The sequence below is a fragment of the Hugenholtzia roseola DSM 9546 genome (assembly GCF_000422585.1).
GTDB lineage: Bacteria > Bacteroidota > Bacteroidia > Cytophagales > Bernardetiaceae > Hugenholtzia > Hugenholtzia roseola.
In genome coordinates this window covers 1-52618 of sequence record NZ_AUGI01000054.1, presented here as the reverse complement: position 1 = coordinate 52618, position 52618 = coordinate 1, and the positions used below count along the sequence as shown (strand labels likewise).

At 41.0% G+C, this 52618-nt stretch carries 38 protein-coding genes; 24 read left to right on the top strand and 14 right to left on the bottom strand.

Features of this window, described 5'->3' with window-relative positions; all coding sequences use genetic code 11:
- Positions 1–144: 144 nt before the first annotated feature.
- The 5 genes from G500_RS0106610 to G500_RS0106590 all read left to right on the top strand — a co-directional run bounded on the left by G500_RS0106610 (position 145) and on the right by G500_RS0106590 (position 5320).
- Positions 145–675 carry a transposase gene (locus tag G500_RS0106610; protein WP_027002007.1) on the top strand — a complete coding sequence of 177 codons (531 nt, stop codon included), beginning with the start codon at positions 145–147 and terminating at the stop codon, positions 673–675.
- Positions 676–942: 267 nt separating this feature from the next.
- Positions 943–1641: a response regulator transcription factor gene (locus tag G500_RS0106605; protein WP_027002006.1), complete on the top strand. Its 699-nt coding sequence runs from the start codon at positions 943–945 to the stop codon at positions 1639–1641.
- A 96-nt stretch (positions 1642–1737) separates the two neighbouring features.
- On the top strand, positions 1738–2952 hold the full coding sequence (locus G500_RS0106600) for a sensor histidine kinase (RefSeq protein ID WP_245574468.1): 1215 nt from the start codon (positions 1738–1740) through the stop codon (positions 2950–2952).
- A gap of 120 nt (positions 2953–3072) precedes the next feature.
- Complete coding sequence (locus tag G500_RS0106595; protein ID WP_035756505.1) at positions 3073–3885, top strand: LytR/AlgR family response regulator transcription factor; 813 nt, start codon at positions 3073–3075, stop codon at positions 3883–3885.
- On the top strand, positions 3875–5320 hold the full coding sequence (locus G500_RS0106590; protein ID WP_027002003.1) for a choice-of-anchor Q domain-containing protein: 1446 nt from the start codon (positions 3875–3877) through the stop codon (positions 5318–5320). The genes G500_RS0106595 and G500_RS0106590 overlap by 11 nt, the downstream gene beginning before the upstream one ends.
- Before the next feature lie 70 nt (positions 5321–5390).
- Here the strand turns inward: G500_RS0106590 and G500_RS24870 are convergent, their stop codons facing one another.
- Positions 5391–6257 carry a ParB N-terminal domain-containing protein gene (locus G500_RS24870; protein WP_027002002.1) on the bottom strand — a complete coding sequence of 289 codons (867 nt, stop codon included), beginning with the start codon at positions 6255–6257 and terminating at the stop codon, positions 5391–5393.
- A 235-nt stretch (positions 6258–6492) separates the two neighbouring features.
- Here G500_RS24870 and G500_RS22590 point away from each other — a divergent pair, with 235 nt between their 5' ends.
- The 5 genes from G500_RS22590 (at position 6493) to G500_RS0106555 (ending at position 9900) form a co-directional block, all read left to right on the top strand.
- Entirely contained in the window at positions 6493–6954 is a 462-nt protein-coding gene (locus tag G500_RS22590) for a hypothetical protein (RefSeq protein ID WP_035756486.1), read from the top strand.
- 48 nt (positions 6955–7002) lie between these two features.
- The gene (locus G500_RS0106570) at positions 7003–7485 is read left to right on the top strand and encodes a hypothetical protein (protein ID WP_027002001.1); all 483 of its coding nucleotides are present in this window, start codon (positions 7003–7005) and stop codon (positions 7483–7485) included.
- 26 nt (positions 7486–7511) lie between these two features.
- A complete protein-coding gene (locus G500_RS0106565) occupies positions 7512–8477 on the top strand; it encodes a metal ABC transporter solute-binding protein, Zn/Mn family (RefSeq protein ID WP_035756484.1) in 966 nt (321 codons plus the stop codon).
- Positions 8478–8557: 80 nt separating this feature from the next.
- Complete coding sequence (locus G500_RS0106560) at positions 8558–9097, top strand: hypothetical protein (RefSeq protein WP_027001999.1); 540 nt, start codon at positions 8558–8560, stop codon at positions 9095–9097.
- A 155-nt stretch (positions 9098–9252) separates the two neighbouring features.
- Entirely contained in the window at positions 9253–9900 is a 648-nt protein-coding gene (locus G500_RS0106555) for a ribonuclease HII (protein WP_027001998.1), read from the top strand.
- Positions 9901–9914: 14 nt separating this feature from the next.
- Here G500_RS0106555 and G500_RS0106550 read toward each other — a convergent pair whose 3' ends face one another.
- Positions 9915–12125, bottom strand: coding sequence for a BatA domain-containing protein (locus tag G500_RS0106550; RefSeq protein ID WP_027001997.1), 2211 nt, complete (start codon positions 12123–12125; stop codon positions 9915–9917).
- A gap of 216 nt (positions 12126–12341) precedes the next feature.
- Here G500_RS0106550 and G500_RS0106545 point away from each other — a divergent pair, with 216 nt between their 5' ends.
- Positions 12342–13376: an aldo/keto reductase gene (locus G500_RS0106545; RefSeq protein ID WP_027001996.1), complete on the top strand. Its 1035-nt coding sequence runs from the start codon at positions 12342–12344 to the stop codon at positions 13374–13376.
- 89 nt (positions 13377–13465) lie between these two features.
- Here G500_RS0106545 and G500_RS0106540 read toward each other — a convergent pair whose 3' ends face one another.
- Positions 13466–14002 carry a hypothetical protein gene (locus tag G500_RS0106540; RefSeq protein ID WP_027001995.1) on the bottom strand — a complete coding sequence of 179 codons (537 nt, stop codon included), beginning with the start codon at positions 14000–14002 and terminating at the stop codon, positions 13466–13468.
- Positions 14003–14420: 418 nt separating this feature from the next.
- Between G500_RS0106540 and G500_RS0106525 the strand changes: the two genes are divergently transcribed.
- The 3 genes from G500_RS0106525 (at position 14421) to G500_RS0106515 (ending at position 16579) form a co-directional block, all read left to right on the top strand.
- Complete coding sequence (locus G500_RS0106525) at positions 14421–15476, top strand: THUMP domain-containing class I SAM-dependent methyltransferase (protein ID WP_161626093.1); 1056 nt, start codon at positions 14421–14423, stop codon at positions 15474–15476.
- A 13-nt stretch (positions 15477–15489) separates the two neighbouring features.
- Positions 15490–15810, top strand: coding sequence for a tetratricopeptide repeat protein (locus G500_RS0106520; RefSeq protein WP_027001993.1), 321 nt, complete (start codon positions 15490–15492; stop codon positions 15808–15810).
- 124 nt (positions 15811–15934) lie between these two features.
- Positions 15935–16579: a putative polyvalent protein kinase domain-containing protein gene (locus G500_RS0106515; RefSeq protein ID WP_035756482.1), complete on the top strand. Its 645-nt coding sequence runs from the start codon at positions 15935–15937 to the stop codon at positions 16577–16579.
- A gap of 311 nt (positions 16580–16890) precedes the next feature.
- Here the strand turns inward: G500_RS0106515 and G500_RS0106505 are convergent, their stop codons facing one another.
- The 4 genes from G500_RS0106505 to G500_RS0106485 all read right to left on the bottom strand — a co-directional run bounded on the left by G500_RS0106505 (position 16891) and on the right by G500_RS0106485 (position 20638).
- Positions 16891–17856 carry a toxin-antitoxin system YwqK family antitoxin gene (locus tag G500_RS0106505; protein WP_154657051.1) on the bottom strand — a complete coding sequence of 322 codons (966 nt, stop codon included), beginning with the start codon at positions 17854–17856 and terminating at the stop codon, positions 16891–16893.
- Between the two features lie 73 nt (positions 17857–17929).
- Entirely contained in the window at positions 17930–18742 is an 813-nt protein-coding gene (locus tag G500_RS22585) for a formylglycine-generating enzyme family protein (protein ID WP_051203338.1), read from the bottom strand.
- A gap of 221 nt (positions 18743–18963) precedes the next feature.
- Positions 18964–19518, bottom strand: a complete 555-nt coding sequence (locus G500_RS0106490) for a cob(I)yrinic acid a,c-diamide adenosyltransferase (protein ID WP_027001990.1) — start codon at positions 19516–19518, stop codon at positions 18964–18966.
- A gap of 82 nt (positions 19519–19600) precedes the next feature.
- The gene (locus G500_RS0106485) at positions 19601–20638 is read right to left on the bottom strand and encodes a YbbR-like domain-containing protein (protein ID WP_154657050.1); all 1038 of its coding nucleotides are present in this window, start codon (positions 20636–20638) and stop codon (positions 19601–19603) included.
- Positions 20639–21232: 594 nt separating this feature from the next.
- Between G500_RS0106485 and murD the strand changes: the two genes are divergently transcribed.
- Positions 21233–22624 (top strand): UDP-N-acetylmuramoyl-L-alanine--D-glutamate ligase, encoded by a 1392-nt coding sequence (gene murD / locus G500_RS0106475; RefSeq protein ID WP_027001988.1) that lies wholly within the window; start codon positions 21233–21235, stop codon positions 22622–22624.
- Positions 22625–22674: 50 nt separating this feature from the next.
- On the opposite strand, the gene G500_RS0106470 is transcribed toward murD, so the two are convergent.
- Together G500_RS0106470 and G500_RS24865 are read right to left on the bottom strand one after the other, a co-directional pair.
- A complete protein-coding gene (locus tag G500_RS0106470; RefSeq protein ID WP_051203337.1) occupies positions 22675–26523 on the bottom strand; it encodes an N-6 DNA methylase in 3849 nt (1282 codons plus the stop codon).
- A 148-nt stretch (positions 26524–26671) separates the two neighbouring features.
- Positions 26672–28189, bottom strand: coding sequence for a C1 family peptidase (locus G500_RS24865; RefSeq protein ID WP_051203336.1), 1518 nt, complete (start codon positions 28187–28189; stop codon positions 26672–26674).
- 287 nt (positions 28190–28476) lie between these two features.
- Here G500_RS24865 and G500_RS0106450 point away from each other — a divergent pair, with 287 nt between their 5' ends.
- The 3 genes from G500_RS0106450 to G500_RS22570 all read left to right on the top strand — a co-directional run bounded on the left by G500_RS0106450 (position 28477) and on the right by G500_RS22570 (position 32575).
- Entirely contained in the window at positions 28477–29370 is an 894-nt protein-coding gene (locus G500_RS0106450; protein WP_027001985.1) for a coiled-coil domain-containing protein, read from the top strand.
- A gap of 42 nt (positions 29371–29412) precedes the next feature.
- Positions 29413–30969: an OmpA family protein gene (locus G500_RS24860; protein ID WP_086047836.1), complete on the top strand. Its 1557-nt coding sequence runs from the start codon at positions 29413–29415 to the stop codon at positions 30967–30969.
- 64 nt (positions 30970–31033) lie between these two features.
- Positions 31034–32575, top strand: a complete 1542-nt coding sequence (locus G500_RS22570) for a sensor histidine kinase (protein WP_051203335.1) — start codon at positions 31034–31036, stop codon at positions 32573–32575.
- A 379-nt stretch (positions 32576–32954) separates the two neighbouring features.
- On the opposite strand, the gene rsmG is transcribed toward G500_RS22570, so the two are convergent.
- The 3 genes from rsmG to G500_RS22565 are packed head-to-tail and all read right to left on the bottom strand — an operon-like array spanning position 32955 to position 35370.
- Positions 32955–33587 (bottom strand): 16S rRNA (guanine(527)-N(7))-methyltransferase RsmG, encoded by a 633-nt coding sequence (gene rsmG, locus G500_RS0106430; protein WP_027001983.1) that lies wholly within the window; start codon positions 33585–33587, stop codon positions 32955–32957.
- 35 nt (positions 33588–33622) lie between these two features.
- On the bottom strand, positions 33623–34258 hold the full coding sequence (locus tag G500_RS0106425) for an RNA polymerase sigma factor (protein WP_035756479.1): 636 nt from the start codon (positions 34256–34258) through the stop codon (positions 33623–33625).
- Positions 34246–35370 (bottom strand): glycosyltransferase, encoded by a 1125-nt coding sequence (locus G500_RS22565; protein WP_161626091.1) that lies wholly within the window; start codon positions 35368–35370, stop codon positions 34246–34248. The genes G500_RS0106425 and G500_RS22565 overlap by 13 nt, the downstream gene beginning before the upstream one ends.
- A 125-nt stretch (positions 35371–35495) precedes the next feature.
- Between G500_RS22565 and G500_RS0106415 the strand changes: the two genes are divergently transcribed.
- Together G500_RS0106415 and fsa are read left to right on the top strand one after the other, a co-directional pair.
- A complete protein-coding gene (locus tag G500_RS0106415) occupies positions 35496–36221 on the top strand; it encodes a hypothetical protein (RefSeq protein ID WP_027001981.1) in 726 nt (241 codons plus the stop codon).
- A gap of 262 nt (positions 36222–36483) precedes the next feature.
- Entirely contained in the window at positions 36484–37143 is a 660-nt protein-coding gene (gene fsa / locus G500_RS0106410; protein WP_027001980.1) for a fructose-6-phosphate aldolase, read from the top strand.
- A gap of 106 nt (positions 37144–37249) precedes the next feature.
- Here the strand turns inward: fsa and G500_RS0106405 are convergent, their stop codons facing one another.
- Positions 37250–44950 carry a choice-of-anchor Q domain-containing protein gene (locus G500_RS0106405; RefSeq protein WP_027001979.1) on the bottom strand — a complete coding sequence of 2567 codons (7701 nt, stop codon included), beginning with the start codon at positions 44948–44950 and terminating at the stop codon, positions 37250–37252.
- A gap of 252 nt (positions 44951–45202) precedes the next feature.
- Between G500_RS0106405 and G500_RS0106395 the strand changes: the two genes are divergently transcribed.
- The 4 genes from G500_RS0106395 (at position 45203) to G500_RS0106380 (ending at position 52101) form a co-directional block, all read left to right on the top strand.
- Positions 45203–46333 (top strand): FAD:protein FMN transferase, encoded by a 1131-nt coding sequence (locus G500_RS0106395; protein WP_027001977.1) that lies wholly within the window; start codon positions 45203–45205, stop codon positions 46331–46333.
- A 90-nt stretch (positions 46334–46423) separates the two neighbouring features.
- Positions 46424–46804, top strand: coding sequence for a hypothetical protein (locus G500_RS0106390; RefSeq protein ID WP_027001976.1), 381 nt, complete (start codon positions 46424–46426; stop codon positions 46802–46804).
- Positions 46805–46934: 130 nt separating this feature from the next.
- Positions 46935–50444 carry a PAS domain-containing protein gene (locus tag G500_RS0106385; RefSeq protein WP_154657049.1) on the top strand — a complete coding sequence of 1170 codons (3510 nt, stop codon included), beginning with the start codon at positions 46935–46937 and terminating at the stop codon, positions 50442–50444.
- 133 nt (positions 50445–50577) lie between these two features.
- A complete protein-coding gene (locus G500_RS0106380) occupies positions 50578–52101 on the top strand; it encodes an RtcB family protein (protein ID WP_027001974.1) in 1524 nt (507 codons plus the stop codon).
- Between the two features lie 247 nt (positions 52102–52348).
- Here the strand turns inward: G500_RS0106380 and G500_RS24855 are convergent.
- Positions 52349–52618: transposase (locus G500_RS24855; protein ID WP_154657048.1), on the bottom strand; the 270-nt coding region annotated here is incomplete at its 5' end.

The following is a 52618-nucleotide window of genomic DNA, read 5'->3' as shown; positions in this document are numbered from 1 at the left end:
AAAATACACACGTGTAGGGACAAGGCATTGCCTTGTCCGCCGTCAGTAGGATTGAAAAACGTTGCGGGTTTGTTCGCACATAGTTCGGACAACGCGGTGCGTTGTCCCTACAAAAATAATTATTATATCATTTGAAAAAACAAAATGAATAGTTTTAGAAAACGTAAATCTCCTCGTGCTGATTGGTGGGATTATAGTTCTGCTGGTGCTTATTTTATTACGATATGCACATTGCAGTTTGAAACATTCTTTGGAGAAATAATCGATAAACAAATGATACTTTCAAAAACAGGTATTATAGCAGACCTTCTTTGGCATCAAATTCCCTATCATGCAAAGAACGTGGATTTAGGTTCTTTTGTAGTGATGCCCAACCACATTCACGGTATTTTGGTTTTAAATCCTTCTACTGACCAAACTGAAACAAATGACAATCTGGCACAGGGTCGTTTCCAAAATCAGGGTAAAAATACGGTATCTTCCATTATTGGCTCATATAAATCAGCAGTAACGCGCCATGTCAATCGCTTGGGTGCGTGTGATGGTTTTCAATGGCAACCAAGATTTTACGACAACATTATCAGAGATGAAAAAAGTTATGACTATATTTCAAAATATATTGAAACAAACGTAGAAAATTGGCATACCGATATGTTTTTTCCAAAGAAGGGTTAAATTTTGTAGGGACAAGGCAATGCCTTGTCCGCTGTGAGCAGGATTGAAAGAAAATGTGGGTTTGTTCGCACATAGTTCGGACAACGCGGTGCGTTGTCCCTACAAAAGGATAGCGCACTGCCTTATCCGTAACCTTCTCTTAAAAGAAGTGTATCGTTTTATTCACCTTCGCTCTACTAAAAAGTGTTATCTTTGCGCAAAGCTCGCAAGGCGCGTAGGCGTTTTGTAATTACCTCCTAACGATACTCTCTGAATAATCTTCCTGATATGACAGCCAAGCAAAAAGTGTTGGTCGTAGATGACGAACCTGATATTTTAGAAATGCTCAAATACAATTTAGAGCGCGAAGGGTACGACGTGCAGACCGCCTCTGACGGCGAAATGGCGTTGCGTCTTGCGCCCCAATTTCTACCCGATGTCATTCTTTTGGATATTATGATGCCCAAATTAGATGGAGTAGAAACCTGCCGCCAACTTCGCACCCAAACCGACCTTGCCAATGCGTACATCATCTTCCTGACCGCTCGCTCGGAAGAATATTCGGAAATTGCCGCCTTTGAAGTAGGGGCAGACGATTATCTGACCAAACCCATTAAGCCTCGCGCCCTAATGAGTCGTATCAATGCCCTCTTTCGCCGCGAACTCAAAAAAAGCAACCAATCGGCGCACGATTTGGTGGAAATTGCCGACCTCAAAATTGATAAGTCGAGCTATACCTTAGAAAAAAACAGTGAGCTAATTGCACTACCCAAAAAGGAATTTGAGCTAATTTATTTTTTGGCACAAAATCCGAACAAAGTGTATAGCCGCGAGGACATTCTCAAACACATCTGGGGACAAGATGTCTATGTCTTGGCGCGTACCGTAGATGTGCATATCCGTAGGATACGCGAAAAAATTGGCGACGACTACATTCGCACCGTCAAAGGGGTAGGCTATAAATTTGTCCTGCCCGACGAGGAATAAGCCCAAAACCCTAAGCCTTTTCAAAAGGCTTAGGGTTTCAAACTGCTTCTTTGTCTGTGTCGCCGAAAATGGCTTTTCATATAAAAGATAAAAAATTTGAAAGAAAATAATAAAGAAAGCGTAATAGAAAGCCTCAAAGAGGGTACTAAAAATGACCCCAACTTCGTGCTTTCGGTCTTTAAAGACCCTAAAAAAGAAGAAAAACCCGCTTGGGTAGCGAGCCTCAAAACGGCTTTGGTTAGCTCAAAAGCGGTTGCTTTTCTATTGGCACTTGCCGTAGGGACAACCACAGGCACATTTGTCGCCCTGATAGATAGTCCGCCCTTGGGCGTTTGGGTTTCGGGTTTTATCTCTTTTGCTTCTACTTTTTTGCTCTCTTATGTAACCCTCGAATTTTTGATTTTTAAAGAAATAAACAATTTATACCAAAAACTATCAAAGATTAAAAAAAAGGATTTTATTTCAAATCCTACCCCCGACGAAGAATTAGACTACAAACGCTCTGCCAACCCTTTGCGCCGCTTCAATCAGGAAATTATGGAGTACGCAGGGCAGAAACAGCGCGAAATTGAAGACCTCAAACGCCTCGAAGCCTTCCGACGTGAGTTTATCGCCGACGTTTCGCACGAACTTAAAACGCCTATTTTTGCTTCACAAGGCTTTATCCTGACCCTTTTAGATGGTGCAGTAGAAGACGAAAATGTGCGCTATACCTTTCTCAAAAAGGCGGCTAAAAGCATAGAGTCGCTAAGTTTGTTGGTCGAGGATTTGCTCACGCTTTCGCAAATAGAGTCGGGCGATATTAAAATGAAGTGCAGTTTTTTTGATATAGCCAATCTGACGCAAGATATTTTTGAAGAATTAGAACCAAAGGCGCAAAAAAAGCAGGTGCGTTTGCTACTCGAAAATACCTTAGATGCAGAAGGCTATCAAGTCTATGCCGACCGACATAGGATTAAACAAGTATTGATAAATCTTATCGTAAATGCCATTAAATATGGAAATGAAAAAGGAACGGTCATTGTAGGTTTTAAAAGAACTAAAAAATATATCAAAATATCGGTAAAAGACAACGGACAAGGCATTGCGCCCGAACATTTAAAACGCATCTTCGAGCGATTTTATAGGGTAGAAAAAAGCCGCTCCCGACAGGAAGGTGGCACAGGTTTGGGGCTTGCCATTGTCAAACATATCTTAGAGCGGCATGGCTCACGCATCAATGTCAAGAGCGTTATCGGCGAAGGCACAACTTTTTCCTTCAAACTTGCCAAAGCTGAAAATGTAGTCTTGGAAGTGGGCGAAGACGAATAGTTTTTTCCTTTTTTATATCTTTTTTTGCCCAACGTTCCCATTTTTTTGCTATCTTATAGGGCTTTTCGTACTTTTGGGGTCTATTTGTTTTGGCTCGAAAAATCTTTTTTTTATTCTAATATGTTGCTCAAAGTTTTAATTGTCGATGATGAAGCACAGGCGCGTCTGATGATGCGACATATCCTTTCAAGTCCCGAACTTGAAGTTGAAATTGTAGGGGAGGCGCAGGATTTACCCCAAGCCATTCGCCTGATTCGCGAAAAAGAGCCGCAGGTTGTTTTTTTAGATATAGAGATGCCCAAATATTCGGGTCTGCAAATTTTAGATTTCTTTTCACCCGAAGAAGTAAATTTTGAAATTATTTTCGCTACTGCCTATAATAATTTCGCGCTTAAAGCCTTCGAAGTTTCGGCTATTGATTATTTATTAAAACCAATAGAAATAGAAGCCGTAGAAAAAAGCCTCGAAAAGGTACGAAAAAGATTATCCCCTAAAAAGTCTGACACTACCTTGCTTGCCCAAAATGCAGAGGTTGAGCCGATTTTTGAAAAAAAATTACAAGAAAGACTTGAAATATTACAAAGTCAGATAAGAAAAGAAAATGATTCCAATAAAATTGCCTTGCCCGTAGCCGAAGGGTTGCTCTTTGTAGAAAATAGCGAAATTATCTACCTTCACGCCGAAGGTTCTTATACTACTGTTTTTTTAAAACAAAAACCTGAACTTGTTATTAGCAAGAACATCAAATTTTTTGAGAATATCCTTGCGCCACACAAAAATTTTCTGCGGATTCACCGTTCTTATCTCGTCAATCTCGATGCCGTTAGGCAGTACGTCAAAAAAGATGGTGGCTATCTTGTAATGGAAAATGGCAATCATGTGAGCGTAGGAAAAGACAAAAAAGACGAATTTTTGAAATATTATGCTGAATAAAAAAAATAACTATCAAAAACTAAGTTTGGCTTTTTCGAGTCTATGCTTGTTTTTTGTGCTTTTCTCAAATTGCCAACCGCAAGACGAAATCCTTTTAGAAGGAGAAGCCGTAACCTTGCGTTTTTCTGCCGACACCCTTACTTTTGATACCCTTTTCACAACTTTGGGCAGCACCACACGCCGATTAGCCATCTATAATCCTGAAAATAAGGCAGTTAGAATAAAAAAAATAAGCCTCAATCAAGATGCTGCCGAGCGTTTCGAGCTGATTATCAATGGCAGAGAAAGCAATCAAATTTCGGATATTGTCGTTCGTGGCAAAGATAGTATTCTCATTTTTGCAAAAGTAACCCTAAACCCACAAGACCAAGATTTGCCTTTTTTGGTAGAAGCCAAATTAGAGATTGCGACAGAACTAAATACCCAATTTGTACCCATAACCGCTTGGGGGCAGCAGGCTAACTTCCTCAAAGACAGTGTTTTAGCCTGTCAAAATGGACTCATTCGCTGGAACTCTTTTCGCCCCTATGTGCTATTAGGCGACGTGCTTGTACCCGAAGGCTGCACGCTGGAAATCGAACCCAACACAAAAATATATGCCTTCAATGGCAAAGGTTTGCTTGTGGCAGGCAGCTTGCAAACTTTTGGCAGTGCCGAAAATCCTATCATTTTCACTTCTTTAAGACAAGATGGCAGCTTTCAAAATGCAGCAGGGCAGTGGTTAGGGCTAATTTTTGGCGATAAAAGCAGCGGAAATCACCTTCGTTATACACAAATTAGAAATGCCATTTACGGGATTCGTTTTGCTACTCCTGATGCAGATGAAAACATTGACTTAAAAATTGAAAATGCTTTGGTAGAAAACATGGCAGAAATAGGAATTTATTGTCTTAGTTCTGATGTGCAGATACAAAATACGGTGGTCAATAATTGCCTCAATCGCACCCTTTCGCTAAGTGCAGGTGGAAATTACAAATTATACCACAATACTTTTGCAAATTATAGTTTTACTTTTTTTAGAGATGCCCCCTCTATCGAATTTAGCAACTTTATAGAGTTTGTAGATAGCGACAACAATTTGCAACGCCTCGTAGAAAATTTTAAAGTAGATTTGAAAAATAATATTTTTTGGGGAAATTTACCAGAAGAATTTATTTTCTATACACAACCCAATGCAGATTTTTTAATTCAATCTCAAAACAATCTATTTAAAACAAAGGAAAATACTACCTTTGAAAATACAGAAAATTTTAACAATCTATTTAACCAAGACCCTAAATTTATCAATCCTGCCGCACAAGATTTTGCCCTCGATTCACTAAGTCCTGCTCTCAATAAGGCTTTGCCGCTCGATTTTATCTTCACCGACTTTTTGGGCAAACCGCGCCCTTCCAACCCCGATATAGGCGCGTTAGAAAGAGAGGCAGACGAATAAGTAATAAATATACCTAATAGTTTTGAAAACTATTAGGTATAAAAAATGAGTGCTTTATAGAAAACTACTATCAGAGAATACGCCTTAAATCGTCTAAATAGCCCTTTGCTTCTTCTAAAATTGAAGCATCTTTTTTATAAATTGCCGTATCTACACTTTCCAAAATTTGCTGTCGTAGGCGTGTAAGGGCGGGGTCGTCTGTTGCTTTTTCCTGCTCAAAAATTGCAATTCGCTCCCAAGGCGTGCCTTTTTCTAACTGTATCCGCACCTTTTCGAGTTCAGATTCCGATAGTTTTTCGGCAGCTTCCAAGATGGTGCTTTTGGGAATACGTATGTTTCTATTCAGAATTTTTTGTTTTAAATTTGCATTATTTCCTGTAAAAGTTTGCAGGGCTTCCGCAAATTGGGCATCACGTTTGATGGTATTTTTCGAAACCTTGTGCTGCTCTGCCAGTCTTTGCGCCGTATCGGAAATATCGGCTTTTTTTCTATCGCCTCCTTGCGCATTTTTTTCGTCTTGATATTGCCGCCCACGCAGGTAGGATTTCCATTCGTTTGAAAGATTGCGCTTGCCTAATTGATTATCTACCATCCAGTCTTTGACCGACTCGATATTTTCAAACTCTTTGATAACAAAACGAAAATCGTATCCAAACTTTTCTACTAATTTTTTGCTATTTTTTTTGCAAATATCAAAACGATTATGTCCATCAATGACGACATACTTCCCTTCATTTTCCCACAAGACAAGCGGGTCGCGACAGCCTTCTTCTAAAATATTTTGCTCCAACTGCTTGCGTTCCTCTACTTCCAAAGGCGGAATGAGCGTTTCTAATTCTTGGAAAATGACAATATTATCTTTAATAAAGTCTTTATCGCGCTGCTGTTGCTGCTTGGCTTTTGCCGTAATGTCGGTGAAGCTAAATTTTTTACTCATTTTTTTGGGTATCAAAAGTAGAAAAATGTAGAGTAGGCAATATCTTTATCGCCCACTTTTGCAATCCTTATGCTAAAATAGTGTATTTTTGCAGAAACGACAACTGCCAACCCTTGTAAGGCTTCAAAAAAGTGCTTTTTTTGCGCCTTTGCTCCTTTTGGTATCAAAATTTGCTATCAAAAGAAGCAAAAAAATACAAACGTCTTTTTCTGGCTCTAAAACAAGACCTAAAAACATGAAAAACAAATCTCACAATCTTTTTATTTTAATTCCTTTTCTAATCTTTTTACTCGGACTTGCTGCCCCTATTTTGGGCAATACGCCGCCCCTACCGCTTACTTGGAAGGCTTTGGCAAAGGTGAGTTTTCGCTCGGAATTGGATAATACGTTGGGATATAAAGTTTCGCGTCCCATTTTCGAAAAAAGTGTGGAAGCGTATGAAAATCAGGAAGTTGTGATAGAAGGTTATATCGTTCCCCTTGAAATTGGCGAAAAATATTTTGTCATTTCCGCTTATCCTTTTGCGTCTTGCTTTTTTTGTGGGCAGGCAGGCATAGAAACGGTGATGGAAGTATATGTAAATAAACCAATTCGCTTGGATAAAGAAACGATTAAAGTAAAAGGAAAATTAAAGCTAAATCGCAAAGATGCAAATCGTCTGATTTATATTTTGGAAGAGGCACAAGAAATTAGATAGACTAAATATCAAATATTTTAAATTTTTAAAATCATAAAAAATAATAATATGTATCAAAACCCACAACGCTATTTTGAGGTCTTAAAACAGATTTATGGGGCTGCCTTAGGTACGCCGCTTATTCCGCTTCTCTTTGCTTTTGGTAGAAAAGATTTGATTTTTTTTCCAAATTTTGAAATGAACATCTTTCTCGAAATCTGCATTACCATCTTGCTGCTAATACCACTTTTTTGGGTAGGAATAAAATACTATCAAGGCTTCAAAAAATACAGAAAAATAGATGATTTTTTACTAAAAATAAAATCTTTTGCAAAAAATGTAACCTTGCTTTGGATTGTAATTTCGGTGGTCAGTATTTTATCGGGGCTGCTTTTTTGGCAATTCCAGAAAGGAAGTTTTGGTGTTTTAAGTCTAATTACCTTGCTTTGTTTTTCGCTTTTGCCGCCAAATTTGCGCCATCTCAATCGCATTTTATCGCTTTCGCAGCAAGAATTGGCACATTTTAGAAGTGAAGCACAATGGAATTTCTAAATCTATAAACTCAAAATCATATCCTTATGTTTTGTAAAAACAAGTTGAAATATTGGCTCTTTTTAGCTTCTTTTTTTGTAGCCTTCGCCTGTGTAGAACAAACCAATTCTACCCAAGAAGAAAAAAAGCAAGTGCCTCAAAATCAAGAACTTAGTATCGTTTGCACCACAGGCATGATTGCTGATGCAGTGGAAAATATCGTAGGAAATACGGCTAAGGTGCAGACTTTGATGGGCGCAGGCATAGACCCACATCTATACAAGGCTACAACAGGCGACATAGCCTTGCTTTCAAGTTCGGATTTAATTGTCTATAATGGCTTACATTTGGAAGGAAAAATGTCTGAAACCTTAGAAAAATTGAAATCTGAAAAGCAAGTCTTAGCAGTGGCGGAAAGTCTTTTAGATACAAAAGGGAATGGGACAACAGTTTTACGGCAAGTAGGCGAGGCTACTTATGACCCCCATGTATGGATGTCGCTCCCTCTTTGGCAAGTCTGCCTGAAGAAACTCATCGAAGATTTAAGCCTTTGGAATCCAGAAAAAGCAACTTTATATCGAGAAAATGGCAAAAAATACCTAACTGCCATAGAAAATAGTCATCAAAAAATAGTGGCTACTTTTAATAAAATTCCAAAAGAACAAAGGGTTTTGATAACCTCGCACGACGCATTTTTCTATTTTGGCAAAACCTATGATTTGGAAGTGATGCCCATTATGGGAATTTCTACGGCTTCGGAGGCAGGCTTGGCAGACATTAACCGCTTAGTAAGCGAAATTTCTAAGCGAAAAATAAAAGCAATTTTTGTAGAAAGTTCTATATCAGATAAAGATGTAAAAAGTATTATAGAAGGTTGTAAAAAAACTGGACATAACTTAGCATTAGGGGGTGTGCTTTATGCTGATGCTATGGGAGAAAAATCCTCAAAATCAGGCACTTATCTTGGTATGATGGAAAGCAATGCCGAAACAATCGCAACAGCCTTGCAGTAGGAATTAAAACTTCTTACATAATATTTATTGCTTAGTCTTTTCTACTTTACTCTTATTCTTTTTCAAACTTTTTTCAAACTATGAAACGCATTTCTCAAAAAAATCCTTTTTCAAAAGCCACAACGCGCCTTGCTGCTACATTCGCGCTTCTATTGGTGCTTACCTGCGAACAGTGTTTTGCCCCCAAAGTGCCAGAAGGCAAGACGATTTTGGGCGTTTTGCCGCACCTTATTGTGGTGGAGCAGAAGCCCAAAGATGCTAAAAATTGGGATCCCGTCAATATGTTTTCCTACGACCACAAGCCTGATATTTACTATCAAGTTTGGGCAGGTAGCGAATTGTGTTTTCAAAGCGAACCGATAAAAGATGTTTTTCAAACTACTTTTGAAGTTCCCAAAGAACCTTTTATACCAAGCCAATATCAAGACCCTAATTTAACCTTTAAATTTTACGACCACGACAAAAAATTGGGCGTAAAAACAGGTTCGCTCTACAATGAAGATGACCTTATCGGCGAATACACCCTCAAACGCTCTGAATGGGAGGCGATGGCAGCAAAAGGCGATTCGCTTCGTTTTCAAAGTGTTTTAAAATTGACGGTAAAAAAACATACTTTCTAAGAAATAAGAGGGTTAAAAGTGAGGTCAAGTCTATACATTTTTACTTTGCTTTTAACTCTACTTTGTAGAATATTTTTTGATTTTAAAACATGTTTTCTTTATGATTTTGAAAATAAATCAGAATACATCAACTACTATACAAATTATTCTATAATATGCTGCAATTTTTTTACGAACAAGGAAAATACGAAGTTGGCGTAGATGAAGTAGGGCGCGGCTGTTTGGCGGGTTCGGTAGTGGCGGCGGCGGTGCTTTTTGCGCCAGATTTTGCGTATGAGCAACACAAAGAGGCGGCAGCGGTGCGCGATTCTAAAAAAATTCCTGCTCCCGAAAGGGTACAACTCGATACTTGGATACGAAAAGAAGCACTTGCCTTTGGCATTGGGGAGGCGACAGCCGCCGAAATAGACGCGCTTAATATTTTACAAGCCTCATTTTTAGCCATGCACAGGGCAATTGAAAAATTAGAAAATGAGTTAAAAATAAAATATAAGTTTGAAACAAAAAATATAGATTTACTTTTAATAGATGGAAATAGATTTAAGTCATACCAAAATTTGCCTCATCTTTGTGTAGTAAAGGGAGATGCACATTATTTTTCGATTGCAGCCGCTTCTATTTTGGCTAAAAATTATAGAGATTCCCAGATGCAAATTTTTGCAGAAAAATACCCACATTACGGTTGGGAAACGAATGTGGGCTATCCTACTGCGGCGCACAGAAAGGCAATTCAATGCTATGGCATTACAGACTTACATCGGAAAAGTTTTAATTTACTTAACAAAAAAAATCTTTTATTTTAAACTTTGAAATTTTACTATTTCCAAAAGCGAATTAAGAAAGTTTCTACCAGCAATAAAAACAAAGCTGCATAAATAAAATATCGCCAAAGTGGGAACGCTTCATTTTCTTTTCGATAATCGGCTGCAAAACTTTCAACGGCTGCATTTTCTAAAACTTTGATGAAGGGATAAGGCTCAAAAATTGCTTTAAGTTCTTCTACTGTATAATAACTTGTTTCGGATTCATTTTTACTATAATTAAAGGCAATGGCTGCTTTCTTGCGGTTGTCAGTGTCTTGTTGAGTAGAATCCTTGTTGTTTTCTACCCAATAAACGCCCGCAGGCAGCCCCATTTTAGGGACTTCAAGCCAAAGTTTTTGCCCGACAAGCCTTTGTGCAGGAATGATTTGTAGGCTTTTATCGCTTGCACTTTTAAGGCGAAAAATATCTTCTTTTTTCAAGCTATCTAAGGCTAATTCGGCATAAGTATCTGAAAATGAGTAAGCCAAACGATTTGTTTTGTTTTTGCTCGTGAGTGCCATGCGAAACATGACAGGTACGAAAAGGGCATGTTTGCCTAAATTGCTGAAACTATTTTCGAGCGGAGCTGCAAAGGAAAAAATAGTCCCCCCATTTTGTCGGTTGAATTGAGAAAGAAAAGGAAGTCCGTTGCGAAATTTAAGTAAATCTGTACCTGCATTTCGCCATTTGTAGGCAGGCGCAGCCTGTGGCAAGCTCATATCTGCCGATACTTTTTCAAATACGCCTTGAAAAAAAGGTAATTTCGGATTAGGCGTCTCCAATCCTACCCAAAGAGAAGGTAGCGTTTCGGCATTAGCGGTAGTGGTAGGCAGCCGCTCTAAATTTAGCCCAAAGGCGCGGTTGTAACTTTCCAACTCTATTTGTGGAGCAGGGAAAAAGGCAACACTTCCGCCTTTATTTAAAAAATCAAGTAAAAGGTTATTTAAAGCCACATCAATTTTTGAGATGCCTGCCAAAATTAGCAAGTCCGCTTTTTGTAATACTTCGTAGTCTATAAGTTCTTGGTTCATATTTTGAAAGGAAAAAAGAGGCACATCTTGATATACCTTTTCAAAATAGGAAGATAAGCTATTGGGATTTGCGGCTACATTTTTTTCGTCGGTCAGGGCTACCACTTTCACCAAAGGCGCAATTTCTAAGACAAAATGATAATCATTATCAAAAGTAATAGGATAATCTTCTATACTAATTTTGCCTGCCAATGCGCCATTTTTTTCGGGCAGGAAAGACAAAGAAAGGTCTGCGGTAGCTTCGGGCAAAATATCAATTTGGGCGGAGGCACTCTGTTTGCCGTCTATGAAAAGCGTAAGGTTCTGTTTTTCAAGTGCTTGTGCGGAGGTATTTCGCAAACGAACCCAAAGGACATTGTTCTGTCCCATCTGTACAAAAGGCGTTTCGAGCCAAATGGAGTCTATAAAAACGTTTTTATTTTCAGTGGGCGTAAGGGGCAAAACAAAATATTGCGAACCCGTATCTAAATGATTTATCCAACTTTCTACCTTATCAAGACTTTGGTGTTGGCTTTTTTGAAAGTCTGAAATCCAGAAAATTCGCGCCTTTTTGCCTGCGGCTTCTTGCAAAAGAGCCTGCTTTTGGCGAGCGGCAAGCGTAGAAAGGTCGGTTTGGGTGGGTGAAAAGTCTAATACACTCACCTTTTCTTTCAATTTTTCGGCTTCATAAAAATCAAAACGGCTGCCCTGCAAACTATTGTCTAAAAGTTGGAAGCGCGTTTGGGCAGGGAAAAGTTCGGCAATCTGATTGGCATAAGCTAAGGCAATATCTAAATTTCTTTTGTTATCAATTTCATTTTCTAAGCTAAAAGAATTATCTATATACAAACTAACCAAATTGCTATAAAGATTTTCTTGGGTCTGTTCGTTTTTAGGCAGGATAGGCTGGGCAAAGGCAAGCACCAACGCAACTATAAAAAGCGTGCGTGCAGTCAAGACCAAAAGGTGTTTGAGGCGATTGCGCGAAGTTGCCGTTTGGGTTGCTTCTTTTAAAAATTGTACTTGGCTGAAAAAGACTTTTTTAGGTCTTTGAAAGTTGAAAAAATGGATAATAATAGGAATTAGAGCCAATAACAAAGCCCATAAAAAGGCGGGGTTGGTGAAAATCATAGCTTCAAGTTGAGAATGAGGGTAGGAAAGCAGAGAGATTTGACGCTTTTGCAGATGCGTTTCGCGTTGGTATTGGTTTTTCAAACGGAAAGCCTACAAAAATAACAACTTTTTGGCAAATTGCAAAAGCCCTTGAAAATCATACTGGGTTTCGGGTGCGAAGGACAAACTTTGCCTCACCTTTGGCAAACTTTTTCAAACCTTTGTCTTTTTTTCTTATTTTTAGAGGATAAGACCGCCTTTTGTGCGATTGTCCCTTTGCAAAAAATTATCCTAACCCTTTTTTTGAGAACTAACTTTATGATTTACAAACTCTTAGGCAATACAGGTCTGCGCGTTTCCGAACTCTGTTTGGGTACGATGACCTTTGGAACAGACTGGAATACGGGTGCAGACAAGGCAGAGAGCCAAAAAATGTTCGAAAAATTTGTAGAAGCAGGTGGTAATTTCTTCGATACCGCAAATCGCTACACCGAAGGCACAAGTGAGCGTTTTTTGGGCGAATTTATCAAAGCCGACCGCGACCGCTATGTCATTGCCTCCAAATATACCCTTTACGACAAGCGCGATGATGTCAATGCCATGGGCAATCATCGCAAAAATTTGATGCGCTCCTTAGACCATACCCTCAAACGCTTGCAAACCGATTATTTAGACCTTCTTTGGGTACACATGTGGGACTTTACAACCCCCATCGAGGAAGTGATGCGCGGGCTTGATGATGTCGTTAGGTCGGGAAAAGTGCATTACATTGGCATTTCGGATACGCCTGCTTGGGTAGTGGCAAAGGCGAATACCTTAGCTGAGGGGCGTGGCTGGACGAAATTTTCTGCCTTGCAGATAGAGTGGAGTCTGATTGAACGCACCGTAGAGCGCGACTTGATTCCGATGGCAAAGCATTTTGGATTAGCCGTAACCCCTTGGTCGCCTTTGGGAGCGGGATTATTGACGGGAAAGTACAATGCAGGCATGCAGGGGCAGGGCAGACTTTCCGAAAAAAGCGTCAAATACACGCCGCACAACATTGAAATTGCCAAAAAGGTCAGTGAGGTGGCGCAAAAATTGGGCGCAACTTCGGCACAGGTAGCCTTAGCTTGGCTTCGTCAGCAAGGCGAAACGGTATTTCCTATCTTAGGCGCAAGGTCGGCAGCACAGCTCGAAGATGCTATGGGTTGTCTTTCAGTGGAAATTCCTGCTGATTTGATGAACGACTTGCATCAAGCAAGCCAAATAGACTTGGGCTTCCCTCATAAATTTTTAGAAACTCCGGGAGTGCAAGATGTTATCTTCGGCGATTTTAAAGAAACTTTGAAGCGTCAGAGGCGAAATTTCTAAAAATAACTGATTTAGATAAAAACAAAAAAACTAACAGTTTTTAAAGACTGTTAGTTTTTTTGCAATAAAAAATATTTTTTAGCCAAAAACTATTCTTTTGTAAAGAAACGCTCTGCGGTATTGCCATTGACTACTTCTACACTATAACGAGGGTCGTCGCGACGGAAAGCCTCTTCCAAATCAATTTCTATCGTGCGCTCGATAAGGGCTTCGCAGGCATCATTAGAACGGTGCAATACAATCAAAGACGTTTGAGGATTGCCACGACGCACTTCACCGTCCCAGAAAACCTCGAAATCGTGGTCGCCGCAGCCACCTGCATATTGTACCCTGACGCGCAAATCGTCGCCTCTTTTTTCATAGCCTAAAATTTTGAAAGGCGCACCTTTATCGTTTGTCTGTGGGGTTGTGTTGTGGAAATAGCGGACGCGATAATTTTTATCGTCGTTGTCGTCGCAACTGTTGTTATCATCATTACAGCCGTCATTACTGTCGCCACAATTTCGGTCGTCTTTACATTCTTTGTAGTCGTCATCTTCGCAATCGAATAAATCGTCGCAAGAAGTGAGCGAAAATGAAAGAACAAAAGCAAACATGAGGGCAAAAATCCAATTTGTTTTTTTCATAAGATTGAGAAAGATTAAGATTGAGGAATGATAAAAAAAAGTACAAGCCTTTTTGAAGTCTTTTCATAGTCAAGACGTGCTTTCTTGCTCCTACCCCTATGTGGCTTTTCTTTTTTTGCGCTTTTTTTCTAATTTTTTTTTGGATAACGCCTTTCAATAATTTTTATAGCGCGAAGCTCCAGCTTCGCCCGTAACTAATTCGTAATGTTACACTTTTTGAAAAACTCTCTTTTTGGTCTGAAAATCCTTTTTTATTTCAATCTCACAGCGGACAAGGCAGTGCCTTGTCCCTACAAAAGAAGGCTTTTTTTCAAACTTTACCTATCTTTGCTTTACCTATCTTTCTCTATCTTTGTAGGGCTTAGAAAGTATGATTTGTAAGCCTTTGTTTTTTCGTTTTCTTCTCAAAAAATACCGCATGCGCAAATTTTTAGCCACAACCGATTACGCCGTAGAGTCTTTTGCTATGGCAGAAATACAAACCGCTATTGAAAAAAATGCTTTCCAAATACAAAAATTGGGGCGTTTTCAAAATTGGCAACAACGCCTTTATTTTGAAACAGATGCACCCCTAACGCTGCTCTTGGCTTTGCGCAGTATTCACAGTTTGATAGAATTGAAGGGCATTTTTAAATTAGAAACCCCAACTTTGGAAGCCTTTGTTGCAGCCTTAGAAAGTGTAGAAGTGCCTGAAATGCAACAAGTTAGTTCTTTTCGTGCTACCTGTGAAAGGTATGGCAATCATGATTTTACTTCCGTAGAAATGCAAAGATGGGCAGGCGGAGTCTGGATTAGAAAATACCAAAAAAGTGTAGATTTAGAAGGTTATGACATTAACCTTAGAGCCGATTTGATAGGCAAAGATGTTTTTGTCGGGATTCAACACAACCGCACCGACCTTGCCTTGCGTCCGCACCTGCAACGCGCCTTTCATCATAGAGCAGCCCTCAAACATAGTTTGGCTTATTTACTACTTTCTTTGGCAGAGCCACAAAAGGGACAGACGATTTTAGATGCAACCTGCGGCGGCGGCACAATTTTAATGGAAGGTTATGATGCCTTTAACCAAAAATTGGGCTACGACATTACCTTTTTAGGTTGTGAATTGATTGCCGATTTTGCACAAAAGGCGCGAGAAAATATGCAGGCAAATAATTTTCCGATTGAAATTATAGAAGGTGATGCCAAAGAATTGAACCAATATTTTGCGCCAAACCAAATTGATAGCATTGTCTCGAATTTGCCTTATGGCGTAGTTTCGGGAAAAGAAAGCCAAATGCGCGGACTTTACGACCGTTTCCTAACTTCGGCGCACGACATTTTGAAAGACAAGGGTAAAATTGTCGTCCTGACCATGCGAGCTGCCATTATGCGCGAAACGCTATTCCGCCTGCGCCTCTATAAAATTAGTCAGGAGCTTATTACTGAAAGTGGCGGCTTGCTTTTGCATATTTTTGTATTAGAAAAAATATAAAAAGTATAAAAAAATGAATCGCATTGCACAATTACTGTCTTTTTTGGAAAAGGAGCCACAAGATGCCTTCCTGCACTACGGACTTGCGCTCGAATACGTCAAGGAAAAACAGACCCAAGCCGCCCGAAAAGAATTTGAATGGCTACTAACGCAAAAGGCGGATTACCTGCCTACTTATTATCAGGCGGCGGCTTTTTTTTCCGCTTTGGGCGAAATAAAAACTGCCCAAGCGGTCTATCTAAAAGGCATAGAAATTGCACAAACAAAACAAGATGCCTTTGCTTTGCGCGAATTAAAGGCGGCGTATGAAAGTTTTGAAATGGAATTTTTGTAACAAAATCAAAGCCCCTCCCTTTGGGGGAGGGGTTTGGGGTGGGGTGCATTTAAGGCTTTTATCGTTGTAGCAACGCCCAAAAACGGCGACACAAACGAAAGTTTGTAAAAAACACTAAATTTGTATGGACACTAAACTTCTTCACTATGAATTGCAAAATATCCTTCTCGGAAAGAGCGAAGTTAGCTATGGAAAACCTATCCAAGCAGTCGCCAATTACCTTAGAACAAGCACGCCAACAAGTTCAATGGCTCAAAGAGATGAGCCGAACAAAGCAGAAGAAACAGAGAGATTGATAGAATATATCAATCAAAATCATTTATGGAATTGTAATATTGATTTTGACTTATTTTTATCGGAAGGAGCAGAGCAAAAAGTTTTTATACAACAATCTAACAAAGTTTTAAAGTTAAACGACTCTATTTATTATGCTTATTGGTTAGACTATTTTTATAGCCTATTGCTTAATAACTATTTTTTTCCTGATACCTCTTATGAATTATTAGGCTTCTACAAAACTCCTGATAATTTACTATATGCCGTAGTTGAGCAAAATTATATAGTGGCTACAACACCAACAGATTTACATCAAGTAAAAGACTTTTTATTAAATAATGGATTTGTAAATACACGAAATTGCGACTATTATCACCCCTATTTGGGTATTATTTTAGAAGACTTACACGACGAGAATGTGTTAACTGCAAACGACATGCTTTATTTTATAGATACTGTTTTTTATGTTAAATCTGAAATATTTTGGAAATAAAGTTTGTACAGCTTATATTACTTATTTTCAAAGACTTTTACCTACAAAACACAACTTAATTGCCCTTATTTGTCTAATGGGCTAATCTGGGTCTAATTTATTTCGTACTGAACCCTCACCCTGCCCTCCCCTCATAGGGGAGGGTTCGAAAACCAAATCATTTTTTTTGCATTTATGCAAAAAAAATGATACCCTATCAAAGCCCCTCCCTTTGGGGGAGGGGTTTGGTGTGGGGTGCATTTATGGCTTTTATCGTTGTAGCAACGTCCAAAAACGGCGACACAGACGAAAGTTTTTTTATCAAGATTGCGTTATTTTCCTGACGTAACGCGCCCTTTTTCGTCCCAAGTGCGCAATAAGTAGGGCTTGAAATTGCTCTCAAAAGGCTCTTTGGCGTGTTGCCACTCTTCTTTGCGCACCCCTTTTTGGTCTTTCTTTTTGCAGTCGTAATAAGTTAGCCACCTGCCTACTTTATCGCCTTGCTGATACCGCCCTACCGTTTCTACTGCGCCGCTGGGGTAGAAAGAAATAGAGTAGCCATGTGGCACGCCATTGACAATCGGCACGATTTCTTTAAGTTGTTTGTGCGATTTATCGTAATAAATAAAATACGATTCGGCAGGATGTCCTCTATAATAATTTTGCTGCTGGGTCAGAACGCCGCTATTGTGGTAGTTTTCCCATTTGCCATCTTTGGTAGAAAGATAATAATAGCCTTTTTCTACCGTCGTGCCGTTTTCTTTGCGCTCATAAAGTCCGTGCAGGATAAGCCTTTCTTCGGCATTGGCAGGAAGCTGATAGTCGCTATCTATTTTGCCTTTCTTGACATCATAGTAAAAATAATTTTCTACGTGCTGCGGAATGTTATTCGCTTCTTTAAGGTAGTAAAACGTTTCGGTAATTTCTTTTCGCCCTTTTTGGTATTTTCTAAAAAACTTTTTGGTGTGCAAGCCTGCATAAAAATTCTTCGCCTCTTTATTTTTTTTGTTTTTGTTTGATTTTTTATTCAAACTAAAAGAAACCATTGCGTCGCTGGGCTGACTTTCCTGCTGCTGTGAAGTGCCATTTTTAAGGTTGTCGAGCTGATTTTGTAAGCCTCCTACAATAGGAATCTGACGGCGATTTTTGTCTTTGCCCAATAAAATAACAGGTTTGGTGTCTGTGGTGAGCTGCACCTCATTTTCCTTTTTTTCTTGCGCCAAAAGCATAGAAAAAGAAGCCGTAGAAAAAAAGGCAAGAGAAAGCACAAAAGTAGAGAGCTGCATTTTGTTCATCATGAAATTCATTATTTTTTTAAACCAAACTTTACACAAAATAGGGACAAGAAATTGCCTTGCCCCTGCCTTGCCTTTATTTTTCAACATCTTTTACCAAGCGAAACCCTATGAGGCTCGAACCGAAACCTTCGGGCGAATAGTAGCGATTGGCGGTACGCAAGTTGGCTGCATTGCCAAACCAACTGCCTCCTCTGATAACGCGGTTGATGCCCGTTTTCGCGCCCTGCGGATTGGTCTGATTTTCAGGCGTATAGCTACCATAAAAATCTTGACACCATTCCCATACATTGCCGCTCATGTCGTAAATGCCGAGTTCGTTGGGCTTTTTTAGTCCGCGTGGCTGTGCGGTATTAGCAGAATTGCTATCAAACCACCCAACAAGTTGCGGATAAGGCGCACCTGCATAGAGATAATTGGCACTCTTTGCGCCCCCACGTGCAGCATACTCCCATTCGGCTTCGGTAGGCAGGCGTTTGCCCACATGTAAGGCGTATGCCTCTGCATCTTTCCAAGAAACATTTACCATAGGGTAGTCGTCTTTCCAACCCCAAGCTGGCTCTCTTTCGGGCATGGCTCTGCCTGTGGCTTCACAAAAGCTGCGATATTCTGCCACACTGACCTCGTACTTATCTATCCAAAAATCATCAAGGGTAACGGTATGGATAGGCATTTCGTTGGGGTATTTGGTGCTTCCCATGTCGAAAATGCCTCCTTTTACAAAGACCATCGAGGTAGTATCTTGTCCCACTAAAAGGGTAGGAACAGATAAAAAAGCACAGAGCCAAGCGGCAAATGCGTAAGATAAATAAGGCTGCGTATGCCCTTTTTTCGATAAAAAAGCAAGCCTTGTAAGTTTTGATGCAAAAAAGAAAAATCTATGTTTCATATCGGTAGGAAAAAAGCAATCGTGATATAAAAAGCGCGATAAGTAGGGTGCTTATCTTTGCAAAAAACGAATTATACCGAATATAGCAAATAAGAGTCCATGCTTTTCAAATCAAAGCAGGGCGTTCTTTTTTTTCGCTCTTTTTCGCAAAGATAGGAAAAACCCCCGTTTGAAGCAATTTCTTTATACCCAAAGGCTTTAAAACTTACATCTGCCAACTTTTAAAGGCGCGGCTTCCAAGCCGTTTCTATCGCTTCGGTATCTTGTGCCAATTTGCGCGAAAGCATAAAAAGATAGTCGGAAAGGCGATTGAGGTACTGCACAATAAGAGAGCTAACATTCTGCTCTGCTTCTTCCAAATCTATGACCCTGCGCTCGGCTCGCCTGCAAACGGTTCGCGCTATGTGGGCAAAGGATACACTCTGATGACCACCCGGTAGGACAAAATTGCGCATCGGGGGCAGGGCAGAATCTAATTCGTCGATGGCATCTTCGAGGTACAAAATATCACTTTCTACAAGCGCAGGCAGGGCAACGGCAGTAGGGCGTTCTGGGTCGGCAGCCAAAAGCGAACCGATAGTAAAGAGGCGGTCTTGTATCTCCAAAAGTATGCTTTTATAGGGCGAACAAACGGCTTGGTCGCGCAATAGCCCTATGTACGAATTTAGTTCATCTACCGTACCATAAGCCTCGATGCGGATATGATTTTTAGCGACGCGCCTGCCGCTTACTAAGGCGGTAGTGCCTTTATCGCCTGTTTTGGTGTAAATTTTCATGATTTAGGTCTGGTGGGTTAGGTCTGATTTTTTGTTTTTATTGTTGTTTTTTGTTATTTCTTTGTTGCTATTTTTTGCGCCCTTATTGCCGTTTTCTTATGCGTACATAAGCGGGCGAAAGTTTGGCATATTTGCAATAAGGCGGCAATTTGAGCTGCACTTTGAGCGTAGAATCTTTGCGATTTAGCGTCTGCCAATCTACAAAGGGTTTGATAAGCGAATCGGGAATTTGTAAGCCTTGTTGCTCATAAGAAAGCCAATAGGTGAGCAATATCAAACTATCCTGCAAGACCAAAGAAGAGGTATTTTTGCCCTCCTTGTTCAAATAGGGGAAATTTTCCACTTCCAAAGGCAGCGTATGGCTTTGCAAAAAATGCTTATCTACTTTCAAATCTATTTCTACCTGCTTGATACCGCTTTCCACAAAGGCAGGCAGGGCAGGCAGCGAAACAAAGTCTTTGATGTTTTCATCTATATTTTCTTCCTCCCATTCTACCCAAAGCGTATCGCTTAGGGTCTTCAAAATCGAGGCTGCCCCTTTGAGCTTGATTTTGGGCGGCGAAACCTGCGGCTGACTTTGCAGTTTGTAGTCTTGCGCCAATTTCAATTTTTGTGTATCAAGCAAAACCCAGACGTGTTTTTCTTCTAAGGTGTCGTATTTGAAAAAGATGGTATCCTTCTGAATTTGTCGAATTTTGATGTCTTTGAGCAAAATGTTGAGTTCGGGAAGCAGGGCTTTGGCGGTGATGTGTGAAATTTTGGTAGGGTCAGAAATATTGATGTTGATAGAACTATTGCCCAATTTCAACACTTTTTGAAGCAACTGCCAACCTGTGCCACTAATTTCTATCGGGATAGAATTAGGGGGCGGCTCTAAGGCGACGACATCTTGGCGTTCATGTTTGATGTGCAGGGGGAAATTGATGAGCGTAACGTAGTTGCTTTTGTTTAGGGCGTTGAATGTCCAGATAAGGGTCGCGATGATGACGCAAATCGTGAGCAACGTCCAATCCCAACCTTTGAACTGCCGCGCAATAAGGGTCAGGAGTTTCCAAAAAAATCGCCGCCGCGAGGGTTTCTTTCGCTGGGGCTTCGGATTCGAGCTTGTGTTTGAAGTCATCACGACAAAGATAGAATTTTTGCGCCATATCTTCAATAACCTTTGTGAATAATTTGAAAAGTCCTACTTTCGCCCTGAACCCCCACCCTGCCCTCCCCCCATAGGGGAGGGTTCGAAAACCAAATCATTTTTTTGCATTTATGCAAAAAAAAAATGATACCCTATCAAAGCCCCTCCCTTTGGGGCAGTGATGTTAAATTCTAAAAATCAGGTGCAAATGTAGGGACAAGGCATGCCTTGTCCGCAGTGAGATTGAAATAATAAAGGGCTTTCAGACCCAAAAATAGGGGTCAGTCCAAATTTTATTTCGTGTCAAATTTGAAAAAACAAGTTTTTTTTACAGAACTTAACATTACTGGGGTTTGGGGTGGGGTGCATTTAAGGCTTTTATCGTTGTAATAACGCCCTTTTTGCCGCCACTGTTGAAAAGTTATTCAAAAAAGCCTTTGGATTTTCGTTTTCTTCTCTTTACATTTGAAGCAACAAAGCGGCAGAGCCTCTGCCAAAGGTGAAAAGTAGGCAAAAGCCAAATTTTATTTGCACAGACCACAGTCTATGCCACAAGACTTATTCATAAATTCTATCTATTATCGTATGAAAGCTAAAAATATTATCGTTTTAGGGGGCGGCGAAAGTGGCGTAGGTGCAGCTTTGCTTGCCAAACAGAAAGGCTATCAAGTCTTGCTTTCCGAAGGGGGCGAAATTAAGGCGCAATATCGAAAGGTGCTGCTCGACTATGGCATTTTGTTCGAAGAAGGCGGACACTCGGAAGAAAATATCTTAGCCGCCGATGAAGTCATTAAAAGCCCCGGTATTCCCGAAAAAGTGCCGATTATACAGAAATTGCGCACTGCCCAAATACCCATTATTTCCGAAATAGAATTTGCAAGCCGCTTTACCAATGCCAAAATTATCGCCATTACAGGCACAAATGGCAAGACCACAACGACGCTCCTTACGCACCATCTACTCAAAACCGCAGGCTTGCGCGTGGCTTTGGCAGGAAATGTAGGAAATAGTTTTGCAAAAGAAGTTTTTTTAGAATCCGAACAAGAAAAAAACGAGGAAAAAGAATACGATTACTATGTCTTAGAAGTGAGTAGCTTCCAACTCGATGACATTGCCGACTTCAAACCCCATATCGCCGTCATTACCAACATCACCCCCGACCATTTAGACCGCTATCTTTACGACATGGATTTGTATGCGGCTTCAAAATTGCGTATTTTCGAAAACCAAACCGCAGAAGATTATTTTGTCTATGATGCGGAATGTGAATTTTTAGACCAAAAAATAAAACAGAAAATAGCGCAAACAGCCATCAATCCGCAAATCCTGCCGATAAAAGTGGTAGAAAATAGAAAACAGTTTCTTTCTTTGCAAGATAAAATAAGAATTGCGACACCACAACAACCTATCCTCGACCTGCCATTGGCTGATTTGCCTCTCAAAGGCTTGCACAATCAGCTAAATATGTCTATTGCTGCCACGATTGCGCAGCTTTTGGAAATTCCACCCCAAGCGATAGCCGAAGGATTGGCAACTTTTGTCAATGCGCCTCACCGTTTGGAAGTGGTGCGCCACTTGGAAGGCGTTACCTATGTCAATGACTCGAAGGCGACCAACGTAGATTCGGTCTTTTACGCGCTACCTGCCTTCGAAAAAAACTTAGTTTGGATAGTGGGAGGGGTAGATAAAGGCAATGATTACAATTTGATTTCTGATTTGATAGAAAAATATGTCCGCTTAGTGATTTGTTTGGGAAAAGACAATACAAAAATTGTAACTTTTATGGAAAAAAACTTTCCAGACAAAACCCTCTTTCAAACTTTTTCTATGGAAGAAGCCGTCCGAGTGGCACATAAGCAGGCGAAGGCGGGGGAAATGGTCTTGCTTTCCCCTGCCTGTGCAAGTTTCGACCTTTTTAAAAACTACGAAGATAGAGGCGAGCAGTTTAAAAAATACGTCAATCGTTTAGGTATATAATTCAAACCTATAAGGTCTTGAAGACCTTATAGGTTTTTTTGACTTTTTTACTACAAATATTTTTTCAAAACCGCCTGCTTTTCCGCCGCCGAATTTTGGATAATTCCCTCATTTTTAGCGATTTGACTTTCCAAAATCTCAATTTCGGAAACTAATTGCGCTTGAATTTCTAAGGGCGGAACGGGGATTTTGTAATTTTCATAAAAAGAGGCAGGAACTCGTCTGTGTCCGCTTGAACCTGTAAAATTTTGTTCTGCTTCTTTCCTTACCAATTCTCTATTTAAAAAAGCAAAAAGAAACTGATTGTTGATATTTTTTTTTACTCTAAAAACGTGAAATTCAGAACTTCCCATAGCCAAACCATTTGTTAAACCTTTTGCTAAGGCACATTTGCCGTTTTCCATACAAGGTGTAATTTTGGCAATAATGATGTCATTTTCAGCAAAATATGTGTAACTTCCTTTTTTCAAATCCTTTAAAGGTTTATCTATTTTATTTGCAATAAAACCCTCATCACTTACAGAAGCCATTTCAATAAAAGAAACTAAAATATTTTCATCAACATTCTTAATTTCTGATTTTGAAGGATTGATAAAAGCAATTTCTGAAATTTTCTTTTCGGGATATTTTCCGAAAGTTTCTAAAACCAAATTTTCAATCTCCCCCTTCGCCTTTTCCACTTCATTTTTAGCGGCTTCGGTGGCTTGGTCTATTGCCTCACATTCCAACACGATTTTTTCTTGAACGGATAGAGGAGGAAGGGGGATTTTTGCCGTTTGTAAATATTTGAAATGTCTTTCGTACTTATCCGAGTTCGCAATTTCCACTAATTGAACAAGATAAAAAAAGCACTTAGGAATAAATTGTTTGGTATCAACTTTTAATAATTGTGTTCCGTCTGCACCACGCAAAAAAGGAAAATCAATATACTTGAAAGTACAACTATGGTCGCCAAAAACAGTCAAAGGCAAGTCTGTAATCGGATTTTCAACATCTGTATATCCCGAAATAACTTTGTCTTTTTCTTGTGTAACAACAGGGTATTTTCCAATTTCTTTGATTTCATTATCGGGTACTTTTGCAATACTTCCTTCTATCTTTTGTAAAATATTTTCAATTCTTACCAAATCCCACTTACTTTCTATATCAATTTTTTTCTTAAGCGTAAGCGAAAAGGCTTTGTTAAAATCTTTTCTTGAAAAGTCTAAAAGGTCGGTGAGTTTGGCGTAGCTTACCCAAGTCATAAGGTTTTCAGAAACCTGATAGTTTTTTTCGGTATCCAAAAAGTTTTGCGCAATCCAATGGCTTATTTTGTTTGGGTCGTTTCGGTCTTTTGGGTTGAAAAGTGGCGTTTGGTGCGTTCCTGTGGCATCAGTGTTGTATTTTAGCCCTTCGCTTCCTTTTGCATTCGACCATTCATAGCCCAAGAACTGTTTTTGTTCTTTGTTGTCTGTGGGACTTTTGACAATCAAAACCTTTTGCGGATTGTGATAGGCAAGCATAAAATAGTACAATTTATCTTGTTCTATTTGTCTGATTTTTTCTAAAAGTTTTTTGTCGAGTTCGGTTTGTTGTTCTTTCGGAGAAAGTTTTTTAAAGCTATTTTTCTTTTTCAGATTTAGCACTTCGGTACTTTTCTCAAAATCGGCTTTGTACTCTTTGAAAATATCATATTCCCAAAGCGATTTATCCAATTTTTCCGTCAGAATAAGTTGATAGGTTTCAAAAGGTACTTCTATATGTTTGCAATAATATTTGACTATATCAATATCCAAATACGCTCCTCCGCCTGTTTTGAGTTCGTCTTCCCAATTCTCAAAAAAATCTAAAACCCTATTTTCAAACTGCTCTGCTTGTTCGGGTTTTTGTGCTTTCCTACGCAAAAATAAAACTACCGTATTGGTGCCTGTTTTGCTAAAAGTATTACTACCCAGCTCTACAATACTTACAAAATCAAAGTATTTCAACAAGATTTCACGAGTAGCGACATGCGTTTGGTCGGAATTGGAAAGCACCGAACTTGGGACAATAATCCCCGCTACGCCTTTGGGGGCAAGCAGTTGTTTGGCACGCTCCAAAAAGAAACACTGAATATTTTTGTTTCCCAAATCGGAAACGGTCTGCAAAAGGCTATACTTTTCGCGTTGTTCTTCGGGCAGGGTTTCCAAAAAGTCTTCTACTGCAAAAGGCGGATTAGCGACCAAAATATCAAAACTTTGTTCCTTGATTTGGGGCAGTTCGTCTAAGGCATCATGGGCAAAAACATTGATTTCGCCTTGTCCGTACATATACGCCGAAATTTTGGCTACTTTGGAAAGGCGGCTTTCTTTTTCTATTCCAAAAATATTTCTATAAAAATTGCTTGGCTCTGTTTCTTTGTATTTTTCGATAAAAGGCTTGGTTTGTGCCGCTATTTCGGTTAGAAAGTGTCCCGAACCACAAGCGTAATCAATGGCTTTGGGCATTTCGGGGTGCTTTTCTACGACCTCTTCCAGCGGCAGAGCCATACAAATAAACCTTGTGATGGGAATAGGCGTAAAAAATTGTCCTTCGGATTGTTTGATACCATTGTCGAGGAAATATTCAAACATATCGCCCAAGAATTGATTTTGTGTTGTGGTTTTGAGTCGTAAATCTTGCCAGAGTTCGGCAATTTCTATCAAAATTCGGATATTTTTATCGAAAAGTTTTTTATTATAGACATCTATAAAAGCAAAATCGTTGTTCGTAAAAAATTTGAGCTGCCTAAAATAATCTTTGATTTGCTTTTTGGTAGCGTTCCTTTTTTGCTTTATCGCCCAAAAAGCACTTTCAATTTCGTCGTTGCTGATATAGGTAATTTCTTCGCCCAAGTATTTTTCCATGCCATACTTGTAAAGCCCCTGCAAACGGTCTATAAAATCGAAATAATTATCGTAAGCAATGCCTTTCCAATAAAATTTGAGTTCCTGTGGGTTTTGGGTTTCATCTACAATTTTGCACAAAAAAAGATTAACAAGCACATCAAAGGCATTTTCACGCCCCGAAACGTTGTGTTTTCGTAAAATGGTTCTAAACTTATGATATTTGCCTTCTTCTTTGGTAGAAACGTCTTTTTCAGTTACGTTTTGCAAATCTTCAATCGTGTACTTGTTTTTCCCAATTTGGTAGGCAGGAATGTTGTCCTCAAAAATTCCTTTGGTTGTTTTTTCTAATTGATAAGTTTCTTTCCACACCTTAAAACGTTGTTTGAGGTCTTTTGCCTTTTCAAAAGAAAGTAAATCTTTGTTTTCCTCTAAAATTTTGGGGTTGTCTTTATGTGAAATAATGTAGTGTGAAAGGCTTATTTCATCTGTTTTTTCATCAAAGTCCGAAGCATAAAGGCACAAAAATTCGGTATCAGGAATTTGTTGGGCATACGTAAAGAGCTGTCCGCCGTCTTGCAGCATATATTTCCATGCCTTATTAAATTCGTTTCCTGCCGTTTTGCACTCTATCAGTAGCAAGGGTTTTCCTTCTTGATTTTTGACCAAAATATCGGCACGCCCTCCGCTTGCACCATGCCCAAGTTTCCATTTGGGTTCGAGTTCGATGTGTTGGGGCAAATAACCTTTTTCTAATAGCCTATGCACACACTCAAAGACGACAAAATTTTCGGCAGAGGAAAAATTACAAGTCTGCCTTTCGTTGATAATCATTCCCAAAAATTCAGGATAAATGAGTTCTTTTTTTGAAAAATCGACTTTGAGAAACACATCAGAACCCGCAAATTTTTTGATAAAAATGTTCTTATTTTCTTCAAAACCAAGTAAGGTCAGGAGCGGCTTGAAATTTTGTTCGGTTATCATATTGGTTATATTCGGGAATAAATAGATTGTAGGGGCATAGACCGTTTGGGCAGCCTCTTGCCTCGAGAGCAAAATTAAGTTGGATTCTTTTGTTATGCAAATATATTTTCGCACTCAACTTCTTAACTCCTACAACACAAAGTGTCCAGCTTCTCATTTGCTCCCAACAAAACTGGACACTTTGGTCTTCAAAACCTTATAATTTTTTTAGATTTTTTAACTAAAAATGCTCCCATTCTATAAAAACAGGGACAAGAAAGTCGCTCGTTATCGAAAAAGTAGCAGGAATTTCGAAGGCTATCTTGCCCTCTTTAAAGTCTATTTCCTGATGCGTAAGCGGTTTTGCTCTTAGATTCGTTAGGATTTTATTGGAAAAAGGCAGGTGAGCAGGTAGCTTTTCGATACGATTTAATAGTTCCTCGATGGGGTAGGGCTTTGCGCTAAAAATTAGACAGAGATAATCCTTTCCCTTTGTCGCATCTAAGGTTAGATAGCCTCCTGTTTGTGGCAGGGCAAACTTTTGATGTGTTTTTAGTGGTATTTCGGTATCCTTTCCCATCTCTATTTCCATTAGGTTTGGATACAAAACCTGGACGCGCTGGTGGCTTTTGTCGCCATACAAAACATAGAGATACGCCGCCTTACTGCCCTCTACCGCTATCTGAAATTGTGTTCCCGAAGCATAGCCTTGCAGGGCTTGGTAGGTAGGATAGCGAAATTTGAAAGACATCTCGCCGCCCTTTGAAAGAGGCAACTCTACCTTTGCGGCAAAAAGTGGCTTCGGTTTTAGCTCGCTAATATCGCCAATAATTTCATAAGCAAACTTAAAATAAAGGGCAAAATCGTGATAAGTAACCCAAGTAAAACCCCTGTTTCCCCAATTTTCACCCCAACTGTTCATAATTTCAAATGCACCCCCCAAATACGCATCATCATACCCTACAATGCAGACCGCATGCCCTTCTCTGACCGTTTCGGGGCTTTCGGTAGGCAACCATTGGTTTCGCGCCATATAAAGCGAAGGCGGCGCAAGCAAACCGCCCACAACGGGATTCCCCTCGGCAATACTCTGCTTGACGGCTTGCACACGCGCCTCCTCGTTGTCCTGCCTGCTCCAAAGGCGTGCATAGCTTTTGATGGTATATTTTTGCGCTTCCTGATAGACGCGCTCGGAAATGTAATTGCCACAATCGGTAGGGAAATGACTAAGGGGGGCTACGCCATTGATGCGCATTTTATCGAGTGCGTCCATCAAATAAATGCCCTGCTGACAATTATCGTCTTCGGCTTTTTTTGCAATCTGATACAAAAAACCCGGTGAAAAGGCTATCTTATTGATTTCTGCCGTTTGGCGCAGTCCCAACTTTTTAGCCTCGATGATAGTCCGCGCTGCATAAGCCGAAGTCCAGCCAACACAAGTGCCAAAATTCGCCTGATTGCCTACCTTAGGCGCAAATACTTTGAGCGAAGCCGCGCTGGGCAGTCCGCGCGTACCTACATAACCTTCGCCATTGAGGGAATAAGAAAGATAGGGCTTTTTTAGTGGTACTTGCTCAAAAGTGGCTTCTTCGGCTTCTAAAAGTAGCCCTCCGCCTTTTGAGGCAGGATTTTGACCCTTCGCCTGCTCTAAAAGGCTACAAAGCAAAAGAAGAAGTAGGAAAGAGGTGAAAGGCGGCATTAGGTCTTTTTTTTCTATAAAAAGTGAAAAAAAACGACTTCTTGATGTTCTTAGGTGCATATTGCGATAGGAATTTTATTAGTTTTGAGGCAAATTAGCTCTTATTCGTTCCTGAAAAGGTGGTCTTTTGCTTCGAAAACGCAAAAAAAACAGACAAATTCTTTCCTTTCGTCTGAATTTGGGTTTAAATTGCAGCACAAACTTAGCCTTGTAAGAGAACCGCTATTTTTTGCCGTTCTAAGTTACGCTTTGTAGGCAAAAATGTTTATCTTGCTTGCTTCTTATCCTAAACCTTTTTTCACTCCCCTTTTCTACCCTTCTATTTCGCATATAAACCTATTCTACCGATGACAAAATCAAGTTTCCGCGCTTTTTCCGCTGCCTGCCTTGCCCTTTGTTTGCTTCTGACCCTTACCCATTGTACCAATACAAAAGAGGAGGCACTCAAAGCCTCACGCGAAATTATCCTCGAACAAGACAAAGAAATAGAAGCCAAAAAGAAAAGAATTGACACCTTAGAACAAGCCATTCGCGCCATCAGCCAAGCTCGCGACAACGCCTCAGCGCAGGCAGATACCCTGCACGACTACCAGAGCGAACTCAAAAGCAAAGCCACCGAATTAGAACAAACCATTAAAGAGTATCAAAGTTTATTGGCTAAAAAAGAAAACGAATTTAGGGAGTATCGCAATTTGGCTCTCGAAGAGAAAAAAGTAGCCGAAATCAGAGAAGAAAAGAAAAAACTCCTCGCCGACAATGAGTTTATGGTCAATAAAATCAAACAACTCAAACAAATGAAGGAAATAAACGAAGTCATGAACGGACTAACCGACATCATCGAGAAAATTCCTCCCTTCAATAAGTTTGACTGCTATTATCGCGATAAAAAAGACCTGCTCAAAAACACCAGCCAAAAGGAAGGATATAGCCCCAAATTGTTGCTCATGGAAGAAGGCGGCATCTATCCGATACAAGACATAGGCGAAGTTTTGGTAGATTTAGACCTTAATTTTTTCAAATTGAAGGGAAATCCTACACAAGCCAATATTACCCTCTGTTTATACGAGCAAGGCAAAGATGTGCCACTATACTGTCAAGATGAAATCTTTGAGAGCGAGCGCAAGCGCATTGTTTGGAAACAGTCGGTAGAAAAAACCTTTCAGGCACAATCTTATTATTTCCAAGTACGCTACGGCGACCAAATCCTGACCGAACCTTATCGCTTTTCTGTGAAAAAGTAAGATTTAAAATAAAGGATAAAATCGTTTTTACTCAAAACTAATATGACCGTATTCCTACTAAAACACAGCCGTTTGTCCTCTCTTGTGAAAGGGATAATGGTTGTGTTTGTGTTTTTATTTGGTTTTTACATAAAACCGATAAAAGCACAAGAAGAAAAGCCACAGTATCAAATTGTAGCACATTTTACCAAAGAAAACAGCCCGCTTCCAAACGACTTTGTCCAAGATTTAGTCCTGACTCCACAAGGGCAAGTATGGATTGCGACAAATGAAGGCTTGGGTCTGATGGATACGCAAGGCAAAACCCTGACAGATGCCGCCCTTGCTGCCTTACATCTGCCTACCGATTCGGTGCAACTTTTTTTTAGCAGGGTACTAAAAAAGGGGATTCGCAGCTTATTTTGGGACGACGAAAGCCAATCGCTTTGGCTTGGCACTTATCAAAATGGTTTAATTCAGAAAAAGGAACAGTATTTTTACGCCTATACCCAAAATTTTGAAGAACAACCCCCCATTATTACTATCGCTTTGGAAAGGCACAAGCAAAAAGTTTTTGTCTGGTTTGGCACAGAAGAAAAAGGGCTTTTTTGTGTAGAAATAAAAGACCAAGATTTGAAGCAGGCGCAAGCCCTGCCCCCACCTTTCCAAATTCTAAGACATCCGAACCAAAAAATTAAGCGCGTCTTTCAAATTTTGAAGCCTAATCACAATACAAATGAAAAATGGATTGCGACAGAAAAAGGGCTTTTCACCTACGACGGCAAAAAGTGGAAAATGGTCAGTCCGCATCTAACCCATGCCCTCTACTTTGACGAATTTGAGGAATGGGGCAGCGACTATCCTAAAAAAGGAAAAATTCCTGCCACGCTCTACCTAAGCCAGACCGAAAATCAGCAGCCTGTTTTTTATCAAAATCAGGAAAAGGAAACTTCAAAAGATTTGCACCTGCAATTTCGCCAGATGCTTATTGATGAGCAGGGAACACTTTGGGGAGCGTCGTCCTTTGGCTTACTTTTCCGAATAGCGGCTAAAAAAGAAGGGGCAAGCAAGTGGCAAAAATCGCCGCTATTGCCTACTTTGCCTATTTCGGTGCTGCGGCGCGACAAGGCAGGCAGAATTTGGGTAGGCACAATGGGGCAGGGAATTTTTGTCCTCGAAAATATAGACAAATCGGATAAAACAAAGGTAGAAAATGTAGCAGATAGCCTGCAAAATCCGCTCACTACTAAAACCTTTGTCATCGAAGGGCAGTCTATCAAAGTAGGTGAAATATTGGATTTGAAGGTGCAATTTCAACGTGCCAGTGCCGAATTAAGCGATTTTGGCTCTTTGGAAGCCTTGCTCAATTTGATGCGTCAGAATCCTACCTTAGAAATAGAACTTTCTGGACATACCGACAATGTAGGCGACGAACAAATCAATTTGCAACTTTCAAAGGATAGAGCCGATTCCGTCAAGGAATTTCTTATCTTGCATGGCATAGAAGAAAGGCGCATCAAGACAAAAGGCTATGGCAGCCAAAGACCCTTGAATGCAAATCTGACCGAAAAAATGCGCAGAGAAAATAGGCGCGTAGAGCTAAAAATTGTGGCGGAATAGTGGGGCGAAATAATTTTGTTATCACCAAATCGTTCTTGTCTTTTGTTATATTTTATCTTTGAAAATGAAAACTTCCTATCTAAAACTTATCATCTTACTTTTGGGTATCACCTCTTTGGGTTTGCTTGGCGTGCAATTTTATTGGCTCACCGAAATTCGTGATGCTGCACAGGAGCGATTTGGGCAAGAAGTCAGGCAGGTGCTAAGTCGTGTCGTTATGCTCTTGGAAAGGCAGGAAGCGGTTATTATCTCAAAAGAATTGCTCGAAAAGCAGAACGATATGCAGATGCTCGGCAAGCCACAAGGAGAAAATACGACCGATAGTCTAAGCCGCGACTCGCTTCAAGGCGATAGTACAAAATTTTTGCTGAATATAGAATTGGTCTATGCAGATGGAAATTTTCAAGTCTATCCGAAGTCTTTAAGTCCTGCCTACAATGCCACACAAATAGAAGGGGCAAATCCTGCGGTGCGCCACTTCAAACAATATCAGCGCAAACTCGATTTTATCAATGCCGTTTTGCAGCGCGTCAATGAATCGGAGCAACCCATAGAAAATCGCGTATCTTATACCATCATAAATTCCCTTTTGCAAAAAGAATTAAAGCAAAAAAACCTAAACTTAAAATATGAATTTGCGCTGGTAGATAATCAAACTCAACAGGTCTTTTATGCCTCCTCCACTTCGCCCCAATTCAAATGGGACACAACCCCTTGGAAAGTGCGCCTTTTTCCCAACGATTTGCGTATCCACGAAAATTATTTGTACGTTATCTTTCCCGAAGAAAAGAGTTATGTAACGGCAGATTTGATTTCGGCTATGTTTACGGGCGGTGTTTTTGTGCTAATTATGGTCGCTTGTTTTGGGGTCGTGATTTGGACAGTCTTTCAACAGAAGCGAAATTCGGAGGTAGTCAATGATTTTATTAGCAATATGACGCATGAATTTAAAACGCCAATTTCTACCATTCGTTTGGTTTGCGATATGCTCAAAGAGCCACTTGTGCGCCAAAATGAGGAAAAATACAAACATTACCTTTCTATGGCAGAATCGGAAAACAAGCGGCTCGAAACGCAGGTACAGCGCGTGTTGGATATGGCAAAATTAGACAAGAAAGAGTACAAGCTAAAAATTACGACGATAGATGTGCATGAGCTTATCGAGGGCATTGTAGATAGCATGCAAATTCAGATAGCACAGCGCAACGGTTTTATCGCCTCCTACCTCGATGCCGAACAGCCACTAATAGAAGCCGATGCCGTTCATTTGCGAAGCATGCTCATGACCCTGCTGGATAACGCCAACAAATATTCGCCCACTGCGCCCGACATCGCTATCCAAACACAAAATATAAAAAACGGCATAGAGATTCGCATTAGCGACAAAGGACAAGGCATTGCTAAAAAGCATTTGGTACGCATTTTCGAAAAATTTTATCGCGTGCCGACAGGAAACTTACACGACGTAAAGGGCTTTGGCTTGGGCTTGGCTTATGTCAAAATGATGGCAGCCGCTCACCATGGCACTGTTTCGGCGGAAAGTGAAGGCGAAGGAAAGGGTAGTACCTTTGTCCTATTTTTGCCCTATCAAATGGAAAAAGATTGATTTATGTTGCAAATGTAGGGACAAGGCACTGTGTTGTCCTAAGTGAGATTGAAATAAAAAAAGGCGTTGTTACAACGATAAAAGCCTTAAATACACCCCACCCCAAACCCCTCCCCCAAAGGGAGGGGCTTTGATTCGGCATCATTTTTTTATGCGAGCATAAAAAAATGATTCGGTTTTCGAACCCTCCCCTATGGGGGGAGGGCAGGGTGGGGGTTCAGCAGGTTTGCGCGAAGCACAAAACTCCGTTTTTTGACATTCTGACTCTTGTAACAACCCCATAAAAAAGGGGTTCAGACCCAAAAAGCAGTTTTTTTAAAAAACTTAACATTACTAAGTAGTTACGCGCGAAGCTGGAGCTTCGCGCTACAAAAAGAGATTAAAGCGGAATATATAGCACTTTTTTGCTTTCGAAAAATTCCTCCTCAAAAAAATCCGCAATTTCTATCAGACGGATATGATGTTTGAAATCCGCTAACTCCTCTTTCAAATCGCCGCCTTTTAGGTATAAAATGCCATTTTTCATTTCGCCTTCTTCCAACTGGGCTTTTCGTCTGATGAGCTTTCTTACCCAATGAAAAAACACTTTTATATCCGTAACGCCACGTCCCAACACAAAATCATAGTAATTTTGGGGCAGGGTTTCCCCCCTTTTTTGTTCGGCAACTACATTTTTCAGACCCAAAGCAGCAGCAACTTCCTGTACCACTTTTATCTTCTTTCCAATAGAATCTACCAAATGAAAAGAGGCTTCGGGAAAAAGAATGGCTAAGGGAATACCGGGGAAGCCGCCCCCTGTTCCTACGTCTAAAAGGCGGTCATTTGGCTCGAAAGATGCTACTTTTCCTATGGCTAAGGCGTGTAAGACGTGCCTTTCATAGAGATTTTCGATGTCTTTGCGTGAAATGACATTGATTTTTTCATTCCATTCGGTATAAAGCGGCAGGAGTGCCTCAAATTGCGAAATTTGAGTATCAGAAAGCTGGGGAAAGTATTTTTTTATGAGTTCCATCGTGTATAAAAAACCGTTTGTATGGTCAATATTTTTTAAATGACATCTTTTTTATCTTTCACTAAATCATAGAGCAATTCGCGTGCGCGGTGCAGCTGGGCTTTTACCGTTCCCAAAGGTGCTTCCAATTCTTCTGCAATTTCTTCATAAGAAAGTTCATCAAAATAGCGCAATTCTACCAAACGTTTGTATTTGGCAGGCAGCATTTCTACAAAATGGCGTACAAATTCGGCTTTCTGTGTTTTTATTGCCTCTTCCTGTGGGGTGGGCGTTTGGTCGCGCACTTCCATCATCATCGCCTCCCCGTTGTCATTTTTATAGGAACTATGAATACTTGTTGTTTCTAATTTCTTTTTTCGGATAAAATCTATACAATTATTGGTAGCGATACGAAAAAGCCAAGTGCTGAAAGTGTATTCTTTTTTGAACTTTTTTAGGTTTCGAAAGGCTTTTGTAAAGGCTTCAATGGTCAAATCTTCGGCATCATCGGTATTTTTTACCATCTTCAATAGCATAAAATAGACCGAATTGCGGTATTTGTTCATCAATTCGGCGTAGGCACGCTCATCTCCTTTGACGGCTAAGTCTATGAGTTCGAAGTCTTTTTGTGCTTTGTTAGAAAATTGTTTGTCCAGCTCTTCGTTGGGGTCGTTTTTGTTTATTTTTTCCATGTGGTGTGTGGGCTAAAAAAGGCAGTAAGGGCGGTGAAGGGATAGTAGAGAACAAAAAACAGCTCAAAAAACGGCAAGGTGAGTACCGCAAGCGAGTAGGCTAACTTTCGAGTAATTAGATGCAAAACAAGCGAAAATATTACATAACGAAACAGATACAATGCCCCTGCTTCTATTCCCCATTTTGTACCTAAGTATATCCATGACAAAGTTACATAAAAACCTATTAAGGAGAGTAAAAAAAATGCTAAATGCAGGCGGATATTCGTCCGATAATAGTTGCCTGCCGCCAGATGCCTTTTCTTTTGCAAAAACCAAGCCCACCAAGTTGTCGGTGCGTCTGAAAAGGTATGGCTATCTGATTCTGTCAGAATGGCAGTATTTTGCGCCTCTGCTGCGCCCTGCACAAAAAGGTCGTCATCACCACTTTTAAAATGCCAATGTTTTGAAAATCCCCCTTTTGAAAGAAATAACGACTTCCGATACGCCAAATTTCGCCCTACGCCCATATAGGGTTTTCCCTTTAAAGCAAAACTTAGATACTGCAAGGCTGTCAGGAGTGTTTCCCATTGTACTACCCAATTGAGCAGCGTAGGGGCAACGCGATAAGGGGAAACTCCTAATACGATTTGCACTTTTGAGTCTTCCATTTTTTCTACAAAAAACTGTATCCATCTTTTGCTTTTTGGCAAACAGTCTGCATCTGTAAGTAGGAGTAAGTCGTAACGGCTTTCCAAAATTCCTGCATTTAAGGCTCTTTTCTTACCTCCACTATCCGCTAAGGTTTGTAGTGGCAGATAGCGCAGGAAAGGTATTTTTTTTTGGTAAGACTCCAAAATTTCTTTTGTCTGGTCGGTAGAAAAGTCATCGACGATTAAAATTTCAAAGAGAGGATAATCCTGTTCCGCTAAGTTTTCTAACAAGGCAGGCAGGTTTTGCGCCTCATTTTTGGCTGCAATCACGATAGAAACCCCAATAGGTGCGTCTTGTTTCGAATGTAAAGTAGGGCGTTGTGTTTTTTGGAGTTGAATACTTAGTTTTCCAAAATAAAAAACTATAAAATATAACTGTATGACAAAACAAATTAGAAAAAAAATAAAAGTAAGGTTCATAATGTTCAACTTCTCTATTTTGGGCAGAAAGAATAGGCTCGAAGTGGCAAAAAAAGCATATCTTTGGGGCGCACCTTGAAATATAGACCCATTTCGAACCACAAAAACCATAACAAAGAAAAACAATGAATGTAAGATTATCGCTTCAACCTGTTTTCGCCTTTCTGATAATTTGGACTTCTTTTTTTTCAAATTTTTCAGACGCAAGGGCGCAAGATAGGCTTTTTTCGGTCGATTCCCTTGAAACCAACTTCGATAACAGCATCAACGCCCTATTTTTTTATGATTGGATAGAACTCTACAATCACAGCGGACGCGATTTGCCGCTACGTTGGGTCAGAACGTACAAAGACATACCAGCAGGGTGGCGTACCCAAACGCAAGATATACAAAATTTCCATGCCGAAGAAATAGATAGTGCCGATTTTATTTTACCTTTGGAAAATACAAATGCTAACTTTCTTTTAGTTCATTTTTTTCCAAATCGTACCACAGATACCGCTACTGTTATCCTGCGCGTTTTCCCTATTGAAGCCCCTGAACAAGCCCTAACTCTTACTTATGTCGGCAGGACGCGACAGCCGCTTGCCTTAGATGAAATTGCGACAAAAGAAAATCCGCTCATCGTTTTCCCTAACCCACTTCAAGGGGAAGAGAAAATTCGACTACAAGCACCAAGAAAAGGAAAGTGGCAACTTTTTTTTCAGCAACAATTTATAGAAGCAGGAAATTATCCAAATCCAGAAACGCAAGCCCGACTTTCGCTACCGCCTACAAAGGGAATTTATTATCTACTCTTTTTTCCCGAAAATCTTTCAGAGGTTTGGGTCAGAAAAATTATTCGCCTTTGAGAAAGAAAAGCCCTTAGCTCCAATCGTTCATTGTTTGGAATTAAAGGCTTTTTAAACGGCATTTAAACGTCGCAATTCCTACAACTCCCTATTGTTTTTATGTTTTTGTATAACATCCCGCAAATATATCTTTGCGGGATTTGTTATTATGGTATGAATAAGATTTTTTGGGGATTGCGACTTTTGTATATTTTAATTTGCGATTGCGGCTTTTTTTTTGAAACTTTGTCTTTTCAATCACCCTCATTCATATCATATCCCTATGAAGTTCTTTGTAGATACTGCTAATTTGCAAGAGATTGCAGAATGTAAGGCGTTAGGCGTTTTAGATGGCGTAACGACCAATCCAAGTTTGATGGCAAAAGTGGGCATTACAGGTAAAGATGCTATTTTTGCCCATTACAAGGCTATTTGTGAGATTGTGGGCGAAGGTGATGTAAGTGCGGAGGTCATTGCTACTGATTTTGAGGGCATTGTAGCGGAAGGCGAAGCCTTAGCCGCCATAGACCCTAATATTGTAGTAAAAGTACCGATGATAAAAGATGGTGTAAAAGCGATTAAATATTTTACTGAAAAAGGAATTAAGACAAACTGCACACTGGTTTTTTCGGCAGGGCAGGCTATTTTAGCAGCAAAGGCAGGTGCTACTTATGTTTCGCCTTTTATTGGGCGTTTGGACGATATTGGCGCAGATGGCTTGGGTTTTATCGAGCAACTTGTCAGAATTTTTGATAATTACGGCTTCGAAACAGAAATTTTGGCGGCTTCTATTCGCCACACAACGCACCTTATTGCCTGTGCCGAAATGGGCGCGGATGTCGCAACCTGCCCTGCTTCGGTGATTATGGGGCTATTAAAGCACCCACTAACGGATTCAGGATTGGCAACTTTTTTACAAGATGCGAAAAAATTAAGCCTTTAAGTCTATTAAAGCCTACTAATTAGAAAATACTAAAAAAGCTAACAGTTTTTAAAACTGTTAGCTTTTTCTTTTCTTATTTTTTGTTTTCCTATTCTTTGTAGCGTTTTTATTCTATTAAAATGCCACTTTGGAAAATCTTTTCTTTTGTATAAATGCGAATTTGATACCAACCGCGAGCCAAACTGCTTTCAAGTGTTAGCTGATAATGCCCTATGCTTTGCATCTCAAAAATAGGACTTGCGACTTTCCTACCTGTGGCATCATAGAGTTCTACCTTTTGCAGGGCAACACTGCTTTCAACCCCATTTCCAACTCCTTCAAAACGCAGGTTTAAAATATTTTGGGTAGGATTTGGAAAGAGAACAAGGGAAAGGTTGCCTTGCGAAATAGGCACGTCGAGTGCCGTAACGGATACTGTTTTGGGTGCAGAAAGTGCCAAACAGCCACTTTCGAGCATCAATTCCAAACGGTATTCGCCCGAAACTTGCACTTGCAAGATAGAATCATTTGCACCTGCCAACGCATTTCCATCGCGATACCATTGGCGCGTGAGGACAGTTAGATTCTGGGTAGGATTCTGCGCCTGCGTTTGGTCTATGAGCAAATTTGCATTTTGGACAAAAATAGGCTCTACCACGCCTACGCGAATTTCTATCTCCTCTGTTTTTCTATTACAACCGCTTGCCTCTGAAATTTGGACAAAATAACGCCCTGCCAAAGTAGTAGTTAGGCTTGCATCTGTGGCAAAAGCCAAAGGAAGCCCATTTCTGAACCATTGGTAGCGGAAACCTGCTATATTTTCCACCTGCATGCGTACCCTGACCTCTTGTGCCTGACAAAAACTAAGCGGGTCTTGCGTTTGAATGGCAAGCAAGGAAGAGTCGCAATCTATCTGAACTTCTATATTGCGACGGCGCAGCGTTAGATTTGGCACAAGGTCGTTTTTGACTAAGGCAAAATGCACGCCTGCCCAAGTGTAGTTGGCGCGTGTAGTGCTTCGTTGGGCGTTGGTCTGATTGAAAATAAAAGTATTGTCCTGATACCATTGATAGCGATTGAAACGCCCTTCCGTTTGAACGGCAAAACTAAGCGGCTCGCCCAATTCCACTAAAATTGTGAGAGCTTCATTGATGTCGGCTTGGGGCGAATAGTTAAATTCAGAAAGCTGACGGTTTGCAGCTGCCATCAAAGGCTCGAAATCGCCAAAATCCAACGCATTTCTATCTACCGAAACCTTGTCTAAAAGCGGAGGGAAAGCCTCTGTAAAGTTGAGAAGTGCGTTATCGGACAGGGCAAAACTTCTAAGGGCAGGTAGGGTAGCAAGAGAAAAAGGCATATTGACAACTTTATTGCTCGAACCTTCCCAAGTTTGCAAAGCATCGAGGGTTTCCCAAGCGGCAGGAATGACTGTGATTTGATTGTAGTCGAAATAAAGCGTCCGCAGGCGGCTTAGGTTTCCAATTTGGGCAGGTAGGCTTTCAAATTGATTGTGGCTTAGGTATAAATTTTCTAAGCGGCTAAGATTGCCTATGTTTTCGGGCAGGCTTGTCAGTCTATTTTGCGAAAGCCAAAGGGTTATCAGGTCTTGCAATCTTTCAATTTCGGTAGGAATTGCACCCGAAAAAGCGTTTTTGCTCAAATCGAGGTACTGCAAACTGACCAAATTGAAAAAGGTCGGAGGCAATGTGCCTACCAGCTGATTATCAAAGAGATTAAGATAGCGCAACTGGCGCAAAATGCGAATAGAATCAGCAAAAAACACATCAGGAATAGAGCCGCTTAGGTTGTTGCTGCTCAAATCAATTTCGGTAACAACGCCATTTTCAAACTTAATCCCCTCCCAAGTAGCGACGGGGTCTTCAAAGTTCCACTTTCTAAACCAATTTTCGCCCCCTGTGGCTTGATTAAACAAGACCAACACGAGCGAGTCGGCAGTAGGTACAAAGGGCAAAACATTGACTTGAATATCATTTCGAATCAAGGTAAGGTCTGTAGCGACGGTATTTCGCACCCAACAAGTATAAATACCTGCCGCCTGTGGCGTTACATTTTCTAAAAGCAAAGTAGAAGCCGTCTGCCCTGTCAAAGGTTGATTGTCTTTGTACCATTGATAGGTATTGAAATTTCCGTAAGTGCTGACCTGCAAAGTGGTGTCGTTGCCCTGCAAAATTTCGATATACTGCTGGTCGTTGATTTTGGCTTGGTTGCTATAAATCCAATTCGGCAGCGCACTTACGTTGGGTTCGAAAGATTCGAAGTCTAAATAGTTGCCCGAAGTATTGAAATTGAGAGCAGGAAAGGAAAAATTCTGCACCGAAGTAGGCACTACGCCTCTTAGGTTGTTGTTGGAAAGATTGAGCGCAATGACTGAACCATTACAAATTTCTACGCCTGCCCAATTCAAGACAGGTTCGGTCAAATCCCAAGTATTTGTCCAATTCGTGCCTGCCGTATTCTGGTAAATATCTACTAAAATAAGCGAATCGGCTTCCGAAACAAAACGCTCCAAACGCAGGACTTCGATTATCGGACTTATATCGGTACAAATGGCGGCACTGTTTGAATTATTGGTAGTCAGATTTGCCTGTGCAGATACTATCCTACGCAAAAAGAAGGCAGAAGGCACTTCTACATTTTCTAAATAAGCCGAATCGGAAAGAAACGACCAAGTATTGCCATCAAAAGACTGTTCCCAACGAAAACGAATAAAAGGCGCGTCAGAAGAAGCAGGCATAAGGCTATCGCTTTCTATCAAAATAGAAACCATTTCGCCTGCACAAACCTGATAAGAAGCCTCAAAAAGGTTAGAACCGAAATAGGCAGGGACAACGAAATCTTCAAATTCATCGAAAAAGGCACTGTTATTACAATCTCTCAATTCTACCTGATATGAAAATACGCTTTGGCGTGGCAGCAAAGTATCATAGACAAAAGTATAAGTATTTGCACCAAAAACCACTGCGCTAAGGCTATGGATAGTGGTGTAATTGGTCAGATTGTCTTGACGATACTTAAAATCGAGAGATACGAATTGCGAATCGCTGCTATTGAGGTTGATTTGAGCCGTAAAGCGCAGCAAGACCGAGTCCATAGAATAGTCGCAATCCAAGTATTGCACAGGCAGAGCCACTACGCTATTTGCGCCACAAGTGGCTTGATTGGGCGGCGTTGGAGCTAAGGTAGTGGTGGCAGAGGTAATGGGCAAAGAAAAACAAGTATCGCCCACTGCAAGGACGCGATACGCCGCCGCAGTATAGAAATATTCCGTTTGGCTTGCCAAGCCTGTATGCAAGAAGCTATTAGGGGCGGCAGGCAGGTATAAAGTTTGGATATGAACAGGCGCAAGGGTATTGGTATCTACTTGAATTTTGAAGCCATCAATAGCAGGCGAAAGCGGATAAGCGTCCCAAGTGAGATTGATGCTTGCCGCATCGAGGGCTACGGCAGAAAATCCGATAGGCGCGTTGAGCATTTCTGCACCACTACTTTCATACGCACCCAACTCCACATTTGTATCAATGATTCTATTCTGACCTGCTAAATCGAACGAGGTTTCCACAATGGCGTTATCTCCTGCTTCAAGGGCGGGCGAACCACAATTAGAAAAAAGACGATAATCGTCTTGGGCAGGGTCTAAAAAGCGAGGGTCTTCGAAGATAAAACCAAAAGCACTGCCGTCTTGTACCAAATTGGTCGCTGCGGGCATGATGTCGGGAAAAATGCCTGTAAATTCTGACGAAATGCCGCTATTGTCGCTTCCGTCGCGTTCATTGTCCCAAAAGATGCAGTTGTAAATTTCAAGTCCATTCGAGGAAAGCTGATTGTATAAAGCACCCCCTTGACCTGCCCCACTAAGCCCTGCTACGTTATCGGCAAAGGTTACATTGACAAATTTGGTAGGCGGCGTGCCTGCGTCGTTGAAGATAAAGATTGCGCCTCCGTCGCTACTTGCTTCGTTATCGTGCAGAAGGCAGTCCATGAGCTTAAATTGCGAGTTGGAAGCATTGATAGCTCCGCCTTGTCCGTTGCTGGCTTGGTTTTCTTCAAAAATGGAACGTGTAATATTGAAACCTGTCGTTCCGTCTGTGATTACGATTGCGCCGCCGCCAAAAACGGCAGAGTTGGATTCGAAATAACAGCTATCGAGGTTGATATTAAAGGCGTTGTCGGTTACGTACAATGCGCCCCCTGCAAATTGCGCCGTATTGTCTTTAAAATTACACTTTGAAAAGGAAACAAAATTGATGTTTCCATAAGCCAAAAACGCGCCTGCACTTCCCAAAGAACTGTTATTTTCAAAGACACAACTATCAAGACTAAGGGAAGTATCGCCTCCCATTCGGGTAAGGGCAAATGTTCCGCCATCTTCGTTGTCTGTCCCTATAATTTGGTTGTCTTCAAAAAGGCAGTTAAAAAAGTTTCCGCTGGTAGCATTAAAGTCGGGATTGTAGAAAATGGCTGCTCCGTTTGCAATGGCTTTGTTGGCGATAAAATTGCAATTTCTCACGTCTAAATCGCCCGAAATGGCGTGAATTGCGCCTCCTTCGGCATCGAGGCTTGTGCCTATGGCGTTGCCTTGTGAAAAGGTTAGCCCATCGAGGTAGAGTTCTGTGTCAAAATCCGCTTGAATATAGAGGATATGGTAGGCATTATCAGAATCATCTCCTGTAATTCCTATATCACCACTCAAAATGGTAGGATTGGCAGCAAAATCGCGCAAACTTATATCGCCATCTGCTGCACTGGTCAGATTATCGGGAAAACCGCCTAAGATGCGAATTTCGTCATGCGTGTCATTCAATAAAAAAGTTTGTGTTTGTGGCAGCGTACCGATTTGATTATCAGGAAGATATGTGCCTTCTGCTATCCATATTTCTCTACAACCGTCATACAAATCAAGTGCTTCTTGTAGCGTTCCTACAGGCGAATCCCAAGAATCGCCATTTCCACTTGCGCCTGCTCTCACATAAATCACAGGGGCAGGCGAAGGTGCGCTTTGGGCTTCACGCGCTCCAATGTCCATTGTGCCATCAAAGATACGGGGGTTTCCAAAATCGTCTGTGCTGGGAACGGCAAGCCCATTATCACCTGCATTAAGGGCAGGCGAGCAAGGTTTGGGCAAAAGAAAAAGTGGGTCTTGATTGAAATCAGATTCCCAAAAATTAGGGTCTTCCGTTAGGGCAGTGTTAAAGCCTCCCTCTACGATATTATTGGCTTCTATCAAAGTTGCTGTGCCTCCAATTTGGGGGTCTGTTTCGGCGAAGTTTCCCCAAAAAATACTACCCTGAATCGCCACTGTGCCACCATCATAGTAAAGACCGCCACCCTGCGCACTTGTACCTAAACAGGCATTTTTTACTACCGTACAAGCCAAAAGGCGTGTCGTGCTGCTATTGCTATAAATGCCGCCGCCTGCTACGGCGTTGTTGAAAGTTTGGTTTTCGAAAAAGATGGTATTGGCAAATTCCACAATAGAATTGAGGACAAATACGCCGCCGCCGTTGCTCAAATTTACCGAGTTGTTTTCTATCCTACAATTTTCAAAACGGTTATTAACGCTTTCCAAATAAACGCCGCCCCCTGAATTATCAGCGTAATTGTTTCGGATAAAACAGTTGCGAACAGGCACTTGTGAGTTTTGTAAGAAAATGCCACCGCCATTGTTATCAGGTGCTGCACCTACGGCAAAACCGTTTTCTATGGAAAAACCGTCTATAATTGCGGTATCGTCTATTCCAATGCCTTGAAAGATATGGTTTTGTCCTACCGACCTTTGAATTTTAGAGCGCGTCGAATCGGTTAGTACCCTATTATTTGGGTCTTGTTCAAAACCTCTAAAACCGCCGTACCATTTTACATTATTTTGTAAAGTAACAGTTGCGCCTGCCTGCGAGGAGGTATAGTAGTTAGTTTCATTTCCTTTTGTCCAAACTTCAATATTAGGGCAGGTAGCCGAAATGATATTGATATTGCCCAAGATAGGGTCTAAATTACCATTTCCGAAGGCTAAAACCCAAGTTGAACCGTTAGAAATATCAGGGTTGCTCCCTTCGGTTTGGGCGTAAAAAATGTATTTGTCTTGATATTCGTATGCGCCTTGGTCTATGTTGCCATTCAGACGCGCAAGCCCCGAAAAGTCGTAAGGTAGGTTTTCAGCTACATCACCGTCAGCGTCTATGTCTAATAGGTCGGCAATAACGGTAGGCGTTGCGATAGAATTGATAGTTGGCTGATTGCAAAGCGGACGCAAATCGTCGGAAGAAATAAAAATAATCGTCGAATTATCGTTAGAGCCGTAGGCAGGTGTTTGTACCAAAGTAGAACCTGTAACGTCTTGTGCTGCCGTAACATGAAAAGCACCCGAAACGCCATCTTCGGTATTGTCCTGAAAAATGCAATGCCTGACGCTGGTATTAGCCGTAATACGCACAGCCTCACCTACCTGTGAGTCGTTCCCTACAAAGGTAGAATAAGCAACTATCGCATTTGCTCCTGCTACAATTTGCAACGCCCCTGCCTGATTAAGAGAAAGGTTGTTTTGAAAAATGGTATTGGCAAAGACACTTGCTACCGTACCTGCGCTACTTAGAAAAACGCCCCCTGCATCTTGCAGACTTTCATTGTTTTTAAAATAACTATTGAAAAGGTAGGTTTCAGCCGTATAAACTGCGCCACCTCTAAAAACAGAACCCGTAAAATAAGTGCCTGTAATCAGGTCTGTAACCTGATTGTTCAAAAAATAACAACCTGCCATGTGCAAACGATTGGCATTTAAGCCTGCACTATAAACTGCGCCGCCCTCTGCCACCACATTGCCTGTGGAATTGTCAATAGAAACGACATTCCCCTCAAAAAATACATTCCGCATCTGGATAGGCGAATTGCCTTGATGATAAATCGCACCGCCCTGCCCAAGTTGTGTTCCCGCGCTGGTATATTCTACGCTCGAATTGGCAGCATTATTTCGGAAAATGCTCCTCCTGATGCCACAAGGCGAATTGTTTAAATAAATAGCTCCCCCTTGTACGGTATTGCTTAGGCTTAAATCCTGTGGGTTGTTAGCCACTACACTATTTTCCTCGAAACGCGAATCGAGAACTACAAGCGTGCTATTTTCGGCGTAAATTGCGCCACCTTTTAAAATAGGCGAAGTCGTTAGAAAGGGAGCAGCCCCATCAAAGGTTTCGATTTTGTTTTGTATAAATGCGGTATTTTCCAAATAAATATCTGACGAAAAGGCGACAAAGGCAGCCCCTCGCGCTTCTACGGAAGGTGAAGAACCCGATATGGCTATGTTATTTTCACGAAAAAGACAAGACACAATAGAAACGGTACTATTGTTTGCTACTGCACCTGCCCCCGAAGTAGCAGCTACGCCGTCGCGCAAGAGAAAACCGTCTATCCTGACTTTGCTATCATTGATTTCGAAAATTCTATTTGTCGCATTTCCTTCAATAGTAGTAACATAAATTTCGGGGTCGCGCTCGGCAAAGGTAGGGGCTGAAAATTGGTCGAAGCCGCCATAAATCGCCAAAGAGTCGAGGTTATTAAGGCTAAGGGCAGGCGTGGCAAGATAAGTGCCTTGTTCTACATAAATGCGTACCAAATTTCCGCCTGTGGCAAGGGGGGTAGCCGAAATAATGGCTTGGTCTATGGTTTGAAGGGCATTATCCCAATCTAAGCCTGTATTGGCATTATTGCCAAACGCACTAACGTAAAAAGTGGTCTGTGCCGAAATTTGGGTAGAAAGCAAAAAAAAAGAGAGCAGGAAAAAAGAAAATCCAACCTTTTGTAGTAGTGTTTGCATGAGTTTTTTGTAATAAAAAAAAGAGGGTAATGTATTTGGTCTGATTTAAATCTTGAAAGCTATCTCAAAGATACGATTTTTTGCCCCAAATGGTTCTTTTGGCACTCAAAGCTTACATAGAAGGCATATTTTCGCCTACTACTCGCTTTTGCTGCCAAAGGGTTTTATCCTTTTTCCTATTTATTTGCGCTATTTTCGTAATTTTGTAGCGGCTTCTAAAAAAGATTTTCCTACCCTTTTGGCATTTTAAAGATGACTTCAAACCAGAGAAAAAACATCATATACAGCCTAATTTTGATAGGCAGCATGGCGGCAGTATTTTTTTATAGAAAATACCAAGCCTCCGAAAAAGCGAAGTTGGAATTGGCGCAAGCCGCCCAACAAAAAGAACAAGCCGCCCTCGACGGACTCTTTCTCTACCAACTGCAAGGCGAGGCTATGGGTACAACTTACAACATCAAGTATCGTATCGCCGAAAAAGACCTTCCAGAAGCTACACAAATGGCACTCAAAAATCAGATAGATTCGCTTTTAGATGTCTTCAATTTGAGCCTTTCTACTTACATTTCCAACTCTGAAATTAGTAGGTTTAATCAATTTGAAAAGGATAGTATTCATTTTTCACTACCCTATTTCTACCCTGTCCTGCAAAAGAGCAGGGAAATTTATGAAATTTCGGCAGGAGCTTTCGAACCTACCCTTTCCCCTCTGATTCGCGTTTGGGGCTTCGGCGAGATGGAAGAACCCGAAAAAGTGCCTACCGCGCAGGTAGATTCTTTGCTTCAATACGTGGGTTTTGATAAGATAGAATTTGATAGCCTTTCGGTTCGCAAAAAGAAAAAAGGCGTAGGACTTAATTTCAACGCTATCGCGCAGGGCTACGGTGTCGATATTGTTTGCGATTTTCTAAGCCAAAAAGGATTTGAGCATTATATGGTAGAAATTGGGGGAGAAGTGCGTGCAAAAGGTACAAATGGAACAGAAAAAGGTTGGCTTATTGGCATAGATGACCCCAACGCTTCGGAAACAGAAAGATTTGTCAAGGCTACTGTCCTATTGCAAGATGCCGCCCTTGTAACTTCGGGGAACTATCGCAAGTTTTATGTCCGCGAAGGCAAAAAATATGCACACACCTTAGACCCCACAACGGGCTACCCCACGGCACACAACCTGCTTAGTGTAACCATCTTAGCGAAAGACTGCATGACGGCAGATGCCTTAGCCACAGCCTGCATGGTCTTGGGAAGAGAAAAAGGCGGAAAAATGCTTGCCCAATATCCCGAAGCGGAACAAATAGGGGCTTATTTCATAGTAGGTAGTGATAAAGAAACGCAAACTTTTACTACTTCTTTTTTTGAAAAAAGTCTAAAAGTGAGTAATTGATGGTACTAAACTTAGGACAAGGCATTGCTTTGTCCCTACAAAAGCATCAAAAAATTTTAAATTTTACTGTTTTATCAAATCATCAAACCCATGTCATCTCTTTTAAAAAATACGCCTTCCGAAACTTTTTCACTTGTAGGCAAGTGGGAAGGTTTCGATAAAGGACAAAAAGGCTACTTTATCTTTTTCGAAAACGGATTGCTCGAAATACAAACCGAAAAGACCTTGCTCAAAAGTCAGGACAAGGTAAAGATGAGTTATTCCCTTTCGGCGCATAAGGGAGCGTTCTACCATCTGGACTTGATATTAGAAAAAGAGGGCAGCAAAGATGTGCAACGTTGCCTTTTTGAGCTTATCAATCCGCAGCAAATTATCTTGGCTCTGGGAAAGGAAAAACGACCGCAAAGCGTAGAAAATGGCGTGCGTTTGTATAAAGATTTGCGCAAAGACTTGAAGGCGGCGCATAAATAAAGGCAACAAACCCAATAAAAAGGGCGAAAAAAGGTGAGAGAGTTGCTGCAATAGCGAAAAATTTTGTATCTTTTGTCTTTCAAAGATTCCCTTTCTTTTTTCTCTTTCCTGCCTACTTTATAGCTTACTCTTGTTAGGCTTATTTATAGGCTACTTAGGCTACTTAGGCTACTTCTTTGGGCTACTTAAAAGGCTACCCGCAGGTCTGCTACCTTGTCTTTGTATCAATCCTTTTTTTCATTATCTACCTATGCCACAAGCACCGCAAGATGCCCCTTTTGACGAGGTATTTCTCGATACTTTTTCTATTCTCTATTGGCAAATCAATCAAGATGGAATCCTGACCCAACTCAAAGGTAAATTGTGTCAGGACTTTCAACTCGAACAAGCGCATTGGATAGGGCAAAACACAACCGAACTTTCCGCTTTTCCTACTTGGCTTGGCAGCGCAGAGATGCTCAAACAAGCCAAGCAAAAGGGTAAGATTGCCAATTTTATCGTCTATAACCACAAGCTATGCTGTTTGCAGATACAGTATCAAACGGAAAGACAAGCCCTTTTGGGTTTTCTACAAATTTGGCAGGCAAAAAATGCTGCCCCTTTGCCCTCGCCTGATAACGAAGGCGAAAACTATGACGAAAGCTATCTCAAAAATCTGTTATACCAAATTCAAGACCTGCCTGTTTCGGCGGCATTGGTGCAATTAAGTGGCACAGCCGACATTATAGCCGTCAGCAACCTTTGGGCATCGACTTTTCGGACAAGCCCCGAAAGCATCATAGGCACACGCTTTACTGATTTATTTATAGACCCAAACGACTATGTGCAGGCAAAACGTCGCGCACGTAGGAAAAATGTAGCCAAAAGTTATGAAGCGCGTTTTTGGCGGGCAGATGAAAATGGCAATTCGCCCGACAAGCGCAAGGTTATCTGGTGCAGCCTGCATCTGCACATGTTTCAAATAGGCGAAAAACGCTTTCTCTTTGTAAGTTTGTGGGATATATCTTCTTATCGCCAAAATGAAGAAAAGTACCGCTCTTTGATTCGTTACGCGCCTGATTATATCTTGCATATCGATTTGGAAGGTGAAATTTTATATCTCAATCGCTCCATAGAACGCTATTCTATTTCGGAATTGATGGGTAAAAATGTCTATGATTTTCTTTCTTTGGGCGAACAAGTGCAGGTAAAGGCAATCATTGAGGAAGTATTGCAGAGCAAATCGGTAGGGCGTTATGATAAAAAATTCTACCTCGACAACGAAGATTGGCGATGGGTCAGCATGCGCATTGCACCCATGTACACCGACGAGGAAGTTACAGGTTTTGCCGTCATTGCAACAGACATCACAAAAAACAAACTACAAGAAGCCGAGCTACATGCCAGCGAAAGCAAAAATGCCGCCCTTCTAAATGCCTTACCCGATACAATTTTATTGCTTTCACGCGAGGGGATTGTCTTAGATTATAGGCGTGCTACAAATTTGCACCTGCAAAATAAAGGCGAGTATGATTTGAAACTAAAAGTAGGCGATGACATCAGAAGTGCGCTGCGTCCTGTTTATTCTTCTAAAATGGTAACGGCATTGCAGAAAACCTTTCTCACAGGGCGCGTCCAGACTTTTGAAGATGAACAATTTGATGAAAAAACACAACAATTTTATTTCTTGGAAACGCGCTTGGCAGTAAGTAGCCTTCATGAGGTCTTGGTTGTGGTGCGAAACATTACAGAGCAGAAAAAAAATGAGCGCGAAGTCAATCAGAGCAGGCAGGAGTACAAACGACTTTTAGATAATATCGATGAAATTGTATATCATTTTAGCATCAAAGAAGTAGATAAGTTTGGCGAACTTCTTTTTGTGAGCAACCACCTTTCTAAGGTCTTGGGTTATCTCAAAGACGATTTTAAGTTTCCCAAATTTAGTTGGATACGGCTTATTCACCCTGCCGATAGACGCAGTGCGATGGAGGCGGTGCAGAAAGCCATCTACTATCAAGAAAATGTGGTGCATCGCTATCGCATCAAACACAAAACCGAAGGCAGCTATATTTGGCTTGAAGCGCGTCTGATTCCGCAGCTCGATAATTTGGGGCGTTTGGTTTCGGTCATGGGTGTGGCACGCGACATTACGCGCGAAGTAGTAACCGAACAAGACAAAAAACGCTTTATCTCTTTGGTGCGAAGCAATCACGACTGCATCTGCATGACAGACCCCAAAGGCGATATTATTTTTATCAACCAAGCAGGCTGCGAACTATTAGGTATCGCCTCGCATCACGAAGTATTAGGCAAATCTATCTTAGATTTTTATGCACGTCTCCAACGCGAGCAAATCCAAAATGAAGTCTTTGCGCCCCAGCTTCAAAAAGAAAAGAAAAGTATCCGTTGGGAAAGCGAACTCAAACTTATCAACCGCCGCAAAAATAGCTCTTTGGAAGTATTAGCGACCTTCTTTTCCATTCGCACCTCCCGCAGAGAGGAGCAGAGCGATATTGCGATTATTATGCGCGACATCACCGAGCGAAAAGCGGCAGAAAAGAAAATTCGTCAGAGTGAGGAAAAGTATCGCAATTTGGTAGAAACAATGGAAGAAGGGATTGTTTTGGTAGATACCGAAGGGGTTACCCTTTTTGTCAATGACCAATTAGTTCAAATGTTTGGTTATGAAAAGAGTGAATTTTTGGAGCAGCCCTTTTTTGAAATGCTTGCGCCCCAGACCAAAGAAAATGCCGCTTTTTTCAATGAATTAGAAAAAGAAACCGCTTATTTTCACATCAATCCCGACGAACCCTACAAAGAAACACGCTCCGAACTACAACTTAGAAAACGAAATGGCGAACTTATTTGGCTTTGGGTTAGCTCTAATCCCATCAAAGATGAGGTAGGCAATATTACAGGTTATATCAGTGCCTTAGCCGACGTAACTTCTTTGAAGCAGGCGCAAAATGAAATCTTAGAAGTCAATAAGGAAATGGAGCAGCTTTTGTATCGCGCTTCGCACGATTTAAAAGGTCCTGTTTCTTCCGTAGAGGGCGTTATCAATTTGATGCGTCTGGAAATCAATCATGAGCAGATGGCTTTCTATTCGGATATGATGATGGCTTCTATCAAAAAGTTATTGATGCGCATTAAAGATTTGACCAAACTTTCTGCCATCAAAAATAGAGAAATCTCGATGCAAAAGATAGAAGTCCTCCCTATGCTCAAAGATTTGCAAAAGACCTTCGAATTTGCACCTTACTACAATCAAATCACCTTTGAGTATGACATCGAGCCGCTTGAATTTTATTCTGATGAAAGTCTTTTCCGTACCATTATGCAAAATTTTGTAGAAAATGGTATCAAGTATGCCGACCCCGACAAGAGCCATTCTTTTCTTAGAATCAGCCTCCGACAAAGTGAAGCGCAGGCAATTCTTATTACCATTCAAGACAATGGAATCGGTATTCACCAAGATTTTAAAGATAGAATCTTCGACATGTTTTTCCGCGCCACCGAGTCTGTGGCAGGGACAGGCATGGGGCTTTATATCGTCAATAGTGCCGTAAAAAAATTAGGGGGTAGTTTGCGCTTCGAAACGCGCTACCGAGAGGGAACAACTTTTTATCTAAAATTGCCCAACAAAAAAAGAAGCATCTAACCCCTAAAAACAAATCAGTAAGGACAAGGCATTGCCTTGTCCTAAGTGAGGGAACTTTTTGGCGCAAATTCGTCTTTTGAAATTATCGTATTTTTCAAATTTCTTTTTCAAGTTCCCTTTCAGACACAACAAAATGAAACGCAGCAAAAAAATCTCTACCCAAGAACTGCAAAAAATAGGCATCTATCATTTAGACCTGCTCAAAGCCGCAGGCAGATATGCCAAAGAAGCCTTAAAAAACAAAAAAAATAGCAAAGAAAGTATCCTTTCCCAACTCGCTAACCTATTAGAGCATCAAGTAGAAAATCAAACGGCAAACTTGTCGCCTTTCACGCCGCAAGAGGGCGAACTTTGGAAAGATTGTGTAGAAAAGGCAATGCTTTTCAAAACAGAAAATCAGGCTTTAAAACAAACAAGAAATGGTTTTGAGTTGAAAGAAACGCCTCTTTCTTACGCCATTTTCGGAAAAGCGGACATAGAAAAGTCGGCACAGGGGCAAATGGATACCGCCTTGCGTTTGCCTATTTCAGTGGCGGGCGCACTGATGCCTGACGCGCATCATGGCTATGGTTTGCCTATTGGAGGAGTTTTGGCTACCCAAGCCGACAAAATTATTCCCTTTGCCGTAGGCGTGGATATTGCCTGCCGCATGTGCCTTTCTGTGTTTGAAATAGAAAAGAGTTTTTTTGAAAAAAAACAAAACTATTTTAAAAATTTGCTTCTAAAAAATACTTGCTTTGGCACAGGAAATGGCTTCCAAACGCCTTGGGACGACCCTATCTTTGAAAAAAAGGAGTGGCAGGCTTCCCCTACAATTCGCCAACTCAAAAGCAAAGCCGTTCAGCAAATTGGCTCGTCTGGTACAGGCAATCACTTTGTAGAATGGGGCATTTTATCCATCGAAGGCCCTGAAAACGCTTTACAGCTTCCTGTGGGCGAATATGTAGCCTTGCTTTCTCATTCGGGTTCGCGTGGCTTCGGGGCAGGCGTAGCCTCGCATTATTCCAAATTGGCAATGGAAATTACCAAACTTCCTGCCGAAGCCAAACATTTAGCTTGGCTCGATTTGAACACACAAGAAGGGCAAGAATATTGGATAGGTATGAATTTGGCGGGCGAATATGCGGCTGCCAATCACCATCATATCCACCAAAGAATGGCAAAAGACCTAAACGCACTTCCTTTGCGAAAAGTAGAAAATCACCATAATTTCGCTTGGCAGGAAACCTTAGCCACAGGGCAAGCCGTTATGGTGCATCGAAAGGGCGCGACACCTGCTCAAAAAGGTGAGTTGGGAATTATCCCTGCTTCTATGACGCAGGCAGGTTATGTTGTGGTAGGAAAAGGCGATACCACTGCTCTTGCGTCGGCTTCGCATGGCGCAGGCAGACAGATGTCGCGCACACAGGCACTTAAAAATATCAGTCCGCAAGATTTGAAACGCGCCCTTATTGAAAACGACGTAACACTTATTGGGGCAGACTTAGACGAAGCACCTATGGCGTACAAAGACATTGAAAAGGTGATGAGTTTCCAAAAAGATTTGGTAGGAATTGTAGGGAAATTTACACCCAAAATTGTCCGTATGGCAGAAAAAGAAGTCAAGCGCAACAAGCGTCAGACAAAGGCAGGCGATATGAATTTTGACGAAAGTTGAATCGTAGTCGCTTGTAGGGACAAGGCAGTGCCTTGTCCTATGCCCCAAACCCTAAGGGTCTTGAAGACCCTTAGGGTTTAAGTCCAATTTCATTTCGTGTCAAATTTGAAAAAACTGTAATAAAACAAGACTTTTCACAGAACTTAACATCACTGCCATAGGGCGGGGCTTTGATTCGGAATCATTTTTTTATGTGAGCATAAAAAAATGATTTGATTTTCGAACCCTCCCCATAGGGGCAGTAATGTTAAGTTCTATTCATAGTTAGGATATTTTGAAAATGAGAACAGAATAAAATTTGGCTGTGTGTGATTGTTTGTTTGTAATACTTTGTCATCAGGTTAATGACAATGGTATTCAAAATCGCTCTATTGACAGCGTGATTAGGTTGTTTGACTCTGTTTTTATCTTGTTTAAAGATAACATCTTTATTCTTATGCGCCTTATTTTCAATATCCCAATGTTTTCTGATGCCCAAGTTGAAAGCGTGCGCGGAAAATTGCGCCTCTTCCAACTT

What these genes read in the sequence shown, in the direction of transcription:
- G500_RS22590 (WP_035756486.1), top strand. Translation starts at nt 6,493, where the DNA reads ATGAAAAACAAATCTCACAATCTTTTTATTTTAATTCCTTTTCTAATC.
- G500_RS22565 (WP_161626091.1), bottom strand. Translation starts at nt 35,370, where the DNA reads ATGAACCTTACTTTTATTTTTTTTCTAATTTGTTTTGTCATACAGTTA.
- G500_RS0106380 (WP_027001974.1), top strand. Translation starts at nt 50,578, where the DNA reads ATGAAACGCAGCAAAAAAATCTCTACCCAAGAACTGCAAAAAATAGGC.
- G500_RS0106605 (WP_027002006.1), top strand. Translation starts at nt 943, where the DNA reads ATGACAGCCAAGCAAAAAGTGTTGGTCGTAGATGACGAACCTGATATT.
- rsmG (WP_027001983.1), bottom strand. Translation starts at nt 33,587, where the DNA reads ATGGAACTCATAAAAAAATACTTTCCCCAGCTTTCTGATACTCAAATT.
- G500_RS24870 (WP_027002002.1), bottom strand. Translation starts at nt 6,257, where the DNA reads ATGAGTAAAAAATTTAGCTTCACCGACATTACGGCAAAAGCCAAGCAG.
- G500_RS0106540 (WP_027001995.1), bottom strand. Translation starts at nt 14,002, where the DNA reads ATGAAAAAAACAAATTGGATTTTTGCCCTCATGTTTGCTTTTGTTCTT.
- G500_RS0106590 (WP_027002003.1), top strand. Translation starts at nt 3,875, where the DNA reads ATGCTGAATAAAAAAAATAACTATCAAAAACTAAGTTTGGCTTTTTCG.
- G500_RS0106505 (WP_154657051.1), bottom strand. Translation starts at nt 17,856, where the DNA reads ATGATGAACAAAATGCAGCTCTCTACTTTTGTGCTTTCTCTTGCCTTT.
- G500_RS0106405 (WP_027001979.1), bottom strand. Translation starts at nt 44,950, where the DNA reads ATGCAAACACTACTACAAAAGGTTGGATTTTCTTTTTTCCTGCTCTCT.
- G500_RS0106395 (WP_027001977.1), top strand. Translation starts at nt 45,203, where the DNA reads ATGACTTCAAACCAGAGAAAAAACATCATATACAGCCTAATTTTGATA.
- G500_RS0106415 (WP_027001981.1), top strand. Translation starts at nt 35,496, where the DNA reads ATGAATGTAAGATTATCGCTTCAACCTGTTTTCGCCTTTCTGATAATT.
- G500_RS0106545 (WP_027001996.1), top strand. Translation starts at nt 12,342, where the DNA reads ATGATTTACAAACTCTTAGGCAATACAGGTCTGCGCGTTTCCGAACTC.
- G500_RS0106485 (WP_154657050.1), bottom strand. Translation starts at nt 20,638, where the DNA reads ATGACTTCAAACACAAGCTCGAATCCGAAGCCCCAGCGAAAGAAACCC.
- G500_RS0106450 (WP_027001985.1), top strand. Translation starts at nt 28,477, where the DNA reads ATGACAAAATCAAGTTTCCGCGCTTTTTCCGCTGCCTGCCTTGCCCTT.
- G500_RS0106555 (WP_027001998.1), top strand. Translation starts at nt 9,253, where the DNA reads ATGCTGCAATTTTTTTACGAACAAGGAAAATACGAAGTTGGCGTAGAT.
- G500_RS22570 (WP_051203335.1), top strand. Translation starts at nt 31,034, where the DNA reads ATGAAAACTTCCTATCTAAAACTTATCATCTTACTTTTGGGTATCACC.
- murD (WP_027001988.1), top strand. Translation starts at nt 21,233, where the DNA reads ATGAAAGCTAAAAATATTATCGTTTTAGGGGGCGGCGAAAGTGGCGTA.
- G500_RS0106570 (WP_027002001.1), top strand. Translation starts at nt 7,003, where the DNA reads ATGTATCAAAACCCACAACGCTATTTTGAGGTCTTAAAACAGATTTAT.
- G500_RS0106515 (WP_035756482.1), top strand. Translation starts at nt 15,935, where the DNA reads ATGGACACTAAACTTCTTCACTATGAATTGCAAAATATCCTTCTCGGA.
- G500_RS0106390 (WP_027001976.1), top strand. Translation starts at nt 46,424, where the DNA reads ATGTCATCTCTTTTAAAAAATACGCCTTCCGAAACTTTTTCACTTGTA.
- G500_RS0106565 (WP_035756484.1), top strand. Translation starts at nt 7,512, where the DNA reads ATGTTTTGTAAAAACAAGTTGAAATATTGGCTCTTTTTAGCTTCTTTT.
- G500_RS24865 (WP_051203336.1), bottom strand. Translation starts at nt 28,189, where the DNA reads ATGCACCTAAGAACATCAAGAAGTCGTTTTTTTTCACTTTTTATAGAA.
- G500_RS0106560 (WP_027001999.1), top strand. Translation starts at nt 8,558, where the DNA reads ATGAAACGCATTTCTCAAAAAAATCCTTTTTCAAAAGCCACAACGCGC.
- G500_RS22585 (WP_051203338.1), bottom strand. Translation starts at nt 18,742, where the DNA reads ATGAAACATAGATTTTTCTTTTTTGCATCAAAACTTACAAGGCTTGCT.
- G500_RS24860 (WP_086047836.1), top strand. Translation starts at nt 29,413, where the DNA reads ATGACCGTATTCCTACTAAAACACAGCCGTTTGTCCTCTCTTGTGAAA.
- G500_RS0106520 (WP_027001993.1), top strand. Translation starts at nt 15,490, where the DNA reads ATGAATCGCATTGCACAATTACTGTCTTTTTTGGAAAAGGAGCCACAA.
- G500_RS0106610 (WP_027002007.1), top strand. Translation starts at nt 145, where the DNA reads ATGAATAGTTTTAGAAAACGTAAATCTCCTCGTGCTGATTGGTGGGAT.
- G500_RS0106525 (WP_161626093.1), top strand. Translation starts at nt 14,421, where the DNA reads ATGCGCAAATTTTTAGCCACAACCGATTACGCCGTAGAGTCTTTTGCT.
- G500_RS0106595 (WP_035756505.1), top strand. Translation starts at nt 3,073, where the DNA reads ATGTTGCTCAAAGTTTTAATTGTCGATGATGAAGCACAGGCGCGTCTG.
- G500_RS0106425 (WP_035756479.1), bottom strand. Translation starts at nt 34,258, where the DNA reads ATGGAAAAAATAAACAAAAACGACCCCAACGAAGAGCTGGACAAACAA.
- G500_RS0106490 (WP_027001990.1), bottom strand. Translation starts at nt 19,518, where the DNA reads ATGAAAATTTACACCAAAACAGGCGATAAAGGCACTACCGCCTTAGTA.
- fsa (WP_027001980.1), top strand. Translation starts at nt 36,484, where the DNA reads ATGAAGTTCTTTGTAGATACTGCTAATTTGCAAGAGATTGCAGAATGT.